The sequence below is a fragment of the Prosthecobacter gellanilyticus genome (assembly GCF_007992435.1).
GTDB classification, from domain to species: Bacteria; Verrucomicrobiota; Verrucomicrobiia; order Verrucomicrobiales; family Verrucomicrobiaceae; genus Prosthecobacter; species Prosthecobacter gellanilyticus.
The window spans coordinates 1-57,009 of the sequence record NZ_BKAG01000006.1; the positions used below are offsets into that span (position 1 = coordinate 1).

Annotated in this window: 50 protein-coding genes and 1 other RNA gene (1 of these 51 only partly in view); 34 read left to right on the forward strand and 17 right to left on the reverse strand. The window is 60.7% G+C overall.

Going from position 1 to position 57,009, the window contains the following annotated elements; translation table 11 throughout:
* Positions 1-53: 53 nt before the first annotated feature.
* Together BGE01nite_RS29695 and BGE01nite_RS05680 are read right to left on the reverse strand one after the other, a co-directional pair.
* Complete coding sequence (locus tag BGE01nite_RS29695) at positions 54-179, reverse strand: hypothetical protein (protein WP_281292034.1); 126 nt, start codon at positions 177-179, stop codon at positions 54-56.
* Between the two features lie 83 nt (positions 180-262).
* Positions 263-3,139 (reverse strand): ATP-binding protein, encoded by a 2,877-nt coding sequence (locus tag BGE01nite_RS05680; RefSeq protein WP_170266621.1) that lies wholly within the window; start codon positions 3,137-3,139, stop codon positions 263-265.
* A 183-nt stretch (positions 3,140-3,322) separates the two neighbouring features.
* Between BGE01nite_RS05680 and BGE01nite_RS05685 the strand changes: the two genes are divergently transcribed.
* On the forward strand, positions 3,323-4,054 hold the full coding sequence (locus tag BGE01nite_RS05685) for a CorA family divalent cation transporter (RefSeq protein WP_146849336.1): 732 nt from the start codon (positions 3,323-3,325) through the stop codon (positions 4,052-4,054).
* A 66-nt stretch (positions 4,055-4,120) separates the two neighbouring features.
* Positions 4,121-5,425 carry a nucleotide sugar dehydrogenase gene (locus BGE01nite_RS05690; protein WP_146849338.1) on the forward strand — a complete coding sequence of 435 codons (1,305 nt, stop codon included), beginning with the start codon at positions 4,121-4,123 and terminating at the stop codon, positions 5,423-5,425.
* Positions 5,426-5,542: 117 nt separating this feature from the next.
* Here BGE01nite_RS05690 and BGE01nite_RS05695 read toward each other — a convergent pair whose 3' ends face one another.
* The 9 genes from BGE01nite_RS05695 to BGE01nite_RS05735 form a co-directional block, all read right to left on the reverse strand.
* A complete protein-coding gene (locus tag BGE01nite_RS05695) occupies positions 5,543-7,384 on the reverse strand; it encodes a hypothetical protein (protein WP_146849340.1) in 1,842 nt (613 codons plus the stop codon).
* 142 nt (positions 7,385-7,526) lie between these two features.
* On the reverse strand, positions 7,527-8,054 hold the full coding sequence (locus BGE01nite_RS05700; RefSeq protein ID WP_146849341.1) for a phospholipase D-like domain-containing protein: 528 nt from the start codon (positions 8,052-8,054) through the stop codon (positions 7,527-7,529).
* A gap of 11 nt (positions 8,055-8,065) precedes the next feature.
* The gene (lpxK, locus tag BGE01nite_RS05705) at positions 8,066-9,289 is read right to left on the reverse strand and encodes a tetraacyldisaccharide 4'-kinase (RefSeq protein ID WP_146849343.1); all 1,224 of its coding nucleotides are present in this window, start codon (positions 9,287-9,289) and stop codon (positions 8,066-8,068) included.
* A 59-nt stretch (positions 9,290-9,348) separates the two neighbouring features.
* The gene (locus BGE01nite_RS05710; protein ID WP_146849345.1) at positions 9,349-9,933 is read right to left on the reverse strand and encodes a DUF6036 family nucleotidyltransferase; all 585 of its coding nucleotides are present in this window, start codon (positions 9,931-9,933) and stop codon (positions 9,349-9,351) included.
* Positions 9,915-10,259 (reverse strand): hypothetical protein, encoded by a 345-nt coding sequence (locus tag BGE01nite_RS05715; RefSeq protein WP_146849347.1) that lies wholly within the window; start codon positions 10,257-10,259, stop codon positions 9,915-9,917. Before BGE01nite_RS05715 ends, BGE01nite_RS05710 begins: the two co-directional genes overlap by 19 nt.
* A 51-nt stretch (positions 10,260-10,310) precedes the next feature.
* Positions 10,311-11,267 (reverse strand): SPFH domain-containing protein, encoded by a 957-nt coding sequence (locus BGE01nite_RS05720; protein WP_146849349.1) that lies wholly within the window; start codon positions 11,265-11,267, stop codon positions 10,311-10,313.
* Between the two features lie 53 nt (positions 11,268-11,320).
* Positions 11,321-11,764 (reverse strand): NfeD family protein, encoded by a 444-nt coding sequence (locus tag BGE01nite_RS05725; protein ID WP_146849351.1) that lies wholly within the window; start codon positions 11,762-11,764, stop codon positions 11,321-11,323.
* 128 nt (positions 11,765-11,892) lie between these two features.
* On the reverse strand, positions 11,893-12,426 hold the full coding sequence (locus BGE01nite_RS05730; RefSeq protein WP_146849352.1) for a LysM peptidoglycan-binding domain-containing protein: 534 nt from the start codon (positions 12,424-12,426) through the stop codon (positions 11,893-11,895).
* A 62-nt stretch (positions 12,427-12,488) separates the two neighbouring features.
* On the reverse strand, positions 12,489-13,340 hold the full coding sequence (locus tag BGE01nite_RS05735; protein WP_170266622.1) for a potassium channel family protein: 852 nt from the start codon (positions 13,338-13,340) through the stop codon (positions 12,489-12,491).
* Positions 13,341-13,520: 180 nt separating this feature from the next.
* On the opposite strand from BGE01nite_RS05735, the gene BGE01nite_RS05740 reads away from it, so the two are divergent.
* From BGE01nite_RS05740 to BGE01nite_RS05750, 3 genes are all read left to right on the forward strand, one after another.
* A complete protein-coding gene (locus BGE01nite_RS05740; protein WP_146849355.1) occupies positions 13,521-14,372 on the forward strand; it encodes a sugar phosphate isomerase/epimerase family protein in 852 nt (283 codons plus the stop codon).
* Between the two features lie 47 nt (positions 14,373-14,419).
* Positions 14,420-15,820, forward strand: a complete 1,401-nt coding sequence (locus BGE01nite_RS05745; protein WP_146849357.1) for a Gfo/Idh/MocA family protein — start codon at positions 14,420-14,422, stop codon at positions 15,818-15,820.
* Positions 15,821-16,061: 241 nt separating this feature from the next.
* Positions 16,062-16,442 carry an MGMT family protein gene (locus BGE01nite_RS05750; protein ID WP_146849358.1) on the forward strand — a complete coding sequence of 127 codons (381 nt, stop codon included), beginning with the start codon at positions 16,062-16,064 and terminating at the stop codon, positions 16,440-16,442.
* 756 nt (positions 16,443-17,198) lie between these two features.
* Here BGE01nite_RS05750 and BGE01nite_RS05755 read toward each other — a convergent pair.
* Both BGE01nite_RS05755 and BGE01nite_RS05760 read right to left on the reverse strand, forming a co-directional pair.
* Positions 17,199-18,440: an Nramp family divalent metal transporter gene (locus tag BGE01nite_RS05755; RefSeq protein WP_146849360.1), complete on the reverse strand. Its 1,242-nt coding sequence runs from the start codon at positions 18,438-18,440 to the stop codon at positions 17,199-17,201.
* 71 nt (positions 18,441-18,511) lie between these two features.
* The gene (locus tag BGE01nite_RS05760; protein ID WP_146849362.1) at positions 18,512-19,582 is read right to left on the reverse strand and encodes a right-handed parallel beta-helix repeat-containing protein; all 1,071 of its coding nucleotides are present in this window, start codon (positions 19,580-19,582) and stop codon (positions 18,512-18,514) included.
* 189 nt (positions 19,583-19,771) lie between these two features.
* Here BGE01nite_RS05760 and BGE01nite_RS05765 point away from each other — a divergent pair, with 189 nt between their 5' ends.
* Together BGE01nite_RS05765 and BGE01nite_RS05770 are read left to right on the forward strand one after the other, a co-directional pair.
* Positions 19,772-20,401: a helix-turn-helix domain-containing protein gene (locus BGE01nite_RS05765; RefSeq protein ID WP_146849364.1), complete on the forward strand. Its 630-nt coding sequence runs from the start codon at positions 19,772-19,774 to the stop codon at positions 20,399-20,401.
* An 11-nt stretch (positions 20,402-20,412) separates the two neighbouring features.
* Positions 20,413-20,847: a hypothetical protein gene (locus BGE01nite_RS05770; RefSeq protein ID WP_146849365.1), complete on the forward strand. Its 435-nt coding sequence runs from the start codon at positions 20,413-20,415 to the stop codon at positions 20,845-20,847.
* Here BGE01nite_RS05770 and ssrS read toward each other — a convergent pair.
* Positions 20,845-21,026: non-coding RNA, 6S RNA (gene ssrS, locus BGE01nite_RS05775), on the reverse strand. The genes BGE01nite_RS05770 and ssrS overlap by 3 nt on opposite strands.
* Positions 21,027-21,313: 287 nt before the next feature.
* Complete coding sequence (locus tag BGE01nite_RS05780) at positions 21,314-22,126, reverse strand: L,D-transpeptidase family protein (RefSeq protein WP_146849367.1); 813 nt, start codon at positions 22,124-22,126, stop codon at positions 21,314-21,316.
* A gap of 191 nt (positions 22,127-22,317) precedes the next feature.
* On the opposite strand from BGE01nite_RS05780, the gene BGE01nite_RS05785 reads away from it, so the two are divergent.
* From BGE01nite_RS05785 to BGE01nite_RS05825, 9 genes are all read left to right on the forward strand, one after another.
* Positions 22,318-22,959, forward strand: a complete 642-nt coding sequence (locus tag BGE01nite_RS05785; protein WP_146849369.1) for a response regulator — start codon at positions 22,318-22,320, stop codon at positions 22,957-22,959.
* A 31-nt stretch (positions 22,960-22,990) separates the two neighbouring features.
* Positions 22,991-24,322 carry a sensor histidine kinase gene (locus tag BGE01nite_RS05790; protein WP_146849370.1) on the forward strand — a complete coding sequence of 444 codons (1,332 nt, stop codon included), beginning with the start codon at positions 22,991-22,993 and terminating at the stop codon, positions 24,320-24,322.
* Positions 24,323-24,377: 55 nt separating this feature from the next.
* Positions 24,378-24,782: a hypothetical protein gene (locus BGE01nite_RS05795; RefSeq protein ID WP_146849372.1), complete on the forward strand. Its 405-nt coding sequence runs from the start codon at positions 24,378-24,380 to the stop codon at positions 24,780-24,782.
* Entirely contained in the window at positions 24,779-25,099 is a 321-nt protein-coding gene (locus BGE01nite_RS05800) for a hypothetical protein (RefSeq protein ID WP_218032912.1), read from the forward strand. Before BGE01nite_RS05795 ends, BGE01nite_RS05800 begins: the two co-directional genes overlap by 4 nt.
* A 60-nt stretch (positions 25,100-25,159) precedes the next feature.
* Positions 25,160-25,456, forward strand: coding sequence for a hypothetical protein (locus BGE01nite_RS05805; protein WP_146849374.1), 297 nt, complete (start codon positions 25,160-25,162; stop codon positions 25,454-25,456).
* A gap of 54 nt (positions 25,457-25,510) precedes the next feature.
* Entirely contained in the window at positions 25,511-26,164 is a 654-nt protein-coding gene (locus tag BGE01nite_RS05810; protein WP_170266623.1) for a 3-keto-disaccharide hydrolase, read from the forward strand.
* A gap of 192 nt (positions 26,165-26,356) precedes the next feature.
* A complete protein-coding gene (locus tag BGE01nite_RS05815; RefSeq protein ID WP_146849377.1) occupies positions 26,357-27,043 on the forward strand; it encodes a M14 family metallopeptidase in 687 nt (228 codons plus the stop codon).
* Between the two features lie 54 nt (positions 27,044-27,097).
* Positions 27,098-28,219: a GTP-binding protein gene (locus BGE01nite_RS05820; RefSeq protein WP_218032913.1), complete on the forward strand. Its 1,122-nt coding sequence runs from the start codon at positions 27,098-27,100 to the stop codon at positions 28,217-28,219.
* Positions 28,220-28,247: 28 nt separating this feature from the next.
* A complete protein-coding gene (locus BGE01nite_RS05825; protein ID WP_146849379.1) occupies positions 28,248-29,555 on the forward strand; it encodes an outer membrane protein assembly factor BamB family protein in 1,308 nt (435 codons plus the stop codon).
* Positions 29,556-29,687: 132 nt separating this feature from the next.
* On the opposite strand, the gene BGE01nite_RS05830 is transcribed toward BGE01nite_RS05825, so the two are convergent.
* Positions 29,688-33,449, reverse strand: a complete 3,762-nt coding sequence (locus BGE01nite_RS05830) for a serine/threonine-protein kinase (RefSeq protein WP_146849380.1) — start codon at positions 33,447-33,449, stop codon at positions 29,688-29,690.
* 250 nt (positions 33,450-33,699) lie between these two features.
* Between BGE01nite_RS05830 and BGE01nite_RS05835 the strand changes: the two genes are divergently transcribed.
* Genes BGE01nite_RS05835 through BGE01nite_RS05845 form a run of 3 tightly spaced genes read left to right on the forward strand, consistent with a single transcriptional unit; the run spans position 33,700 to position 36,970 of the window.
* Entirely contained in the window at positions 33,700-35,616 is a 1,917-nt protein-coding gene (locus BGE01nite_RS05835; protein WP_146849382.1) for a histidine kinase, read from the forward strand.
* A 51-nt stretch (positions 35,617-35,667) separates the two neighbouring features.
* Entirely contained in the window at positions 35,668-36,300 is a 633-nt protein-coding gene (locus tag BGE01nite_RS05840) for a response regulator transcription factor (protein WP_146849384.1), read from the forward strand.
* Between the two features lie 28 nt (positions 36,301-36,328).
* Positions 36,329-36,970 (forward strand): 3-keto-disaccharide hydrolase, encoded by a 642-nt coding sequence (locus BGE01nite_RS05845; protein ID WP_146849386.1) that lies wholly within the window; start codon positions 36,329-36,331, stop codon positions 36,968-36,970.
* 239 nt (positions 36,971-37,209) lie between these two features.
* On the opposite strand, the gene BGE01nite_RS05850 is transcribed toward BGE01nite_RS05845, so the two are convergent.
* Positions 37,210-37,665, reverse strand: a complete 456-nt coding sequence (locus BGE01nite_RS05850) for a transposase (protein ID WP_146849387.1) — start codon at positions 37,663-37,665, stop codon at positions 37,210-37,212.
* A gap of 275 nt (positions 37,666-37,940) precedes the next feature.
* Between BGE01nite_RS05850 and BGE01nite_RS05855 the strand changes: the two genes are divergently transcribed.
* The 15 genes from BGE01nite_RS05855 to BGE01nite_RS05925 all read left to right on the forward strand — a co-directional run.
* Complete coding sequence (locus tag BGE01nite_RS05855) at positions 37,941-39,077, forward strand: FN3 domain-containing metallophosphoesterase family protein (protein WP_146849389.1); 1,137 nt, start codon at positions 37,941-37,943, stop codon at positions 39,075-39,077.
* Between the two features lie 111 nt (positions 39,078-39,188).
* Positions 39,189-42,197, forward strand: coding sequence for a DUF1549 domain-containing protein (locus BGE01nite_RS05860; RefSeq protein ID WP_146849391.1), 3,009 nt, complete (start codon positions 39,189-39,191; stop codon positions 42,195-42,197).
* A 229-nt stretch (positions 42,198-42,426) separates the two neighbouring features.
* On the forward strand, positions 42,427-43,413 hold the full coding sequence (locus BGE01nite_RS05865; RefSeq protein ID WP_146849392.1) for a vWA domain-containing protein: 987 nt from the start codon (positions 42,427-42,429) through the stop codon (positions 43,411-43,413).
* The gene (locus BGE01nite_RS05870) at positions 43,410-43,964 is read left to right on the forward strand and encodes a hypothetical protein (RefSeq protein ID WP_146849394.1); all 555 of its coding nucleotides are present in this window, start codon (positions 43,410-43,412) and stop codon (positions 43,962-43,964) included. The genes BGE01nite_RS05865 and BGE01nite_RS05870 overlap by 4 nt, the downstream gene beginning before the upstream one ends.
* A gap of 5 nt (positions 43,965-43,969) precedes the next feature.
* Positions 43,970-44,620, forward strand: a complete 651-nt coding sequence (locus BGE01nite_RS05875) for a hypothetical protein (RefSeq protein WP_146849395.1) — start codon at positions 43,970-43,972, stop codon at positions 44,618-44,620.
* 36 nt (positions 44,621-44,656) lie between these two features.
* Positions 44,657-48,274: a hypothetical protein gene (locus BGE01nite_RS29250; RefSeq protein WP_174770038.1), complete on the forward strand. Its 3,618-nt coding sequence runs from the start codon at positions 44,657-44,659 to the stop codon at positions 48,272-48,274.
* 40 nt (positions 48,275-48,314) lie between these two features.
* Positions 48,315-49,313, forward strand: a complete 999-nt coding sequence (locus tag BGE01nite_RS05885; protein ID WP_146849396.1) for an AAA family ATPase — start codon at positions 48,315-48,317, stop codon at positions 49,311-49,313.
* 13 nt (positions 49,314-49,326) lie between these two features.
* Positions 49,327-50,190, forward strand: a complete 864-nt coding sequence (locus BGE01nite_RS05890; RefSeq protein ID WP_146849398.1) for a DUF58 domain-containing protein — start codon at positions 49,327-49,329, stop codon at positions 50,188-50,190.
* A gap of 2 nt (positions 50,191-50,192) precedes the next feature.
* On the forward strand, positions 50,193-51,008 hold the full coding sequence (locus BGE01nite_RS05895; RefSeq protein WP_146849399.1) for a hypothetical protein: 816 nt from the start codon (positions 50,193-50,195) through the stop codon (positions 51,006-51,008).
* A complete protein-coding gene (locus tag BGE01nite_RS05900; protein WP_146849402.1) occupies positions 51,005-51,973 on the forward strand; it encodes a vWA domain-containing protein in 969 nt (322 codons plus the stop codon). The genes BGE01nite_RS05895 and BGE01nite_RS05900 overlap by 4 nt, the downstream gene beginning before the upstream one ends.
* A gap of 94 nt (positions 51,974-52,067) precedes the next feature.
* Positions 52,068-53,177, forward strand: a complete 1,110-nt coding sequence (locus BGE01nite_RS05905; RefSeq protein ID WP_146849404.1) for a pyridoxal-phosphate-dependent aminotransferase family protein — start codon at positions 52,068-52,070, stop codon at positions 53,175-53,177.
* Between the two features lie 3 nt (positions 53,178-53,180).
* Positions 53,181-53,543, forward strand: coding sequence for a hypothetical protein (locus tag BGE01nite_RS05910; RefSeq protein WP_146849406.1), 363 nt, complete (start codon positions 53,181-53,183; stop codon positions 53,541-53,543).
* Positions 53,544-53,570: 27 nt separating this feature from the next.
* A complete protein-coding gene (locus tag BGE01nite_RS05915; protein ID WP_146849408.1) occupies positions 53,571-55,016 on the forward strand; it encodes an FAD-linked oxidase C-terminal domain-containing protein in 1,446 nt (481 codons plus the stop codon).
* Positions 55,013-55,957 carry an FAD-binding protein gene (locus BGE01nite_RS05920; protein ID WP_146849410.1) on the forward strand — a complete coding sequence of 315 codons (945 nt, stop codon included), beginning with the start codon at positions 55,013-55,015 and terminating at the stop codon, positions 55,955-55,957. Before BGE01nite_RS05915 ends, BGE01nite_RS05920 begins: the two co-directional genes overlap by 4 nt.
* Positions 55,957-57,009, forward strand: partial view of a (Fe-S)-binding protein gene (locus BGE01nite_RS05925; protein ID WP_146849413.1) — the 5' portion only. It continues 201 nt past the right edge of the window; 1,053 of the gene's 1,254 nt are visible here — the first part of the coding sequence; it begins with the start codon at positions 55,957-55,959; its stop codon lies off the right edge, out of view. The genes BGE01nite_RS05920 and BGE01nite_RS05925 overlap by 1 nt, the downstream gene beginning before the upstream one ends.

Below are 57,009 nucleotides of genomic sequence, written 5' to 3' on the forward strand. Positions count from 1 at the left end.
TTTTCGGGAACTGGTCTCGGCCTTCGAGCGCGCCGGAGGGCTGGTGCTGCAGTTCAGGCGCGGAGCTGGCCGCACATGGCGAGCAGCAAATACGCGATGGTGAGAATGATCGCCCATGTCGCCGGGGTAATGAGGGCGCGATTCGGGGGAGCAGCCTTGGTGAATGAGGAGTGGTTCATGGCGTGAGAGGTTTTGACACGCCAATCCTCACACGCTGCGCAGTGCTTCACCATCAGACCCCCGGCCTACGACCAAAGTCGGATCAATCCTTGTCAAAAAGCGGCAGCCTCACGGTGAAGGTCGTGCCCTGGCCCACGTCCGAGTCGATCTCCATGCTTCCATCATGCAGGTCCACGCAGCGCTTCACGATGACCAAGCCGAGACCTGTGCCTGGGATCTCACCGACATTGCTGCAGCGGTGGAAAGCCTCAAAGAGACGCGGGGTTTCATGCTTCGGAATGCCGATGCCGTGATCGATGACCTGGAACACCGCGTCTTTGCCCTCCCGGCGGCAGGTGAAGATCACCTCACTGCCTTCAGGGGAGTATTTGACCGCGTTTGCGATGATGTTGCTGAAGATGTGCCGCAGCAGTGATTCGTCCGCCCTTGCGCCGTCGATATCGCCCTCAGGCCGCCAGACGACGGTGCACCGGCGGTTCGTGGCGGAGAGGGCTTCATCCGTGAGTTTTTCAGCCAGGATGCTGAGATCTGAGCTCGCAGGCTTGCAGGGCAGTTTGCCAGCCTCCACACGGCCGAGCACCAGCACCTGCTCCATGAGGCCGGCCATGTGGCGGGTGGAACTGAAGATGTCCTGCTGCAGTTCCTGGCGTTGTTCTTTGGGCAGGCGCTCATCATAGTGGCGCATGAGCTCAATGGCGCTCATGATGATGCCCAGCGGGGTACGGAACTCATGACTCACCATGGTGACGAAGCGTGACTTCAGCTCACCGAGCTCGCGCTCCTGCGCCAATGCGCGTGTGAGATCTGCCTGCGTCTGGCTGAGCTCGGCGGTGCGCTCGTTCACGCTCTGCTCCAGCAGTGCGGCGACCTCGGTTTTGATGCGGTTGGACTTTCTCAGCGCCGCCACCCAGCCGCTGAAGACCAGCAGCACTGCCGCCGCGCCGCCACCCCACACCCAGATCTGACGTGTGCGCACCGCAGGCGAGACCCCGAGGGAACGTGCATCTCCGGGAGACATGAGCCAGAGCTGGCGTGGATCACGGTCTGTAGCCTTGTCCACCATGGCGCGGAGCAGCACTTCATCGTCAATCTTGAGTGTGTCAAAAGAAGCGCGGCCTTTCTCATGATGCGAGGCAGGGATCCTGACCCCATCTGATTCCAGCAGCATCGTGGTGCGCCAGCTTCCGCGGTCGATCGGGATCTGCTGCAGCATCAGCAGGCGGCCGCGCACCTCCACCAGGTCTGATGTGTGCGCACCCTCAGCCACTTCCGGAATGGTGGTCTCCACAGGCAGCACCTCCACGCGGCTGCCAAGCGTGCGGATCTGGCACTCCTTCATGTCCCAGCCATCTCCCAGAGTGCCCTCCACCGGACTCATGGGCGAGCCCATGACTTCCACCTCATCTCCAATGGCCAGATCAGGCCATGTGCCGCTGTCAGCGTACAGGGTCGCGCCGGTGCCAGATGTCCTGCTCCAGGGGCGCTGAAGCAGCACGCAGATAGCGCCCCCTGTGCCGCGGACGTAGATGAGCTCAGGTGAAGTGCGGCCGACGAGGGTGCCGCGGACACGCACCCGGTCCGCCAGCGGCACACCCTTCGCGGCCACGGCAGCCACGGTGCTTTCGGGGACAGCAAAAGGGTCCTCGCTGCCTGGTCGCACGACCTTCACATACGAAGGGGAGGGGACGAGCAGCAGATCACCCGGGCTTTGCAGCAGGCTGCGGCTGATGCCGGTGAAGCGCAGCTTCGCTCCATGCATGCCAGTGGGAAAGGTGGTGGAGGGCACGTCCCGCACATGGACGATGTACTGTGAATGCGGTCCCACGATCGAGTAGGACAGGACGTTGTTCTGCTGCATCCAGCCGGTGACCACGCCTTCCACGCTGACCCATTCATCATGGTTTCGCAGGGCTTTCACCTCCTCCAGCTCCATCTCCTGCGGTGGAGGTACAGGAGCCGTGCCGACCACACGGACATGACACCAGCTCAGACCGAACGTCTTCAGCTCTGAACCCGTTTCATCCACCACAGATCCTACCACCTCCACCAGGTCTCCTTCTTTCAGATCAGGCCACTGTCCGGCATCGCCATAGATGTAGTCTTTCTCCTCCGGGCCGCGTGGCACGAGCAGATAGCAGATCATGGCCCCGTCTGGTGCCTGCACGATGAGCTTCCGCTCCTGGGTGCGGGCGGTGAGCACCGCCTTTACGCGCAGTCGTTTGCCCGGCTCTACCTTGCGTTCCATCACATCTTTGATGGAGACCAGTGGCGCATCAAAGATACTCTGCGTGCCTGCCTCCAGGATTTCCACCTGCTTGACGTCCGGGACAAAGAGCACGCGACCGAAAGCGGGTGTGCTGACAACAGCGCCCGTCACTCGCAACTTGGCTCCATTCAGCCGGCGGGGGATCACGGACTCCTCAGGCGCGGTCACATACGCCTTCACGAAGCCGTCTGGAGAAACCACGGTGATCTCCAGGTCAGGAGCCTTGTACTTCCACTCCATCACATAACCTTCCAGGTTCACCCATTGATCATAGTTCTCCGGAAGGTTGAAGGTCTTCAGCGTCACGGATCTGCCCGGTGGCAGCGCGGCGGTGCCGACGATGTCCACGCTATCCGAGATGACGCGCGGATAGTACCTGCCACCAAAGGGGGTGGAAGTGGTATGGCCGGTGACCTCCACGAGGTCTCCCTGCTTCAAGGTCTCCTGCCGGCGCTTCAGCACGCCGACGGTGCCGGTGCCATCATTCAGGGTGAAGAAGCTGAACATGGTGCTCACGCCCATCACGGTGCCTTTCAGCTTCACGGGCTGGGGGGTGGATTCAGCCTCACGTCCGTCCAGCGCCAGCACCTCGCTGATCTTTGTCAGCGGCACCTCCTCCTGCGCCAGGACACTGCCTGACAGGCCGAGAAACAGCCAGAGGAGTGTGGAAAGCGAACGCGCCGTTAATATCATCAGGGAATACGCTACATCCAGCCAGCTCCCCCCGGCTAGATCAAGTATATCCGTCCGTATCCGACTTTCGTCGGATACGCCTGGTGCAAGACTCGAGATCTTCGATCCGTGCGCGGGCTGTTTGGAATCGCCGCCAGAAATTGTATTCCCCTGGAGAGAGGAGGCAGCTAGGGTGCGGCGCTTATGAAACCTGAAAGCAGTCTTCTCCCGAAGCTTTGGACGGTGCCGGAGGCCATCAGCAGCCGCCTCGGACGTGAACCTGGACCGCAACGATCCATGCTGGAGGAGGGGCATCTCATGATCATCCTGCACCAGCTGCCGCTCCCCGATGAGCACGACCGCAAAGCGGCGCTCTTCTGGCGAAACCCGCAGGGCGAGTGGAAAACCAACCTCAAGGGAATCGGCGTGGCGGCTCTGACCGAGCATCTGCGAGGCTTCGACAACAAGCTGGAGGAGCTGGAACAGGCGGAGAACAGGGCCAACACCGCCACGGAGTATCACATGGTGCTGGAGCAGATCGCCCCGGTGCTGCGAGCCTCGCGCGGCACCCACCGGGCTCTCCAGCAAGCCCGCGAGCTGCTGAAGAGCGAGCGTGAGCTGATCAACCTTCGAGATCAGGCGGCCGGCATCGAGCGGAACGCGGAGCTGCTGCTGCAGGATGCGCAGTTTGGCCTGAATTTCACCGTGGCCCGGCAGGCGGAGTCCCAGGCGGCGACCGCCCGGCAGATGGCGGCCACGGCGCACCGGCTGAACCTGCTGGCCGCGCTTTTCCTGCCGCTCACCGCCCTGGCCAGCATCTTTGGCATGGAGTTTCACAGCGGCATGCAGGACACGCCGCTGCACTTCTGGCTCATCTGCGTGGCGGGTGTGGTGCTGGGCATGCTGGTCATGTCCACCCTGATGAAGCGGGAGTGAGGTTGGTGAGATGATGTGATGGCCGCGCTTGTGTCTCAGCGCCGGGCTGTGCTATGAGGCGGGCGCATGAAGGTCAGCATCTTTGGTCTCGGGTATGTGGGCGCGGTCACCGCCGGGTGTCTCGCGGAGCAGGGGCATGTCATCATCGGCGCGGATGTGCAGCCGGAGAAGGTGGACGCCTTTAACACGGGCCGCTCTCCCATTGTGGAGCCTGAGCTGGATGACCTGCTGAACACGGCCCGCCGTGAAGGCCGTCTCTCCGCCACCACAAGCGCGCAGGAAGCCGTGCTCGGCTCGGACGTCAGCATCATCTGCGTGGGCACCCCCTCGTTGGAGTCCGGCGGGCTGAACCTCGACTTCGTCCGCAAGGTGAGCGAGCAGATCGCGGCCGTGCTGCGCAGCAGCGGCAAGAAGCACGTCATCCTTTTCCGCAGCACCATGCTGCCCGGCAGCACCCGCCACATGGTGGATGATTTCCTCACCGATCTGCGCGCCTCCGGCCAGATCCGCATCTACTACTGTCCCGAGTTCCTGCGCGAAGGTACGGCTGTGAAAGACTTTCGCACACCCTCGCTGGCCGTTGTTGGCACGCATGATGGTCAGGCACCTGAAAGCTCCGAGGCCCGCGAACTGCTCGGTGGTGAACCCGCTGTGCTGGGCTGGGAAGGGGCGGAGATGATCAAGTATTCCTGCAATTACTTCCACGCGCTGAAGGTGGGTTTTGCCAATGAGATCGGCCGCTTGTGCAAGCATCTCGGCGAGGATGGTGCCCGCGTGATGCAGGTGGTGTGCAGTGACACGAAGCTGAACATCTCCAGCTACTACATGAAGCCCGGCACGCCCTTTGGCGGCTCCTGCCTGCCGAAGGATGTGAGCGCGCTGCTCTCCTTTGGCCGTCAGGAAGGCATCTCCCTGCCCCTGCTGGCAAACACGCTGGACTCGAATCAATCCCACCTCGAGCTGCTGCTGAAGCTCATCACCAGCAAAGGTCTGCGCAAGGTAGGCCTGCTCGGCCTTTCCTTCAAAGCGGACACAGACGACCTGCGCGGCAGCCCCATGGTTGCCGTGGCGGAAAATTTGCTGGCCCGTGGCTATGAGGTGCGCATCTACGATCCGAGTCTGAATCTCTCACGTCTCATCGGCGCGAATGCCGCTGAGATGAAGCGCCGCATGCCGCATCTGGAGTCTCTTTTGAAACAGGAGGTCGGTGAGGTCATTGAACACGCGGATCTGGTGGTGGCTTCGAAGAAGTGTGCGCCGCTGGAGGTGCTGAAGCCGCTCGTTCGGCCTAACCAACTGGTGATCGATGTGAACGGCTGGCGTGATCTGAAGACGCTGCCGTGGAGTTACGAGGGGCTGTGCTGGTCTTGAGGAAACGTACTCATGCGCTTTAGCGCGTGAGAGCCAGGCAAGCCGTGAGATTGGTTTCGCCTGGAGAGATTCGAGGTCCCTGGAGATGGCAAGGCGGGTGCGCGCTAAAGCGCTGCACTAATTTGGCTCAATGTGCACATCATCGAGATCAAAGCTCTGCTGGGTGCCTTGTTGAGCGGCGACGAAGACGATCTTTCCCGCATGGCGCATTACATCACGCCAGGAGCATGCTTGGGTGCTGGGGATCCAGCCGGCGGCCTTGGCCTGCTCGTCGGTCCAGTCATAGCGGATCGTGGTGGAGATGGTTTGCCAGTCGGTGGTGAAGGGTGGCAGCTTTTCATAGCTCCACTGGTAGACATCGCGGGCAAAAATCTCCAGCCGGATGGCGCCGCCGGGCTGTGTGGCGCGGATCCTGGCACTCAGCGTGACTTTATCTCCACCGAGAAGCACAGGCCAGTCACCCGGCAGCGGCTGTGCATGGGCGATGGGGCGCAGGTTCTTGCCGCGTGAGATGGTGATGAAGCCATCGGGATGATGGGTTGCCTGATCGATGCCCTTCCAGCCTTGGTTGTCCTTGTCGAAGGTGAAGCGCAGGCCATCACGCTGCACGGGAAGCTTGGGGAGTGGTGTTACTTTTGGTTCGGGCAATCTTGTGTCGACGAGCGTGACGCCCGAGATGGAGTAGAGCTTGGCTCCCGGCGAGAGGTGAAGTCGCAGACGGAAGGTATCGCCCTCCGCCGGAAGTTTCTCATGCGTCACGTCACCGTCTGCGGAGAAGGTGATGGATTTGCCGGAGGCTCGCAGGACTCTTGTGGTGAGGATGGCGGTTTTGGAGGTGTCTTCAGCCTGATAGGAGGCGAAGCCGTCTTCACGCAAACGAGCGAGGCAGAGACTGGCGCCGCGCTTCCAGCCGAGATGAATGGTGGGGCTGCCGCCATAGTAGATCATGAGCTTGCCATCCTGCTGCACCGGCGGGCCTGCCTGGGCATAGATGCAGCCGCTGTCATAGCTGCCTTTGGCACCCAATGGCAGAAAGGCGGTTCCAGGCTGCACTCGCTGCCAGGTGATGGAGTCTGGGCTCCAGGCCAGCTCGACATCCACGACGCGGTTGTTGTCGAGATGATACATCATCACGTAGCCGAGATAGATGCCTGCATACGGAAACACCGTGAGCGCATAGGTCTGCGTGGCCTTGCCTTCGTCGAGGGTGCTGCGCAGCACCACGCCGCTGCTTTTCCAGTTCAGGAAGTCCGTGCTTTCAAGCCGGCTCACCAGTCTCTCACCGAGATACATCTTGGTGAACCAGAGGTATTTGCCGCTGCGCGTGTCGTAGAACGCATTGTTATGCGTATCGCCTTGCTTGGCGGAGAACCCCAGCATGTCCTGCGGTGCTGACCAGTGGATGCCATCCGCGCTGAAACAGGCATGCGGTTTGCCCAGGCCGGTGTCATAGACCATTTTGTAGCGACGTGAGGCGTCAGGATCATGCAGGTCTTTGAAGACGCCCACGTTTGGGCAATCGCGTGCCACGATGTTGTTGTCGCTGCTGCCGTCAAACTTGTGAAGACCGAGCGCCGGCTTCTTCCAAGTCAGGCCGTCCTTGGAGTTCGCATAGAGCAGATACCAGCCTACGTCATGCACGGTGGACGGGGCATCCATTTTGGCGATGACGTCCTTGTCTGCGAGCACGTCCTTGTACCAAAGCTTCCACTGCTGCTCATCACTGTCCCAGGTGACGTTGGGGTAATAGTTGTTCGTCGCATTTTCCCACGGCTGATCCGAAGGGAGCAGGGGATTCTCGGTGGCCTTTTCGGGTGTGCCAAGCGCAAGGCGTGCATTCTGCGCGTCTTCGATGACTCGCGTGTCCAGCATGAGCAGTTTGTCCTCCTGCGGTGGGACAATCGTTGGCTCAGCCGCATGTGTTGCGGCAGTGAGGAGAAGCAGGGCTGCGATGCGCATGAGGTGTCATACGCAGTTGAACAAAGTACTCATGCGCTTTAGAGCGTGAGAGCCAGGCAAGCCGTGAGATAGGTTTCGCTTGGTGAGATTCGATGCCCCCGGGAGATGTCATCGTCTGTGCGCGCTAAAGCGCAGCACTACTTTAGACGACTGGATCTGGACACACGTCCCGGCGCTGGCATTTGAGGCAGTGGTCGCCGAGGTAAAAGGTATCGAGAAAGCTCATCATTTGGCTGATAGTCTCACAGTCCTCGGTGACGATGCCTGCTTCGAAATTGCGGCGATGATCGCTCTTCGCGCCCAGGCCGGCGCCGGTAAGATTTGCGGAGCCGATGTAGGCGATGCGACCATCGGCGATGATGCACTTCATGTGCATGCGCGGACAGAGGATGCGGCTGAAGAGATCACTCTCGATCAGCTCGGGAAAGCGGTCGAAGTCGGCACGGAAGCGCGGTCCGGGCTCCTTGGCATGAATGAGGCGCACCTCCACGCCTTCACGCACCTTTTCTGCCAGCACCTGCAGGAAGGGGATGAACTTCTTCCCACGGCCCACATGCAGATCTTTTAAGTCGGCAGTGACCAGCCAGAGCAGTTTTTGCGCGGCGGGCACGATCTCCTGGAGCACCGCGGTGTAGGTCTCCTGGTTGATGACGAGACGCGGCGCGCTCATTCTTGGTTAGGCTATTCCGCTGTCTCCACCAGTTCCGCGCTCACCATACCTTGAGTGACGTGTCGCGGCTGGGCAATAAGGTCCACCAGGCGCTCAAAGGTCTCCCTGCCACGGGTGATCTCGATCTCCACACGAAGGAAGTAGATGGGGATCTCGCCCGGTGGCAGCTTGGGAAAGCGGACGTAGTCTTTTTCGGTGGTGAGGATGGCATCCGCGTCCGCTTTCACGCAGCGGTCGATGAACTGCGTGATCTCTTTCTCTTCAAAGCGATGGTGGTCGGTGAAGCGGGCATGCCACTGCACCTTGGCGCCGAGTTTGCGGCAGCCGTTTTCAAAGCTTTCCGGCACGGCGATGCCTGACAGGGCGCCGACGTATTTGCCTTTGAAGGCATCCAGTGGCAGGCGCTCGCCCGTGTGGATGTCTTGATAGTAGACGGGGCGGTGACGACACTCGATGATGTCGGCCACGGGATTGTATTTCTCGATCTGGCGGATGATGTCCGCGCTGTCGCCGTCAGATTTGGTTAGGAAAATGTAGCTGGCACGACGCAGGCTTTTTGGGGGCTCGCGCAAGGTGCCGCGTGGCAGCATGTAGCCAGTGCCAAAGGGGGCGGTTTTGTCCACGAGCACGATGTCATGGCGATGCTTGAGGCGGAGGTATTGCAGGCCATCATCCAGGATGAGCACGTCCGCACCGAATTTGCGGATGGCATGGTGGCCTGCCTTCACGCGATCGCGATCCACCACCACGGGCACGCCCTTGCAGTTGTGCGCCAGCATGAAGGGTTCATCGCCCGCGTTGTGGGAATCCAGCAGCACGCGCTCGCCATCGCTGACCACGCGCGGCAGCATGGCCTTGGGCTTGCGCGCCAGGCCCAGTTTGGCCGCGATGCGCCAGCTGAGCGGGTGTTTGCGCTGGCGCTTGCTTTTATAACCACGGCTGAGGATGGCCACGCGGCGGCCGCGATCTCGAAGAGACTTGGCGAGTAGTTCCACGACCGGAGTCTTGCCCGTGCCACCGACCGTGATGTTCCCCACGCTGATCACCGGCACGCCGAGGTGATGATCGTGGATGTAGCGCTCGCGGTAGAGGTAGAGGCGCAGCTTCACCGCGCCTTTGTAGATGCCGGAGAGGAACCAGAACACAGTGCGCAGCATGGACGCGCGAATCCCACGACGGTTGTGGATGATCACGTCGATGATGTATTGCTCGAGATCTTCGAGAGTGTCCTTCATGCGGGCCTCCGAGACTGCCGCAGGGCAGGGGAGGGCACAAGCAGGAAGGGTCTTGAAAATCAGGGCTTTCGCCAGGTGTCCTTCACGTCTCTCCGGGTGTAGCCAAGGTCCCAGGCGGCCTTCACGACCTCGTCGAGGAAGGCATGACTCTTGACGATCCATTTCTCCTCCATGTCCATGCTCCAAAGCAGTTTGCGGACAAGGGCCTCGTCCAGGCGCCCTGTGGCGAAGAGAATGGAAAGCAGCCGCAGGTCTTTGGGTCTGCCCACCAGTAGCTTGGAGACGGCCATGTCGTGCGGGTTCAGTGCCCACACATTCGGGTAACCCTCCAACGGCACTAAAGGGTCGCGAAAGTCGGCGGGGAAGTTGGCGAAGACGTCAGGCTTGATGATGTCTGCATAAACACCGTTTTCTTGATCATAGAGACTGAGTCTGCCGATGGCCTTCTGTAGAGTGATCGCAGTCTCCTCCTTCCAAGGATCAAGTATCAGGTCCGTGTCACGCGTCTGAAGGTAAGTATCAACGGTCTCCGGAAGATCAGGCCAGGTGGCAAAAGCAGAGGTGGAGCCGAAGATGATCAGCGGTGTCTCAGGGATGATCTTCCTAGCCTCCGAGAGGAGGCTGTTCAGTGACGCGAGATCCATGAAAAGGATTGTTTCTCCTGCTCATCCAGGACGGCGGGAAAGGGATCGTAGCCGCGAAACTCGCGTGCTTCCTCGTCATCACGCCGAAGAAGGCTGGTGAGCGTGAGGAAGCCTTGTCTCGTCGATTGTGCCGAGAGAATCACCTGACGCCATTCATCGAGCTTGGGTTTCGCCCAATGCCCGTGATTGACCCAGCGATCGATGGTCTCCAGCGCGACATCCAGCAACTCCGGCTGCTTCTCAAACTTGTCCGCCAAGTAGCAGAAATAGGCATGCTCCATCTCGTCCCCGGAGGGATCGTGGTAGGGCTGCCTGGAACTACTCATGGCGGGAGTTTACCCTTCAAATGAGGAGCTGGCAAGGGGGGCTCGGTTGGATCAGGCCTCTCCTGCGATGACAGGCGAGGCTGTGCCACGGCCCTTCTCCAGCAGGGTGCCGAGGCTGGCGACCATGCCGCCGATGTCGCTGAGATTGGAAGGGATGATCATGGTGGTGGAGGTTTTGGCCAGCTTGCCAAATTCTTCCACATACTGCTCGGCCACGCGCAGGTTCACGGCTTCACGACCACCAGGAGTGTTGATGGCGTGGGCGATGAGCGCCAGTCCCTGGGAGGTGGCCTGGGCCAGCAGCTCGATCTCGCGGGCCTTGCCCTCGGCTTCGTTGATCTGGCGGATCTTGATGGCTTCAGACTGCTTGATGGCTTCCTGCTTGTGACCTTCCGCGACGTTGATGCGGGCTTCGCGGTCACCTTCAGACATGGCCACCTGGGCGCGGCGCTCACGCTCGGCACGCATCTGTTTCTCCAGGGCATCCTTCACGGACTGCGGCGGATTGATGTTGCTGATCTCATAGCGCATCACCTTCACGCCCCAGGGCTCGCAGGCCTTGTCCAAGGCATCGACAATGTTCGCGTTGATGCTGTCACGCTCCTCAAAGGTGCGGTCGAGGTCCATCTTGCCGATCTCGGAGCGCAGCGTGGTCTGCGCGAGCTGCGAGGCGGCGGCGAAGTAGTTCGTGACGCCATAGGTGGCCTTCATCGGATCCAGCACCTGGAGGAAAAGCACGCCGTCGATCTCGATGGCGATGTTGTCCCGCGTGATACACATCTGGGAAGGCACGTCGATGACCTGCTCCTTCAGCGAGTGCTTGGCGACCACGCTGTCGAGGAAAGGAAAGAGCACATGGAAGCCTGCATCCAGGGTGCGGGAGTATTTACCGAGACGCTCAATGACAAAGGCGTTCCTCTGCGGCACCACGCGGGCGCCTTTGGTGATGGCGATGACGACAATGGCGGTGAAACCGAGCGCGGCGATGGTGCCAAATTCAAGGATCATAATGGGTGGGAGTGGGATTGTTCGTTAGGCGTGGTGTGAATCAGAAGATCGAATCAAAGAGCGCTCACGATGAGCATGAGGCCGTCACGAGCCGTGATGATCACCATGTCTCCGCGACTGTGGACGCTGGTGGAGCGGGCACTCCATTGCGCGCCTTTGAACTCCACCTTGCCGGTGACCTGCGGGCTTATGGCGCTGACGACGCGCGCTTCCTTGCCGATGAATTCTTCATCGACTTCAAGCGCACTGCCGGCCTGGGACCTGCCCATGAACCAGTCTTTGAAAGTGCGGCGCAGCCCCACCAGCAGCACGATGGAGGAGATGGCGAAAACGGCGGTCTGCGAGGCCAGCGTGGTGGTGAGGCCTAACCATGTGGTGAGCGAGGTCACCCAGGCTCCCATGCCGATGAAGATGAGGATGATGCCCGGCACGAAAAACTCCGCCAGGATCAGGACCAGTCCGACGATAAACCAAAGGATGCAGGGCTCGGGAAGCATTTGTGTGCTTCACCCCTGCGAAATCCAGCGCCTCCCACCATGAGAAAACAAAGGCCTGTTTGTAACCGAACCAATTGTCGGTCAAAAACAGGCCCGAAGACTCTCCTGGGTCTGCCCAGGGATCAAACTCAGCGCAGCTTCAGCTTCTGGCCGGGGCGGATGAGGTCGCCGCTCAGGCCGTTGGCAGCCTTGATCTTGGCCACGGTGGTCTTGTTTTTGATCGCGAGACCGTAAAGCGTGTCACCCTTGGCCACGGTGTGTGTGCTGCTGCCAGTGGACTTCTTCGCGGTGCTCTTGGACTTCGTGGAGGAGGACTTCGGCTTGGTGCTGCTGGCCACGGTCTTTCGCGGTGTGCTGGAGCTGCTGCTAGCCGTGCTACGCGTCGGGGTGCTGCGAGGGGGAGTGCTGCTGGAGCCGTGGAAGGCGTAGGGGTCGGCCTCGACTGGAGCCACAGGAGTCTCGTAGCTCGGCACGCTGCTGCCGCCACCCGAGACGTGGCCTGGCTGCCCTGGATATGGGTTATAGCCGCCGTCCGCCGGATAGTTGGACACATACGGGTCGCTCACGGAGCTCGACGATTTGGTGGAACCAGTCTCACAGGAAACAAGTCCAGCAGAGACGGCGACGAGGGCGAGGAGACGGGCGGAGGATGTCAGGAACATGATAAAGGCAGGGAGGCTTCGTCGGGGAAGGGCGGGTGAGTATGGTTTTCCGTTGGTTTTGTTCAACTTGAAATCCCGGGGTCTCCTGGGGGACGACTGGAGCCGCTCGATGGAGGCGCAGGCGGACCGAGGCGATCCTGGAGCAGCTCCTTGATCTCTCGCAGTTCGGAGCGCAGCTGGAGCACCTCGCCGTAGATATCATCCACCTCGTCCTGGTGGTTCCGGTTGTGGAACTCCATGATCTTCGCGCTGATGAAGGCCGTTAATGTGGCGTAGAGGGCGATGCCGCAGATCATGACCACACCGCCGACCATGCGGCCCTGGGGCGTGACGGGGTAGTGGTCGCCATAGCCCACGGTCGTGACCGTGGTGAGGGTCCACCAGAGAGCGTCGTAACCACTGCGGATGTTGGATTTCTCTGTCTGCTCGACCTCCAGGATGATCAGGGCGGCGCCGATGGTGAGCATGAGCGTCAGCAGCAGGGTGAGGGCGATCACCGCGCGCGCGGGGTCATTCTTTACAAGGCGCATGATGGCCCGGCCTGAGCGCACCGCGCGCAGCAGCAGGAGGAGGCGCATCAAACCCACCAGACGGCCCCAGCGCAGGGCATCCAGGCTCGGGATGCTGGCGGCGAGGTCAATCCAGCCCCACTTCAGGTAGCCGAGCTTGGAGGGGGCGGTGATGAGCTTGCGCAGGAAATCCGCCAAAAACAGGCAGCAGAGGGCGGTGTCCACCACGTGCAGCACCACCAGCACCTCGGGGTCGATTTTCAGGGTCATCTCCACCACCATGAAGGCCAGGACGAATATGGAGAGGCAGGCAATGACGAGGTCCCAGAGCCCCAACTGACCGCGGGGAGGCAGCGGCTGGGCTTTTTCAGCGGAGAGGGAAGGCTTCGGGAGAGCGGACTCCATGCCCGGCATAGTGATTCAGTCCCCGCTTTTTGGGAATCTGATTTTTGCGGCGCTGTGAGAGACGGATGCTGCGAGATTTGACGCTTTTGCATCGTTTAGTGCGCCCCTGACATCACGAAAATCGGCTGAAACCAGTCTTGCGGTTTTTCACCCCGCTCCCTAGTTTCGCCTCCCCCACACATGAAAATTGGCTTCAACCTCCTCCTCTGGACCGGTCACGTGACCGAAGAAAACTTCCCGATCATCGAAAAGCTCAAGGCCGCAGGCTATGATGGAGTCGAGGTCCCGATCTTTGATGTCAGCAATCCGGGCCACTTTGCCAAGATCGGCCAGGTGCTGAAGGATAACGGCCTGGAAGCCACCGCCGTGACCGTGCTGCCGGACGAGGCGCACAATGCCATCTCCCCGGTGGCTGCCAACCGCCAGGGCGCCATCGACCATCTGAAGCGTGTGATCGACTGCGCTCACAATGCCAATGTGCAGACTCTTGTGGGCCCCTACTATCAGGTGCTGGGTAATTTCACCGGCAAGTTCCCTTCCGAGGAAGAACTGGCCAACGCCGCTGAGGTGCATCGCGCCATCTCTCCGATCGCCGAAGCCGCTGGCGTGAAGTGCGCCATCGAGGCGCTGAACCGCTTTGAGTCCCACCTGCTGAACACGATGGAGCAGGCCTCCAGCTACGTGAAGCGCGTGGACCACCCGAACTTCGGCACGATGTATGACACCTTCCACGCGAACATCGAAGAGAAGAACCCCTTCACCGCCATCGACACCGTGTTTGCCACCGGCAAGCTGAACCACGTGCACATCTCGGAGAATGATCGTGGCACGCCTGGCCGTGGTCACATCAACATCACCGAGCAGATCCAGCACCTGAAGAAGATCGGCTACGATGGTTGGATGACCATCGAGGCCTTCGGCTCCGCGCTGCCTGACCTCGCTGCCGCCACCCGCTGCTGGCGTGACTTCTTCCCGACCACCGAGCAGGTGTATCAGGAAGGCATCGCGCTCATCAAGAAGGCTCTTGCCTGATCCTTTGTTAATCCTGGAAACGAAACGCTACGTTAAGCAACCATCCTATGAACAACGAAAAGACCCCAACCACACGCCGTGATTTCATCGGCAAAACCGCTGCCACGGCTGCCGTCACCTCCGTGGCCAGCTCCGGCCTGACGATCGCCCAGTCCGCGAATGTCGCCGGCAGTGACAAGATCAAAGTCGGCCTCATCGGCTCCGGCGGCCGCGGTTCAGGCGCTGCCAACCAGGCGCTGAGCACGAAGCAGGAAGGCATTGTCCTTCATGCCGTGTGTGATGCCTTCAAGGAAAAGGCCGAGGGCGCCCTCTCCAACCTGCGCACCAAGCACGCTGACAAGGTGCAGGTGGACGACAGCCGCATCTTCTCCGGCCTGGACGGCTACAAGAAGGTCATCGACTCTTGCGACCTCGTCATCCTCACCACCCCTCCCGGCTTCCGTCCGTATCACTTCGAAGCCGCTGTGAACGCGGGCAAGAACATCTTCATGGAGAAGCCTGTGGCTGTGGATGCTCCAGGCGTGCGCAAGGTGCAGGAGATGGCCAAGATCGCTGATGAGAAGAACCTCAAAGTGGTGGTCGGTCTTCAGCGCCGTTACCAGAACTGCTATATCGAAGCCCTGAAGCAGGTGAAGGAGCAGAACATCATCGGCGATATCGTCTCCGGCCAGGTCTACTGGAACGGCGGCGGCATCTGGTTCCGTGATAAGCAGCCCGGCCAGTCCGAGCTCATGTACCAGATCAACAACTGGTACTTCTTCACCTGGCTCTGCGGTGACCACATCAACGAGCAGCACATCCATAACATCGACGTGGCCAACTGGTTCATCGGCGGTCATCCGGAGAGCGCCCAGGGCATGGGTGGCCGTGAGCAGCGTGTGGACAAGAAGTTCGGCCAGATCTTTGACCACCACTACGTGGAGTACACCTACGCCAACGGCGTGCGCGTGAACAGCCAGTGCCGCCACCAGTCCGGCGTGTACAATGCCGTGCGCGAGGAGTTCACCGGCACGAAGGGCAAGATCTACCTCATCAACAGCGGCGCCTGCTATGCCGTGGATCACAAGGGCAACACCATCTGGAAGTATCGTCCATCCGGTGATGCTGGTGGTGCCGCCGAAGGCGAGCAGAAGGGCAAGAAAGCCCGTCGCGGCACGGACCCTGATCCGTACCAGACCGAGCACGACACCCTGCAGGCCGCCATCCGCGACAACAAGCCGCTGAACAACGCCTACTACGGCGCTGAGTCCACCATGACCGCCGTCCTCGGCCGCATGGCCACCTACTCCGGCAAGGAGATCAAGTGGGACGAAGCCCTCAACAGCAAGGTGCAGCACATGCCCGCCATCGTCACCGCCGAGACCGAGGCTCCGGTCAAGCCGAACGCCGAAGGCTGGTACCCAGTCGCCATCCCTGGCCAGAAGGTCGAGGGCGTGGAGATCGTCTAACCCCTTTGAGCCGCTGCGTGGAGAGTTCGCTCTCCCCAGTAAGCTCGCGCCCCGGTCTGCTTCGGCGGACCGGGGCTTTTTTTGTTTTTGGTTAGGCGGGAGCAGTTCCGGAAAGAATTGAACCGCTGATATGACGCTAATGAGACGCTCATATCCAAGGCATTTTATTAGCGTTCCATTAGTGTCATATCAGCGGTTAAAATGGTTTCAAAATGAGTGTCATGAAGCTTCATTAAACAGCATGGCCAAAGCACCTTCCAAAGCCTTCACCCGCATTCGTGCGGAAGTCATTCGTCTGGTGGGCCTGATCCCGGAAGGGAAGTTCACCACCTATGGCAGCATCGCCGTGCACATGAATGTGGTGGCGCGGCATGTGGCCACGGTGATGAGTCATCTCACACTTGAGGAATCGAAAGCGCTGCCCTGGCATCGCGTCGTGAGTGCGGATGCGCGCATCAGCCCGAACATGAATCCGGAGACCGCCAAGAAGCAACGCAGGCGTTTGAAGGCGGAAGGTATGAAGATCAATGCCGAGGGTTACATTCAAAACACCGATGAGCATTTTCATGTCGTGGGGCCACGAAGGGAGATTCGGTGGAGTGAGGTGAAGGACGAAGCTTGAGGGACGGGCGGATAGACATGGACTGCGGCAGCCTTGCTGCCGCTTTGGTGTTGGGCAGCCTTGCTGCCGGGAAAAGAGCCTCGATTAAACTCCTGACATTTGCGTGTTGGCGACGGCCAGCAGGGCTGGCCTGGAGAAAGCGGCAGCGGGCTGCCGCAGTCCAAAGCTGCGCGTCATGTCGCTCGGGGAGTTACTCAGGAGGCGTTGGCGAAAACCGCGACATCACCATCTCGACTCGGATCAGGTCGGATTCAGTCGGATCGCCCTCAGAACACACCGTTAGCGGCTGTAAACAGCGCCCGTCTCTCTTCCGCGTTTTCCGTGTGTTCCGTGTGTTCCGTAGGCCCTCCTTCATAGAATCCAGCTTGGATCTGGCTGGATTAACTTGGATCGACTTCGAGCCCCTCATCACCACTCGGATCAGGTCGGATTCAGTCGGATCGGCTCCCCGTCTCTGAAACCACCGTGAACAACCGTCAACCACGGTGAACAACTGTAAACGGCCCCCGTCTCCCTCTCGAAACGACAAAGCATTTCCACTCCATCGGTCAGGTCGAAAGAGGTCATCAAAAACAAAGAAGGATCTCATCAAAGAAGCCACAACGGGCAGCCTCATCCTCCCGCCAAACCCATGATTCCCCAAGTGACCCAAGCGGACCCTTTGGACACCGCGAACTCGCCCCCAAATCGTAAATCATAAATCGTAAATCATAAATGCCCGTTCGCACCCGCGCCCGCGGCACTCCTCCCAAGCTCCTACTTCGCCAACACTCCCAAAATCTCCGTCACGGCGATCCAGCCGAACATCACCAGGGCGATCGCCAGGACGATGTTGCTGAGCCATCTATTGCGCAGCTCGCCGATCCAGTCCCTGCGGTTGTTCAGATATAGCAGCAGCGTGGCGAGCAGCGGCACGGAGAAGGCTCCGATGATGGTGAAGAGCAGCACCACAGACACGGGCTTGTTGGCAAACAACAGCACCAGCGGTGTCCCCGCGAGAAAGAGCAGGTAGCCGCGATAAACTCGAGTGTTCTTGTATTGGGTGACTTCGGCCGGCGGCTGTTTGGCGTTCCGGCGATGCGCCATGAAGTCCGCAAAGAAATACGGCACGCCCTGCCACACCCCGAGCATGGACGCGAACACCGCGCACCAGAAGCCGATGAGGAAGGCCCAATGACCCACCGGCCCGAGCGCAGATTCCAGTCGCGAGGCCACCTCGAGCGCCATGCCATTGCCTTGGGTGACCACCGCATTGCAACCCGCCGCCACGATGGTGAGCGCGACGGCAAAGACGACCGTGACGCCATAAGCGAGCAGCAGGTCCATCCGCACGGCACGCCTATGACTGGGGCCGGTCCAGGCATTCTCACGGATCCAGTAGTCGTAGCAAAGCATGGTCATGCTGCCGCCGATGCCGCCGAAGATGGTGAGTACGGACTTGCCAGAGTTTGGCGGAAAGCTGGGCCAGAAGAGATCACGCAGCAGCTCCAGGCCATCCGGCTTCAGCAGGATGGCGCAGACCAGCACCGTCAGCACCATCACACCCACGAGGATCTTCATCACACGCTCAAACAGATCAAACTTCCCGCCCCAGACGAGCGCCGCCGCCATGACGGAATGAATGATGCCCCAGGCCCAGGTCGGCAGTTGTGGAAACAGGCTATGCCCGGCCAGACCACAGGCACTGGCCAGCGACGCGCCGACGGAGAAGGTCCAGATCAGTAGGTAGAGGAAGAAGAACTGACTGACCCAGCGCGGCAGCCGCTTCATGCAGGCCTCGATCATGGTGCTGCCGGTGGCGAGCTGCCAGCGCGCCATGCTTTCATTGAGCGCCCACTTCAGGATCACGCAGGCCAGCATGGCCCAGGCGAGTTGCGTGCCAAACTTCGCACCCATCACCGTGGCCGTGACCACATCTCCCGCGCCGATGCCCGCTGCCGCGAGGACCAAACCGGGCCCGAGGGCTTTGAAGGGAGTCAGGAGAGAGAGCTTGGGCATGCGGCTGAATCACCAATCAAACAGACATCAGGCCAAAAGCCATTCGAACCATGATTTCGACACGTCGAAGCTCACTTCTTGTTCCGAAAGTCCTCACCATACACGCCCCCCGTTTCCTCCGAACTGAGTTTCGGCTTGGAGCGATCCGGGCGATCTTCCGCGAACCAATGATTGTTCGAAAACACGAAGGTCTCCGGTGCCGTGCCTCCGCCGATGTTGATTTCGATCTGCACCTGGGCGCGACGGAAGGCGATGCGGTTGTCCGTGATCCTCACATTCCGGCAGGGGGCGAAGCGCTCGCCCTGGGTCTCTTGCAGGATGCGGAAGACCCACTTCTCCGGGAAGAGAATGGTGTTGCGGGTGAACAGCGCTCCATCCACGCCCACAAAAGCAGCGGCGCAAAGACTGCCCTCGATGACGCAGTCCTGCACCGTGAGGTTCTTGCCTTCATAGGCAGCATCTGGCGGGCGGAAGTAGTCCATGCCGGTGGATCCGCCCACGTTCAGCGGGCGCTGCCCGGCATCCTTGAAGTGGCATTTCTCCACCGTGATGTCGCTGGTGCCGCCTTTCATTTGGATGGCCGCGCTGGCGCTGAACCCCGGTTTGCCGATGAATCGGCAGCCGGTGACGAGAGACTTGTGACAGCCCACGAAGTCGATGCCCTGGCCGCCCCAGCCCGTGACCGTGCAGTCGCGGATGGTCATTTCGTCCAGGCCGCTGCACTTGATGCCATCGTGGTTGCCCGTGGGGCCGATGTCGCTGACCTCCACATGATCCAGGGTGATGCCCTTGACCGGGGAGGTGCGCTGGCCGCCGTCATCCAGGTTCAGACCATTCACCGCGTGGCCTTGGAAGCGCAGGTTTCGCAGAGTGAGTCGGTGGCACCGGCTGAACTGCCAGCCGCCATTGCCCCCCTGAAAGAGAGGCGGATTTTTTGGGTCGAGAGCCTCGATGGTCAGGTCATCCATCCCGCCGGTCTGATTTCCACCCGGGTAGGTGCCGGGGGCGATTTTCAGGGTGGTGCCCGATTTGAGGGTCGGGAGCGCGCTCCTCAGGGAGGCCGGGTCCCGCACCACGATTTCCTCCGCAGCGGCAGAAACGACCAGGAGAAGGGTGGCAGACAGGGTGGGGAGAAGGCGCATGCAGCCTCAGATACGCCATTTAGAGAGGTGGCTTTGCCAGGCAGAATGAATTTCGGCGGGTCTCTCCCGTCCGAAAGAGGGCCGGACAGCGTATCCGACCATAGACGGAGATCGCTTTCGAAAAAAAGCATCGCCTCACTGTAACCGACATGGCAGAATCAGTTATCTACTCCTGACATTTAGTTCATCATGCTCACTCCCATTGGCCAGACTCTGAAAGCCTCCCGCGAAGCGCGTGGGTTGAGCCTGCCTGATGTGGCCTATAAGACCCGCATCCCGGTGTCGCGGCTGGTCTTGCTGGAACAGGATAATTATGCGGCTCTGGGCGGGATGACGTATGCACGCTCCTTCCTGCGCCACTACAGCCAGTTTCTGGGCGTGGATGCCTCCGAGATGCTCCACGATCTGCCCAGCGGCGTGCTCGGCGGCCCGCGTGACTACCGCTATCTGCTTGAAAATCATGGAGATTGGGTGCCGCCGAAGAATGTCCGTCGGTATGCGAGCCGCCCAAACCTGAAGGTCCGCGCCCGCCGTTCCCCAGTGCCGGCGGGTCTTTTCATCTTCGTCCTGGTGCTCATTGGCACCGGCATATGGGGAAAATACGTGGCCGATGACCGTCTCGCGGCCGAGGAAGCGGCCAAGTCTGCCCCGGCTCTGCCCGCCCCGTCCACTCCCTTGAAGCCTCTGGCGGCCACCAGTGTTCAGGTGCCTCAGGTGAAGACTGATCTCCAGCCGCCCATCAAGATTTTGAAGGCCATTCCCGTGCCTGAAGATGAGCCTGTGCAAGGCTCTGCTGGAAATTCCTCCCGCGTGGAGTAAAGGGGCCGGGTATGAGAGATCAACCCACGCTACCAGCACGAGGCTGGTGGATCGCGCCGCTCGTTTTCGTCCTCTTCTTCATCGCTGCTGTCGTCACCGTCTGGCAGGTCAGTGAAGAGGGGCGTGAGCTCCTGGCGAAGTCCTTCATGACCATCGCCGGTTATCTTGCCACGCCGTTCGTGCTGGAGACCAGTGTGGCCCTCTTTGGCCTGGTGGCCGTGCTCGTCTTCAATGAATGGCGCCGGGCCAAGGACGGCCCGGACTACGTGGAGATGATGGTGGAGGATGATCCAGTCCCCGACATCGCAGCATTTGGAAAAGCAGGCCGAGCAGAAGTGACGCTCGGGGTGGCGAAAGATGCGAGTCTTCCGCATGGTGCCGGACTTTCTCCGCTCCCACCCCCCCAAAAAAAAGAAAGCGCCCCGACAAAAGCCGGAGCGCTTTGAGATCCCACATGTGCCGTTCGATTGGGGGCCTCGAATCCCAAAGGAGACGAGGTGGGTGCCCGTGAACAAGGGCGCTGTCTTCCAGTGAAGGCATGACATGACAACCCAGGTCACAAGCTCCCGGTGTCATAAAAACGGGTCGGGCCACAACAGTCTGAGGACGAGCACCGCAGGAAAGGGAGCATATGGCAGAAACACAAGCCTTCTGCCGCTGCGAAAATGATGTCAAAGAACTCACCGTCACGGGAGCCGCGACGGCCTTCTGAATTAGAGCAGAGTGTATCAGAAGCTAGTGCAAACTAGCAAGCCTGAATGCCCTCTTTTCAACTCATCCAGAGTCAAAGCAAACTACGTGCCACTCGGGTGGAATGGCGAAGGCAAAAAGCCCGAATGACGAAGCTCTGATAAAGAAGTCAGGGCCAGCCCCAAATTCGTCATTCGGTTTTCGTCACTCGTCATTTTTAAGTCACTGCGGTCCGTAGCCCGGCAGATACAGTGTCTGGGTTCCTTGGGGCTTCTTCGGCGTCGGTGCCAGGCGGGCAGGGGCCAGCGTCATCGGTGCCGGAGGCGCACCTGGCACATCGGGAGTCACCGGACGCAGGCCGGAGGCGATCTGTCTGCCCAGGCTGCTGGTGCCGCTGGCTACCCCATGAGCTCCCGCAGGTGCTGGAACGGAAGGCGCATTGTGCGGACGCTGGGCCAGGAGCTCGCCGTTCTTTTTCACCTGCACCGGGGAACCGAACGGAGTGGCCTTGTAGAAGAGTTCAGCCATGTGACCCGGCAGGCGGATGCAGCCATGGGACGCGGGGTAACCTGGCAGGTAGCCCTGATGCATGCCGATGGCGCCGTTGAAGCGCATGAACCAGTTCATGCTGGCACCCATGAACTTGCTTCCCGCAGGCGCGCTGTCCTTGCGCACGTCCACATCCTCCTGGACCACACTGCCCTCGCTGTCCACAAAGGCGCCGTACCAGGAGGAGCGGTGCTCCTGGTCCTTCTCAGTGACGCTGAAGCTGCCCGGGTGCGTGCCATGGCCTTCGCGACCGGAGGAGATGGGGGACAGGCCTACCAGCGTGCCATTTTTAAAGAGACCCACGTGCTGTTCCTCAATGCTGATCACGATCTTCGCGGGCACCTCGGCCTCCGCCTCGGCGGACCAGTAAGTGCCGTCGTTGCTCTTGGCGGGTGGTGCCACTTCCGAGGCACACTGGCTCAGGCAGGCGGCGGCGAGGAGGATCAGGGGAATACGCTGGACGGGGGACAGGAAGGGTGATGTCATGGGAGTCGAGGCAGGAGAATGAAAGCGTGGGGTGCGGTCGGAGTCGAGTACGAATGCCCAAAACCCGGACCTCGGCTCCAGCAGTATTCGCGCCTGACTCCCCTGCTGAGGGTCTGCTTTATCCCCTCGCGCCGGATTTGCCCACCGGCCCATTTCGCGCTTCATTTTATCCGAGTCCCAGCCCTCAGCCCATGTCCGCCAAGCCTACCACCCTCCTGCTCGCCGATGACCATGCCGTGGTCCGGCGTGGCTTCAGCATGATCCTGGCCGCGCAGTGGGACATGCAGGTGCTCGCGGAGGTCTCCAATGGCCGCGAGGCCGTGGAAAAGGCGGAGGAACTCCAGCCCGACGTGGTGGTCATGGACGTGACCATGCCCGAGCTTAATGGCATCGAGGCCACCCGCCGCCTGCTTAAGGTCTCTCCCCGCACCCGCGTCCTGGCCCTCTCCATGCACAAGGACTCCGTCTATGTGCGTGAGATCCTCCGCGCCGGTGCCAAGGGCTACCTGCTAAAGGACAGCAGCGAGGCCGACTTCCTGAAAGCCGTGCGCGCCGTGGCCATGGGCAAAGGCTACCTCAGCCCCGAGGTCGCAGATGCCGTGCTGGATGACTACCGCAAGCATGTCACCAACCCCATCGACCTGCTCTCCACCCGCGAACGAGAAGTGTTGCAAATGATCGCCGAGAGCAAGACGAACAAGGACATCGCCAATGCTCTCAATCTGAGTGTCTACACCGTGGAGGCGCATCGTGGCCGCATCATGGAAAAGCTGAACATGCACAGCGTGGGCGAGCTGGTGCGCTTTGCCCTGCGGAATGGCTTGATCGACTGATTCTCTTTCGCGAGCTGCACACTCACACGCCATGAGCTTCCGTTTCACACTCTTCCCACGTCGCATCACGGAGCGGACCGTGCTGTGGGGGCTGGTGCCAGGCTTTGCGCTCGTGGTCATCATGCTCGGCATGGCCGGTCTTGTGGCCGTGCGTGACAACCGCGAGATCCGCCTCAGCGCTACGAAGCTCGTGAAGGACCAGCTCCTCATCGCCCGCCTTTTGCATGAGGTGCAGGCGGAGGAGGATGCGCTGGCCCTGGCCTTGCACCGCCTAACCACAGATGCGAGTGCGCAGGACCGCGCCGCACGTGTGGCAGAGCTGAAGGATGCCGACAAAGGCGTGGCCCGCCTGGCGCAGCAGGCGACCAAGATGCCCCACGCGGCCGAATGGCGGCAGCTCGCCGTGGCCTCCCAGGAATTTTCAGCGGAGGCAGAGAAAGCCTTCTCTCAGGAGGGGGCCGTCTCGCCGGAGGTGATCGAAAAGCTCTTCACCAGTCACGAAAAGGTCGTGAAGCTGATCCACGGTCTCATCCTGGTCAGCAGCCAGCGCCTGATGGTGGTGGATGAGCAGATGAACCTCCAGCTGAAGGAACTGGCGGATGAATCCGCCTTCCTGCTCGGCGCCTGCTTCCTGCTCGCTGCCGCCTGTGCCGTGGCCACCATCATTTACGTGCGGCGCAGCGTGCACCGCATTGAGTGGCAGACAGACGAGATCAACCGCGTCTCCTGGCACATGCTGCAGACGCAGGAGGAGACCGCGCGCCGCTTCTCGCACGAATTGCATGATGAGTTAGGCCAGTCTCTCGCCGCCCTTCGCGCCAACCTCACCTCCATGACCCCGGAGCATCTGGAAGAGCGCCGGACGGACTGCGTGCAGCTTGTGGACGAGGCCATCTCCAACGTGCGCGAGCTCTCCCAGCTCCTGCGCCCCGTGATTCTCGATGACTTCGGGCTCGATGCCGGCCTGCGCTGGCTCGCGGAGAAGTTCGGCCAGCGTACCCGCATCCAGGTGAACTACGAGTCCACCCTCGAGACACGCCTGCAGAGCGATACCGAGACCCACCTCTTCCGCATCGCCCAGGAAGCCCTAACGAATATTGCTCGCCACTCCCAGGCCACCGAGGTCGGCATCCGCCTGGAGATCAAGGGTGCGAACGTGCGCCTCACCGTCCAGGACAACGGCAACGGCATCGGCGCCGACCGCCAGGAGTCTCGTCAAAGCCTCGGCCTCATCGGCATGCGCGCCCGCGCCCGCCAGTGCGGCGGCACCCTCAACCTCGAATCCGTCGATCCTCATGGTTTGCGGATCAAAGTCGAGGTTCCGTTGAAAACCGCGGAGGAGAATGAAGAGTCTGAAGGCTGAGAATCAGAGCAGGAAGGCTTGAAAAGAAGCGCCCGCCTCGCCAATCATTCCCGCCATGATCCAAGGCTGGCTAGGCGATGACTATTTGATGCTCTTCGACAATCAAGCGGAGGCGATGAGCTTTGCGGCGCGTTACGAGGTCACCGAACGATTGCCAGGTTATGCTCTTCTTGGACTCCGTGGCTGGGACGACTTCATTCTTTCCGATCCAGAAGGTGGGCTGCATATCGTGCCGACGATTCCGCTTGTGTCCGATAACATTACCGCCTATGACTTGAAGACCGATCTTGCGTCCATGCAGCCTGATCCACGATTCACCGATCGCATCAAATGGTATGTCCAGCCGATCGTTTTTGGCGGAGATCCGTCCGCTGAGCAGAACATAATCTGGATCTCGATCGACCAGCACGTCGATCTCGTGAAATGGTGGAATCGAAAGTATGATGAGATCAAAGGATGATTGAGTCTGATATCCAGAACAGCCCCGCCCCAACAGCCATGCATGAAGTTCATGTCGAGATTCATCGGTTCATAGACGATGCTCAGCCAAGTTGGGTAGAATGCACACTGCGTGATGCCTCTGGACGTGAGTGGCAGATCACAGACAAGGTGCCCACTTTTACCGAGGCTGCTCTGGATGCGGACAGCACCTATCCTCAGCCAGGCATGGTCAGATGTGAGATCGTGCGTGAATGGACGGACGAAGGCGGACGCCAGAGGTGTGTCATCAGCACCGCAGTCCCTGATGCTGTTGAAGCCGTAAGTGGCGAGACCTAGTTTGAAGTTTTCCGTGACCAGGTCATGACACAGTTAGCCTGACCGCTCAGGCCTCCAGTAATGAAACTCACAGTTCCCATCGCGAAAGCCTACAGCCGGAGTGTGATCGGTTCGATGCTGTTTCAAATACTGGTGTTGCTGCTGACCTCACTGGGTGACCCTGTTGGACAGGTGGTCATGTGGGTTCTCTACAGCATCCCCATCTTCTGGCTCATGGTGGCCATCATGGTCGCAAGCCGTCCCCGAAACCCCACGCGAGTTGATCTGATGGTGATTCGCTACGGCTTTTTTGTCATCCTGATCGCGGTGATGGGCTCCACCATGCTTCGGTGGACCCTGGCGGGCATTCCCTTTTGAAGCTCGATGCAAGCTCGCACGGCGGTCAGAGTTTTATCACTGTCACTCATTCCCATGCCACGCCTTCTCCATCTCCTGGCTACCACAGCCCTCTCCTTTTCCTCTGCCTTCGCAGCGGAGGAGTGGCAGAGTCTTTTCAATGGCAAGGACCTCACCGGCTGGCGGGCGAATGTGATGTCAGAGGCGTTCACCGTGGTGGACGGCACCATCAAGGCCCACGCGCCGAAGGAGAGCGCGCACCTCTTCTTTGCCGGTGATCTGAAGGAAGGTTTTGAGCGCTTCAAGGACTTCGAACTGGAGGTCACTTGCCGCAGCGAGCCCAACTCAAACGCGGGCATCTTCATCCACACAGACATGTCCACGCGGGACAAGGCGCTGCATCTGGCCAAAGGTTACGAGGTCCAGCTCAACAGCACCGAGAAGGAAAAGCGCAAGACCGGCAGTCTCTACGCGGTCGTGGATCTGGCGAAGTCACCCGTGGATGAGAGCCAGTGGTTCCGCGTGCGCATCGTCGTGCGTGGAAAGCGCATCATCATTCATCTCAATGACCAGCAGGTGGTGGACTACACCGAGCCGCCAGATGTGAAGCGCCCGCCGGAGCGTGCCGGTCGCCTGCTGAATCCCGAGGGCGGAGGCATCGCGCTCCAGGCCCATGACCCGAAGAGCGTTTTCTACTTCAAAGATATCCGCATCAAGAAGCTCGACTGAGAAGGGGGCAGCGCGCGTTTTTAAATCACATGGACCTATGAGCCCCATAAGTCCCATGTGACCCACGGATTGGAGCATGAGCCTTCTTCGAAGACATCCCAAAACCCGCCAGGCATCCCCGCGGCAAGTCCAGGCTTGAAACTCACCCGCTTTCCGCTGAAGACACGGTTTCCCTGCCTGACTCGACGACCCATGGACCCGACTGACCACGCCTTCTCCCTCCAGAAGATCGTGAGCAGGCCCATCAAGCCCGGCCAGGTCATGAAGTTCGGCGTCTTCGCCGGTATCCATGGCGATGAAGCTGCTGGCTGTCTCGCTGCGCATGAACTGGCGAAGTGGGCCGCCGAAAGGCCTCTCGAGGTGCATGATTTTGAACTGCACTTCTTCCCCATCTGCAATCCCACCGGCATCTCTCTCCGCACACGTCACAGCCACAGCGGCCTGGATCTGAACCGTCAGTTCTGGTGTGACTGCATCGAGCCTGAGATCATCTTTTTGGAAACCGAGCTCCGCAGCGAGCGCTATGACGGCATCATCTCCCTGCATTCGGATGACACCTCGGATGGCTGTTACGGCTTCGTCAGCGGTGACCTGCTTAGCGAGCACCTGCTGGAGCCCGCGCTGCAAGCCGCCAGCGAGTTCCTCCCGCGCAACGAACTCACCGTCATCGATGGCTTCCATGCCGAGCGCGGCATCATCAAAGAAGGTTACCTCGGCATCCTCCGCGCCCCACCTGATCAGCGCCCTCATGCCCTCGAGATCGTTTTCGAAACCCCCGCTCTCGCAGACATGCATCTTCAGGTGAAAGCCACCGTCGCCGCCGTGAAGCGCATCCTCGCCGAATACCGCGAACTCCAGGCCTACGCGGCGAACCTGTAACAACCTCTCTTCTCAAAGCGTCTTGAGAGAGCTCGAGCCGCATCACTACCAGCCATGTCCACTCCCTCCTCTAAAGCACGTTACATCATGATCGGCGGCTTCCTCGGCGCCGGCAAGACCACCACGGTGGGCAAGCTGGCCCACCATCTGAGCGATCAAGGGCTGAAGGTCGGCCTCATTACCAATGACCAGGCCGGCAGCCTGGTGGACACGAAGCTGCTGCGAGGTCAGGGCTTCGCCACGGAGGAGATCTCCGGCGGCTGCTTCTGCTGCCGCTTCGGCTCACTGGTGGATGCTGCAGGCCGTCTGAATGATGCCTCGAAGCCGGATGTCTTCATCGCCGAGCCCGTCGGAAGCTGCACGGACCTCGTCGCCACCGTGACCTATCCTTTGCGCCGCATGTATGGAGATGCCTTCACCATCGCCCCGCTCGCGGTGCTGGTGGACCCCGTGCGCGCACGCCGCGTGCTCGGTCTCGATCAGGGCGGCAGCTTCTCCAGCAAGGTCATCTACATCTTCAAAAAGCAGCTTGAGGAGGCAGACATCATCGTCATCAGCAAAAGCGACCTCGTCACCGATGACCAGCGCACCGAGCTCAAAGCCGCCCTCGAGCACGAATTCCCCGGTGCGAAGATCATCAGCGTCGCCCCACGTTCTGGCGAAGGCTTGAAGGACCTCTTCACCCAGCTCATGACGGATGAGCAGAAGAAGAAAAACTCCATGTCTGTCGACTACGAGGTCTACGCCGAGGGTGAGGCTTTGCTCGGCTGGCTAAATGCCACCGTGAGCCTGAAAGCGGAGAAGGAGTTCGAACCTAACGACTTCCTCCGCGCTCTCGCGGCTGATGTGCAGCTCCGTCTGCGTGAGATGGGTGCGGAGATCGCCCACTTCAAAATGACCTTCAGTCCGGATGACGGCATCGCGGGCGAGCTTGCCTCCATCAATGTCGTGCGCACGGACCAGGTGCCCGAGCTCGGCATGGAGCTCGATGAGCTTACGGAAGGCGGCCAGCTCATCATCAACCTGCGCGCCGAGGCGGATCCCGCCAGCCTCATGCAGGCCGTGCAGGACGCCATGAACTCCACCACACCTCTCTTCACCACGCTCACCGCCACGCTGGAGCATGAGGAGCACTTCCGTCCCGGCAAGCCCACGCCGACCCACCGCGACGCTTGATTGATCTCTGCCTAACGATCTATTTGTCATGCCATCCCGTCTCCCGCTTCTCCTCAGTTCATTCGTCTTCAGCACTCTCACCCTCTCCGCCACCGACTGGCTGGAGTGGCGCGGCAGTGACGGCCAGGGCACCAGCTCTGCCACCGGCCTGCCTGAGACCTGGAGCGAGACCAGCTCCGTCGTCTGGAAGACGCCCACTCCTGGCCGTGGTCACTCCACGCCCGTCATCGTCGGAGATCACATCTGGTTCACCACCGCCGTGGAAAAAGCCGCCAGCGAGGCCGAGGCCAAGGAGCGGCTCAAGAACAACACCGGTGACCAGCCCGTGACCGTGATGGACAACGTCAGCATCCGCGCTCTGGCGGTGGACAAGCTCAGCGGCAAGGTCCTGCATGATGTGGAGCTCCTGAACGTCAAAGCCCCGCAGTGGGTGCATCAGCTGAATAGCTACGCCTCGCCGTCACCCGTGGTGCATGAGGGCCGCCTCTATGCCTGCCACGGCAGCTTCGGCACCGCCTGCCTTGACCTCGCTACGCAAAAGGTTTTGTGGACGAATCAGGAGCTTCAGGTCATGCACGAAAACGGCCCCGGCTCCACGCCCGTGCTCTGCCAGGGCAAGCTCATTGTGCACTTTGATGGCAGCGATCAGCAGTTCATCGCCGCTTATGACACCGCCACCGGCAAGGTCGCCTGGAAAACCGCGCGCAGTGGCGAGATGGACCCGCGTCCGCAGCAAAAGAAGGCTTATGGCACACCGCTCGTCGTCACCATGAACGGCCAGCCTGTCATTGTCAGTCCGGCCGCCAATTGGATTTATGGTTATGCTCCCGCCACCGGCAAGGAACTGTGGAAGGTGCCCTATGGCGAGCTCGGCTTCTCCATGAGCGTGCGCCCCGTGGCCGATGCGCAGCGCATCTACTTCAGCACCAGCTTTGGCAAGTCCCAGGTCATCGCCCTGGACTATGCAGGCAAGAAGGAGCCCGCGATCGCCTGGAGGAATAACAAGAACGCGCCCAAGATGTGCTCGCCCGTGCTCGCAGGCGGACTGCTTTTCTATGTGGATGACGGCGGCATCGTCAGTTGCGTGGACCCGGCCACGGGCGAGGCTCATTACCGCGAGCGCATCGGTGGCAAATTCAGCGCCTCACCCATCGTTGCGGATAACAAACTATACTTCGCCAGCCGTGAGGGCGTGATCACCACGCTCCCTGCCACCAAAGAGTTCAAGGTCCTCGCCCAGAACACCCTCGACGGCTCCCTCATGGCCAGCCCCATCGCGGTCGATGGCGCGCTCTACCTGCGCACAGACAAAGCTCTGTATAGGATTGGCAAATGAGGCCTTGATGCCCTCACTTCTTGAGCTTGGGCAGAAAGATCGCGATCAAGACCGCCACCACGCAGACGGCTGCGATGATGAGCATGAGAGGATTGAATGAGGTGGCTGATTCCATGCTGATAAAGGTAAAGGCTACGGCCTGAGCGCCACCACAAAATCATCGCCAAACACCGCATCGATGGCTCCGCGCAGGCGGCCCTCGAGCAGGCCCACGTTATCCTCGGCTTCATACTCAGGCACGCTCGGATTCGTGGCCAGCTCCCAGCTATGATCGCTGCGATGCACCGGAAACACCCGGCCCGCGTAGTCGTGATACACCTTCGTGGCGGCGGTGAATTTGCGGATGCGGTAGCGCTGGTCGTTGGCCAGTTGTCCCCAGCCTGTCATCGTCCCGTCACGCTGCAGCGCCACGCCATATTCCCCTCCAATGCTGAGGCTGATGAGATCACGCAGATCTCCAGGCATCGGGATCACAGGCGCTTTGTTTTCGCCCCAGTAGGCAGGCGTGCCGTCACGGCCGCGCAGCGCGCACCAGCCCAGGCTGGGGAGGGTGATGAGCTGCCGGATCTGGCCCATGTCACCCGGAGGGGTGCTTCCAGGATCACCCATCGGCACCAGGCTGCCATCACTGAGCGAGACAAAGCCCGAGCTGCCCGGGCCTGCATGCACACGGACCGGTACCTGGCTGCCCGTGGGGCTCCAGATCTTCGGAGCCTCGCTTGAGGTTATGTCCCATGCCGCTGCCTTGCCATTGCTCATCAGCGCCACCGTGCAGTCACCGTTGCAGTCCATCTGCACCACGTCTTTGATGGCAGACACATCCAGCTCCGTGCCCGGCCCCCAGCCGCGGATCTCACCATCAGGCAGCAGCGCATAGGCATGGCGGCTGCCGCCGGCGATCGCCACCACCTGGCCCAGATCCTTCGGAATCAGACCCATGTGGGGTGGAAACATATTGGAGATGGAGTTCACCTGTTTACGCTGGATGGCGATGACGCTGCCAGCCTGCACAGGGCGCTTGGTCGGAGTACTGGTTAGGTCGGTCTTTGCGGGCGCGGGGCTGGCGGATGGCGCGGACGCCGAGGTGGCCTGGCCGCCATTGTTCACGGCCTCGTCTGACCATTCCTGCAGCACGGTCTTCACACGCAGGGCACCTGCGCGGTCACCTGCGCTGCTGCGCTTTTCCTCCAGGGGCTTCAGCAGCTTCTCCGCGGATTCGCGGGCCACCTTGACCGCCGCCTCATGGGTGCTCTGCAGCGTGTCCAGCTGCTTCCGGTAAATGCCACGCATCTTCTGCAAAGGCGGCACGAGGGTGAAGTCATTCCCGGCGTCAGGCAGCGGACTCTTCTGCGTGATCATCTCGATCTCGGCGCGGTAGGCCTGCTGCTCCGTCGGCGAAAGGCGCGGGTAGTCACGCTTCAGTGCGGTGATGTACATCGTGTCCAGCTTCTGGTGCTCAGCCACCAGGTCGGCCTTCACAGGTGGAGGGGAATGCTCACGCAGCTTCCGCCGCAGATCCGCCAGTTCGGCATCATGCTTCTCCAGCTCGGCCATCTGCGCGTTCACCGTGACCTGCAGCGCCTTGTCACCCTGAAACCCGGACCATTTCGGCAGCCGCCACACCAGCAGGTCAAACTCTCCCTCGCCCTGATTCTTCCCGTCTTTATAGCGCGTGCTCAGCACAGCCCAGTCATGGCCCTTGCTCACGGCGAGGTCCGTCACGGGCGCTGGGGTGGCCTGGCGCCAGACTTCCTCACCACTGGCCACCTCAAAGGCGCGCAAGGTGTTGTCTGACCAGCTCGTCAGCGCGAGACGTTCACCGTCCACCAGCGCGCCGCTGAGCAGGAAAGGGCCCTCCTTTGGCACAGCAGGCAGCGTCGCCAGCACCTGGAAATCTGGGAGAGTGATGACCTTGGGCGTGGACCCGGCCGTCAGGATCTTTGCATCACCAGGCTTGCCAAAGAAGCGTGTGATGTAGTTCACCGCCCTGCCTTCGATCCGCGTCATCACGCCTGTGTCCGTGGCATAGCGTGTAGTGGCGGAGTTGTACCTCTTCTTCTCCACGTCCGTCAGTTCAGAGGCATTGATGCCCACCTCGCGTCCATCAGGCATCAGCCCCAGGCCATAGGGGCGGCCTTTGAAACCTTCGACCCGGGTGAACTTCTCATCCTGGCCTGGCTTCCAGACCCACAGATTGTCCGTCTCGTCTGCATTGGTGCCGCAGGCCACCACGGTCTTCGTCTCCGGCACATAAACCATGCTGAGCAACTGTTCGTTAGGAAACTGCGCGCTATGGGTCACTGCACCGGTGCCCAGGTCAATGAATGCCGCCTTGTCCAGACGGAAGCCGTAGACCATCACCTGCTTCTCATCCGGAGTCACTTGCATACGCGTGAGCTGGTCCACACCGGCATTGACATTCATCATCTCCTTCTGCGTGACCAGATCCCACATGCGCAGCGTGCCGTCACTGCTGGCGGAGAGCACGCGGCGCTGGTCGCTGAGCAGGCTGACCGCATACACGGGCAGCTTGTGTCCCGCCAGCTTCGCTACCTCGCCGGGCTCGCCTTCCGGCACCGAATACGGTGTGCTGTCCGGCAGCGGCTGCGGCGGGGCAGGCGCTGTCACCCGCTTGCTCAGTTCCGGCAAAGTTGGTTTGGCGGTGGCCATCGCGGGCGCCGGGGCATCCGGTGTCACGGCCGGTGCTGGCGGTGGTTCAGAGGCAGGCTTCTTTTCAGCTTCGGCACTCCCAGGCTCAGGCGCCGGCGGGGCTTCCACTACCTTGGCAGGCTCTGGTGTGCTCTTGGGCTCTTCCACACTCACCTTGTCCTTCAGTAGCACTCCGGCAAACACCACCACCAGCACCACACAAGCCGCCGCCCAGCCGAGAGGTCCCAGGAAACGCTTCACGCTTGCAAAAGGCGATGGCCTGTAAGTGCTGTAGTCCTCCAGCGAATCCGGCGCTGGATGTGCCGTGGGTGCCGCACCACGCTTCGTCGCGTGCTTGGTTGATGTCGATGATGCATCCGCCGTTTTCGTGTCACTGCGATTGCCCTCCGCCGTGGCCGTCAGCAGCGCCACCTTCACCTCGGAAGCTTTTTGATAGCGCTCCTCGGGATCGCTCATCAGGCATTTCGAGATCACGCTCGCAAAACCTTCCGGCAGTCCCTTGCCCGCATCCTTGCCTGCTGCTGTCGGCGTCTTGCCCGTGAGCATCTCATGGATCACCACACCCAGCGAGTAGATGTCCGCGCGATGGTCCACCTTCGCGCCGATGATGAGCCGCTCCGGTGCCGTGTAGTCCGGCGTGCCGTATTCCACCTCATCCGGATGCGCTTGCGCGGAAAGATCACGCGCCAGCCCGAAGTCCGCCACCTTCACCTTCCAGTCATCCGTGATCAGGATGTTCGCGGGCTTGATGTCACGATGCGCCACCCCGCGGTCATGAGCGAACTGCAGCGCATCACAAAGCTGCGCGATCACCTCGCGCGCCCGTTCCTTCGTGATCTCACCCTTCCTTGTTCGGTGATGCAGATCACACCCTTCCACAAACTCCATCACCAGGAAGAGGTGGTGCATGTACGTCTGCCCGAAATCAAACACCGCCACGATGTGCGGATGCACCAGCTTCGCCATCGCGCGCGCCTCTTTGATGAAGCGCTGCACGTCTTCCGGATTCTGCGCGGCGGCGGAGGGCAGCACCTTGATGGCAGCCCACCGGTCCAGCGCGATCTGCCGGGCCTTGTACACCGCTCCCATGCCGCCGATCCCCACGATCTCATGCATCTCATACTGCGGCATCAGCTGCGCCAGCTCCATCAGCGATGGGTATGCCGCTGCCTCGTCCGCAGGTGACGGCTGCTCTTGCGCTGGGTCGACGGGGTCTTCGGGCATCTAACGGAGGTCTGAATATAATACGGAAATGGGCGCGGACCTTACAAGGAAGCCCCCGGTTCAGGCCAGAGAAAAGCATGTGACTTTACACGCTCTTGACACCGGCCGGGCAAGTTCCGTCGCCCCCCGGTAGAGGAAGACGTGAGTCTTCCCTCTGGCTTGGGTAGAGGAAAACGTCAGTTTTCCCTCCGGCAGCTGTCCCGCCCTCACGTGGGTTGCACTTCCTCCCGGGCCGGGAAAGGTGCCTCGTTTGAAGCTCTGGCTGTTCTCCCTCACCCTCCTGGCCACTGCCGCGCAGGCCGGCACCTCCTGGTCGTGGCTGAATGGCAAGATTGCGGACATCCATGTCCATCAGTTCATTCTCCAGACCAGCCTTGGCACGTTCCCACCAGCTCCGGCCCCGCAGACCCATGAGCAGGCGGGCTTCCATAGCGGCTTTGCCCCCGAGGCAGGCGCCGCCCGCTGGGTGCAGGTGGATCTCGGTCGCGAATATGCGCTGGAGGCCGTGGTCGTGGTCCCCGCTTCCCTCGGAGGTGCCTTTCCCTACGGCTTTCCGCATCACTTCCGGGTGGACGCCTCAAATGACGCCTTGTTGGCGGATTCCACCACCCTCCTGGATCACTCACCAGATCAAAAAAGCGCTGAAGCCTGCCTCGCTCCCTGGCACATGCCGGCCAAGGGGGTGAAAGCCCGCTACGTCCGCTTCACGGCCACCCAGCTTGCCGCGCAGCCCCGTCTGGAAAAGCGCTTCATCTTCTGCCTGGGTGAACTGCTGGTCTTCAGCGGTGGGCGGAATGTCGCGCTCCATGCCCAGGTGCTCGCGCCGAACTCCGTGGAAACCCTTCCCACCTGGTCGCCAAAGCATCTGGTGGACGGCTACCACGCGCTCGGTCTGCCTGTGTGGCCGGACAATGTGCAGGGTAATGGCTGGCATAGCGCCATCTTTACCCGTGCCGATGCCACGTGCTGGGTGCAGGCAGCTTTCAGCACTCCACGTGAACTGCAGGAGATCCGTCTTATTCCATCCCACCCTCGCGACTACCCCGACCGCCCCGGTTTTGGCTTTCCACATCGCTTCAAGGTGGAGGCCGATGACCGCATCATCTTTGACAGCACAAGCACGGACTTCCCACCCCCTGGCGACATGCCCGTGGTCATTCCCACACCCGGACTGCAGGCCCAGACCATTCGCATCACCGCCACCCGGCTCTTTGAGCGCAGCAGTGACTTTGTTTTTGCCTTGGCTGAGCTTCAGGCCTTCGTCGGTGGTAAAAATCGCGCGCTGGGTGCCAGGGTTACCAGTTCGGATGAAACTCTCACCCCTTCATGGAGTCACGCCGGGCTGGTAGATGGTCGCAGCAGCTCGGGCCGGCTGGAAGATGAGTCCTCATGGCTGGAGGGACTCTCTCATCGGCGCGAGACCGAGGCAGAGCTCAAGGTGCTGGATGCCCGCTTGTTGACGGAGATCTACCGTGCCGAACGGCGCACGATCTATCTGTTGCTGACCAGTGTTCTTGTCTTCCTGGTGGCCGGACTCGTTCTCTTGCTTCGTCTCCGCCGCTCCCGCCGTCTCGAGATGGAAGCCCTCCGTCACCGTATCTCGCGGGATCTGCATGACGAGATCGGCAGCCACCTCGGCAGCATCCGCCTCATGTCAGAGCTCGCGCTCCGCGAGAGCAGCGCCCCCTCTGAATCTCTCGAGGAAATCCACCGCCTCGCCGGTGAGGCCGCCGAGTCCATGCGCGGCATCGTCTGGCTCGTCAGGGAAGGGGATTCCCCGCGCCTCTCCAGCCTCGCCGAGGCCATGCGCCAGAGCGCCACCGCTCTTCTCAAAGGCACCACGTGGACCTTGCAGGCTCCCAAGGACGACACCACCACCGCCTCGCTCGAGTTCCATCGCCAGGTCTTCCTCTTCTTTCGCGAGGCCGGGCACAACATCGCCCGCCACGCCCAGGCCACCCAGACGAACATCGAACTCCACTGGACACCGAAGCGTTTCACCCTGCACATCCACGACAACGGCCTCGGCTTCGACCCGCAAATCATCACCACCGGCAACGGCCTCGCCAACCTCCGCCACCGCGCCGAAGTCCTCAAAGCTGTCCTCAAGATCGAAAGCACTCCAGGTCAGGGAACTCACATCCATCTCGAAGCTCCCATGGCCTAACATGAAATAATATTTCTACCCTTAATCTTTCTACCATACTTCCCCGTTCGCATGCACACCCTCTGGATCATCGAAGACCACACCGCCTTCCGCCGCACCCTCGTGCGCGTCTTGAATGCTGAAGAAGGCCTCCAGTGCACCCGTGACTTCGACTCCTGCGAAAAAGCTCTCGCCGTCCTCGCCAAACCCGAATCACCCGACCTCATTCTCCTTGATGTCGGCCTCCCCGGCATGAGCGGCATCGAAGGCATCCGCCTCATCAAAGACCGCAGCCCCCAAACCCTCGTCGTCATCCTCACCGTTTTTGAAGACGATGACAAAGTCTTCCAGGCCATCTGCGCCGGCGCTTCCGGCTACTTGTTGAAGACCAGCAGCGCCGCCGATATCACCCAGGCCGTGCGCGATGCCCTTGCCGGTGGTTCTCCCATGAACCCTCGCATCGCCCGCCGCGTGCTTGAGATGTTCTCCAAGCTCGCTCCAAAGCAGGGCGACTACGGCCTCAGCGACCGCGAAAAAGAGATCCTCCAGCTCATGGTCACCGGCCTCATCAAGAAGGAGATCGCCGACCGCCTCACCCTCAGCGTGCATACCGTGGATACCTACCTGCGCCGCATCTACGAAAAGCTGGAGGTCAATACCCGCACCGGCGCCGTCGCCAAAGCTCTGAAGGAAGGCCTGGTTTGATGCGTTGGTTCTCACCCAACTCGTCCCCATGAAAATCCCCAGCCTCCTCGCGCTTCTCGCCACCGCCACTTTCGCCTTCGCCGCTGACCACCCGGACACCACCGGCTTCAAAGACCTCTTCACCGCCGATCTCTCGAACACCGTCGCTCCCGGCGGCTGGGGTTTTGCAGATGGCGTGCTCGTCGCCAAAGATCACGACACCCTTTGGACCAAGGACTCCTACGGTGACTTCGTCCTTGATCTCGAGTTCAAGGTCGCCAAGGAATCCAACAGCGGCATCTTCCTCCGCTCTGGCGATATCAAGAACGTCCTCGCCGCCCTTGAGATCCAGGTGCACGAAAGCACGGACGGCAGCAAATACGGCATGGTCAGCGCCATCTATGACGCCATGCCACCGTCGAAGAATGCCTCGAAACCTGTGGGTGAATGGAACCACATCACCATCACTTGCAAAGGCCCCCAGGTCACCGTGTTGCTGAATGGCGAGGAAGTCATCAACGCCAACCTCGACAACTGGCCCGAAGCTGGCAAGAACCCCGACGGCACGCCTAACAAATTCAAGAAAGCCCTCAAAGACTACGCCCGCACCGGCCCCATCGGCCTCCAGGGCCTGCACGGCAAAGCCCAGGCCCCCGTCTGGTATCGCAACCTGAAGATCAAGGCGCTCTAACTCATAGGTCTCTGTGCAGGCCCTCAACGGTTCAAGGCCGCTCTCGCAGCCTAGCCTGCACAGGATCTCAAACGTCGGTCATTGAACCCTGGTTCCATGTCCAACACGTCTCCTCACCAAGCCCAACGGGCTTGTGTATGTGAGCCCAGGGTTCGCAGAACCCTGGGTATCCAAAGAATCACACCTCTTTCTCGTCGAACCCCGAAGGGGTTCCGTCCATCTCCGAGATCCCCCCGACCTCAATCCCACACATACGCTTCGTCCCACGACTGGCCGTGACGGCGCAGCAATTCACGATACTCATCCTGAAACGTCACCTTCCGATGATGCTCGGGTTGATTCTCAATGTATCGAATCACATCCGCCACCTTTGACTCAGACACCGAGAAACATCCATACCCGGACTGCCAGTGAAACTGGCGCAACAACCCGCCGCGTTCCTGAATCCAGTTGGTCGATACCCGTTTGACCTCCTTCACAAACTCCGCAATGGCGATCGTGCGTGACAGCGTTGTGATAAGATGGACATGATCCGCCACACCTCCGACCTGCAACGGTAGGCAGTCCAGTGACTTCGCGCAGCCCCCCAGGTAGGCATGCACCTCAGATCGAAAAGCCGTTTCGTGAAAAACTGGCTCGCGTCCCTTGGTTGAGAAAACCGTATGGATCAAAGCACGTGCGATGGATTGTGGCATGACAGCATCCTGAGCAATTCGCAGGATGGACGCAACACCCTTGGAGTTGCTCCTTGGCAGACGACTCCATCCTGACAGTCCAGGGTTGTTCCAACCCTTGGCTCAAAGACACAAGGCCGTTGGCCTTTCCCTGAAGTTCCAGCACCGCCATCACGTAATTTGAGGCCCTTCATGCTCTGCCGATTATTTCTCCTCACCGTCAGCCGTCGAGGCATTAAGCTCCCGCAGGCCGATGGCCGTGTTCTGGAAGAAATCCTCTCCCCTTGATCTGCTCCATGCGCCCGCTGCTCTTCCTCCTCACCGCTTCACTCGGCTCCGCCGCTCCCATCGAGCGCATCTGGCTCACCCACGCCACGAATGATCCCTCCAAGATCGTCGTGAACTGGGAGACGGACACTCCCTCCAACTCAGTGGTGGAGTATGACACCAGCGCCGCACTCTCCAAGCGCGTGGCGAACGAGGAAAAGGTCACGCTGCATCATGTCGAGATCCCCTTGGAGCAGCAGGATGTCGTCTATCACTACCGCGTGCGCAGTGGTGATGACGCCTCCGAGCCCGCCACCTTCAAAGGCTATCCAACGAAGGAACTGCGCATCGCCATCGTCGCCGATTGGGGCTTCCGCCGAAATGCAGATCTCACCGCGATCATCAAAGACGACGTTCACCTCCTTATGACGGGCGGCGATAACATCCCAAGCCTGCATGAGAAAGGCATCGAAGGCCCCAAAGCTTACAGCGCCTTGATCCAAAGCCAGCCTGCGCTCTTTCGCAGCACGCCCTTCATGCCCATCCTCGGCAATCACGACCGTGAGGTCACCGGGCGCGGCCCAGGCCCCAAGCCACCCGCTCACGCCGTGTATGATGTCGAGGCCACCGTGTATCGCGATTTTTTCGCGCTCCCCGGCGATGAATGGAAATGGCACTTCGACATCCCCGCCTTCGACGTGCGCTTCATCGCCACTGATTTGAATCATATTCAGGACTTCGGCACCAACTGGCAGACCTGCCACGCCTGGCAGCCCGACTCCCCGCAGTTCAAATGGTTCGCCGAGACCATGGCCGCTACGAAGAGCGGCTTCGTCTTCACCCTCATGAACGAGAAGCAGGGGCAAGTGGCCGGCCTAACCAAAGGTGCCTGGCATGAGCACTTCCGCAAAGGCAGCGCCCTTATCACCGGCTTCGGCTACTTTGCCGATCGTGCCGAGCTCACCGGCGGCCTCCCCTATTTCAACACCTGCCTCAAAGGCGATGGCGCGAACTACAAGGACCCACAGTCCCAGTTCTTCTCCCAGGAAGACAACTATCTCCTCCTCACCTTCACCGCCGGCTCCCCCACCATGAAGGTCCAGCTCAAAAGCCTGAAAGGCCAGGTCCTCGACACCCGCGAGATAGTGAAGCGAAGCGTACAGTAACCATCACACTCCGTGTGATGAGCAAACGAGATGGCCAAGGTCCACGAGCCGCGCCTGTCCCGCGCTCACGTGTCATGAAACCCACCCGCAGGTCGCGTATGACTCTCCTGCATGCGCCTCCTCTGTCTCATCGCCCTCCTGAGTTCGCCCGTCCTCGCGGTCGACTTCGTGCGCGATGTGCGCCCCATCTTTGAAAAGCACTGCTACGAATGCCACGGCGCGGAAAAGCAAAAGAACGACTACCGTCTCGACATCAAGTCCGCCGCCCTCACCGGCGGCGAGGACCACGCGCCTAACATTGTCCCCGGCAAAAGCGCAGACAGCCCCCTCATCCATTTCATCAGCGGCAAGGATCCACAGATCTCCATGCCACCGAAAACCAAGCTCAGCCCTGCTGAAATCGAAACCATCCAGCATTGGATCGACGAAGGCGCACTCTGGCCCGAGGGCATTGATACCGCCAAGCTCGAAGACAAAACCGACTGGTGGAGTTTCAAGCCATTGAAGCCCGCCCAAGACGCCGTCACCATCGACAGCTTCATCCTCGAGAAGCTCACCGAGAAAGGCCTGAAGCCCGCCCCCGAGGCTGACGCTCGCACCCTCATTCGCCGCCTCTATTTCGATCTCACCGGTCTTCCCCCGTCGCCCGAAGAAGTCACCCGCTTCGTCCAGGAGATGCAGCAGTCTCATGAGCCCCATCAGACCTATGAAAAGCTCGTCGAATCCCTGCTCGCCTCCCCCCGTTATGGCGAACGATGGGCGCGTCATTGGTTAGACCTTGTCCACTACGGCGAGTCCCACGGCTATGACAAAGACAAGCCGCGCCTCAATGCCTGGCCTTACCGCGACTACGTCATCCGCGCTCTAAACTCCGACAAGCCTTACGCGCGCTTCATCGAAGAGCAGATCGCCGGAGATGCCATGTATCCCGGCACCACGGATGGCGTCACCGCGCTCGGTTTCATCTCCGCAGGCCCCTGGGACCTCATCGGTCACATGGAGGTCCCTGAATCCAAGCTGGATGGCAAGATCGCCCGCCATCTCGACCGTGATGACATGGTGCAAAATGCCCTCGGTACCTTTTGCAGCCTCACCGTTCAGTGCGCGCAATGCCATAACCACAAGTTTGATCCCATCTCGCAGGAAGACTACTACTCGCTCCAGGCCGTCTTCGCCGCGCTCGACCGAAACGACACCAGCTACTACGCCGATGATGTCACCATGCAGCGCTTCACCGCCTTGGAGAAGCAGCGCATCAGCCTCACCGCCGCCATCACAGCTCTCGAGGAACCCCTGAAAGCCAAAGCCGGTGAGTCCTATGCAGCACTCACCAAACGCATCGAAGGTGCCGCCGAGGCCAAGAGCACAAACCCCAACGCCAAGCCCGATTTCGGCTACCACAGCGCCATCTCACCCACTCAAGATGTGACAAAGTGGGTGCAGGTGGATCTCGGGCAAAGCAGCGAGATCGAGAAGATCGTCCTCAAACCTTGTTATGATGACTTCGGTGGGATCGGTGGAGGCTTCGGCTTCCCTGTGCGCTTCAAAATCGAGGTCAGCAATGATCCCGAATTCAAGAATGATGTCTCGCTCGTCTGGCGGAAGCATGACCTCACCTTCATGAATGACTTCGCCAGTCCTGGCCTGCGTCCCTTCGAGACCAGCACCGGCGGTGATGACGGCGTCAAAGGTCGCTACGTCCGCGTCACCGCCGTGAAGCTCGCCCCGCGCAAAGGCGACTACATTTTCGCCCTCGCTGAGATGGAAGTCTGCGCCACCAAGGACGGCCCCAACATCGCCGCAGGCTGCGGAGTAACTTCCCTGGACTCGATCGAAGCCCCTCCACGTTGGAGAAAGACCAACCTCACCGATGGCATCGCTCCGGAAGCTCGCTCGCAAGAAGAGAAGAGCCAGCTCATCGCCGAACGTGATGCGCTGCTGAAATCCGTCGCCGATGAAAAGACTCAGCAACGTTTGTTCGGCTTAAAATCACAGCTTCAAAGCGTGCAAGATGGTCTCGCCAAACTGCCTCTGCCGCAAAAAGTCTATGCGGGCATCGTCCACACTGGCACCGGGAACTTCAAAGGCACCAGCGGCACCCCCCGCACGATCCATCTTCTCAAGCGTGGCGACATCAAGCAGCCCGCTCAAGAGGTCCAGCCTCACAGCGTCACGGCCCTCGATTCCCTCTTTCATCTCAACTTCACCATCACTGGCACTGACGAGTCAGCCCGCCGCGTCGCTCTTGCTAAATGGATCACGGACAAGAACAACGCCCTCACCTGGCGCAGCATCGTCAACCGCGTGTGGCAGCACCACTTTGGCCGCGGCCTCGTGGAAACCGCTAACGATTTCGGCCGCATGGGCGGCCAGCCCATTCACCCCGAGCTGCTCGACTTCCTCGCCCTCACCTTCCGCGACGACTTCCACGGCAGCCTGAAAAAGCTCCACAAGCTCATCCTCATGAGCGCGACCTACCGTAGAACGAGTTTTCCAACTCGTTCACCCAACGACTTGAAAAACTCGTCCTACCCCCACCTCTCGCGCGCCGCCTCCATCATCGACTCCAACAACCTCCTCCTCTCCCATCAAAACCGCCGCAAACTCGACGCCGAATCCGTCCGCGATTCCATCCTCGCCGTCAGCGGCACCTTGGATCTCACCATGGGCGGCCCGAGCTTCCAGGACTTCGTCATCGACAAGCCCCAGCACAGTCCGCACTACGAGTATCATCTGCATGATCCGGAGGACCCGAAGAGTCATCGCCGCAGCATCTACCGCTTCATCATCCGCAGCCAGCAGCAGCCCTTCATGACCGTCATGGACTGCGCGGATCCCAGCATGCGAGTGGACAAACGTAATGAATCCCTCAGCCCCTTGCAGGCCCTCGCCATGATGAACAACGGCCTCACCGTGGCGATGGCCAGGCACTTCGCCGCTCGTGTGGCCAAAGAAGCCCCCGACCTTGAGTCCCAGACTCGCCTCGCCTTCACTCTCGCCCTCTCCCGCGAGCCTGCCGCCGATGAACTGGCCCCGCTGATCGACTACGCCCGCCGCGAAGGTCTGGAAAACGCCTGCCGGGTGCTTCTGAACCTGAATGAGTTTAGCTTCGTGGATTGAGTGCCCCTAAGTGGGCATCGACTAAGGTCCTTGCTCCTTGTGCAATGCCTCCATTTTTGCCTGCGGGAGCACTGTTTTGCATTCGCCTGATTGTTCTGCGGAGGTGCGGCGTTCTATGGGGTCGTTTTTGAGTCTCCCATGATCTGTACCTTCTCCCTGCATCGGCCCCTTTCACACCCGGTTTGTTCCGTGGTCTCGGCATCTTGGCAGCGCCTTTCCTGAAGGGTTCATGATTCCGCTTGTCTCAGCGCTCATCGCCTTCCTGCTTGTTTCGCTCGCGGAATGGCTGCACGTCAGGCGCATCCGCGTGGCGCAGCGCCTCGCGTTTGGTCCGGTAGGCGCACGGCCCTGGACTCGTCTGGTGCCCCTGCTGCGCGCTGTCAGCCTGGCCGCTGTGGTGTGGGGGCTGGCCACCTTGCTGCTGATGAAGACCGCAGCCGGTGATCATCAGAAGAGCGATAAAGATCGCGAAGCCACCCGCCTGGTGTTTGTCGCGGATCTCTCGCCCAGCATGTATCTCACAGATGCCGGACCCGAGGGCAAGCTGACCCGTCATGACCGGATGCAGGAGGTGGTGGAGGGCATCCTCCAGCGCGTGAGTGGGAATCTCCGCTTTGGCGTCATCGGCTTCTACACGGACTCGCTGCCTGTGGTGATGGAAGCGCGCGATCCTGAACTGGTGCGCAATGTGTTCAATGGCCTGCCGCTCACCTATGCCATGCCACTCGGAAAAACCGATCTCGGCACTGCGGTCAATCTGACCTTGGACCAAGTCGCCGCCTTTCCAGAGGGCAGCACACGGCTGGTCATTTTCTCTGATGGAGATTCCGTGGACTTGGTGCCCATTCATGCGCGGCCAAAATCGGTTAAAGAAGTGATCGTCCTCGGTGTCGGCAATCCCACCAAAGGCACTTACATCGACGGGCACCAGTCCCGTCAGGAGGCAGATACATTGGCGCTCGTCGCTTCATCATTGAAGGGCAGCTATCAGGATGTGAATACCAAGCATCTCGCCACCGAGGCGCTCGGTGACCTCGTCGTGCCGTTGGCCCCTTTGCGTAAAGGCCTCACTCTCGCCCAGCTCGCTGTGCTGGCGATGGTGCTCGGCGCTTTGATCCATGCCTGCGTCCCGGTCGCGCAGGAGTTTTTCGGCAGTGAGTGGAAGGTGCGTGTGAAGGTGGATGAACGCCGCGCAGGGAGGGCGCAGACCGCATGAGGAAATTCTTCACCCTGCTCTGGCTGCTCTGTCCCGTGGCAGCACTCTACTACCACTTCAATGAAGGCCAGGACCAGCTCATCCGCGTGAAAGCGCGCAAGCATGTCGAAGCCATCCGTCAGATGGAGGCGGCGAAGGAGCCGGACTACGCGCTGATCATTGAAGAGTATGACAAGCTCAGCGGTGAGCTGCCGGCGGACGAGCAGCCACTCGTGCGTCATCAGATCCGTCTCGCCAAGGCCAAGGCCCGTCTGGAGATGCTGGATGTCGTCGGCGCCACTGATGAGCTCACGCTCCTGCTGCGCGAGTCGGCGCAAACTCACGGTGAAGATGCTGCCATCACCCGTGCCATCCGCGAGACACTCGGCAAGGCTCACTACTATGCGACCTATCTCTTGAAGACGAATGGCGCCGCCGAGTCCGAGTGGCGGCCCTTTGCGGAGCGCACACGCCAGATCTTCCGCTTCCTCGCCGAGCATCAGGAGCCCGGTGCGCTGGAGAAGTATGAGGAGCGCGTGGCCGCTGAATTTGAGAAGACCCTCAGCAAATGAATCCGATGAAGACACTGCCCACCACCTGCCTTGGATTGGCCGCCTCGCTTCTGCTGCCCTGCATCGCGGCAGCCCAGCAGCCAGCCACCATCAATGGCATCCAGGGCGTGAAGCAGGAGGCCGTGCCAAGCATCAAGAACATCGAGCCTCCAGCCACCCAACCCGTGACCCCGGGTGCTGTGGAAGGCGTGAAAAAAGTGGAGGGCGTCAATACCATCAACGGAGTCAAGGCCGCCGCGCCCCAGACCGTGCAGCCCATTCCTCCACCACCGGCCGCGGCCCCTGTGCAGCCCAATGAAGTGAAGGGCCTGCCGCCACCACCTGCTGCCGCCAGTGCTGTCCAGACTGATGACGTCAAAGGCGTGAAGCCACCACCTCCGCCCAATGCCGTGCAGGCTGTGCCACCTCCACCCGCGGCGAACGCGGTGAGCACCATCCGCGCTGTGCAGGGAGTGCAGGGCATCGTCGTGCCCAAGCAGAGAAACCTCGAGGCCGCTCTCCTGATCAAGGAAGGCACGGGCATTCCCGATCCCAAAGGCAAGGCCGCTGCCGCCGCGCTCTTCGGACCTCCGGGCAAAGAACCGGGTCTGAAACCGGGCGAGGACGGCCGCAACGAACTGCAGGAATTTGAAAAGCTGAACACACCCGGCTCCTAGTTTTACATCCACGTCATCGTCTTGATTCGCGTCCTCATGAAACCTCTGTTCCAGCGATCTGCCTCGGCATGGTTAGGCCTCGCACTTGTCACGTCTGCGCAGGCTCAGCAGCAGCCCGCCCCCGTTGCGCCGAATGCACCCGTGGCGGCCCCAGCTTCGGCTGTGGTGCCACCACCAGCGCCCGCCCCGCCGCCTGCACCTCCACCGCCTGACCCAAAGGTCATCAAGGAGCGTGAAGCCATCCTTTCGCAGAAGTTCTCCCGTGATCCAAATGACCTGCTGCGTCACCTGGAGCGCCTGGGCACTGCGGATCCCGCCACCCTTTCCATCACAGATCGTTTCAGCCTCCGCTTCATCACCGGTGACTGGGCCAAGGTGCGTGATGAACTCACCCAGATGCCGCCGGAGCTGGCGCGCAAGATCTTTGACAAGATGCTCTCCGACCTCACGGAGAACCGGAAGCCTAACACCAAGCTCGAAGACGTGCTCGGCATCGCTGATGCCGTGCCTGGCGAGCTCACGGGAGATAACCTGCGTCGTCTCGGCCAGCTCATGAGCGTCGCCGTGCCGCTCAGTGAAAGCTACTGGCTCGTCGATCGCTTGAAGAAAGGCACCCGCACGCTTGGCGGCACTGATCCCGCGAAGCGTCTCGCTGCCGCACGCATGCTCATCGCGGGGAATTTCAAGGACCTCGCGCGCACCTATCTGCCACCCGTCACTGAGATTGATCAGCTCACGGATGAAGGTTTGAAGAACGACCTTCGAAACTTCCTCACCACCCAGGAGGAGCGCGAAAACGCGCAGCGTGACCAAGTGATGAGCATCTGGGATGAGAACATCGCCGCCGTGATCAGCACGGACGATTCGAAGGCCAAGGGTTGGGAGAAAAGCAAGGCCAGCAATGCCATCGCGAAGGTCATCACCCAGGTGCCGGTCAATACCATCGGCGCCGTGCTGGCAGACGTGACGAAGACGAATCCCGAGGGTGCCATGCGCCTCGTCAGCGCTTTCACACGCAAGGTGCAGAGCGAGCGTAACAATGATGTCCCCACCCGCACGGAAAATCTCGCCGCGCAGGCCACCCTGGCAAACCTTCTCGCCGGCCTCGTGAAGCCTGGTGAGCAGCCCTGGAGCCAGATCTCTGAGATGATGGCAGATCACTGGGCCAGCGAGGCTGACTACACCTATCAGCAAAAGCTGCCTAACAATCAAAACAACCAGGGGCGCTTCATCGCCCCGGAGGAGCTGCTGGCTGCTGCCCCCGCAGGCTCGTGGTTTGAGGCATTGCCGCAGGGTGTGCGGGATCGCATCGATGTCAGCGTGTCCCGCCTCATCCTCACCGGCGCGCAGTTTGACCAGGCGGCGGAGCGCATTGTCGAGATCGGCAAGCGCAGCCCCGCGGCGGGCGCGGCGCTCGCGGAGGACTTCCTCACCATCTGGGGCAAGACACACAACCCGCAGCTCCCTGAGCAACTGCGCAAACGCTACAATCTGCCGGATGACGCGCGCATTCCCGTCACGCCGATCATGATGGAGAAGAACATCGAAAGCCTCGCGCGCATGATGACCCTCTTCCGCAATGCAGGCCTGGCACCCAAGGACTACGCCAGTGTCGTCACCGCCTTCGATCTCGCCTACAGCACCGCGGAGACCTACAAGACCAGCCATATCGAGAAGGTCTTCGGTCCCATGGCCAGGATGGATGAGCCCGTCTTCTCACTCATCCTCTCCCGCATGAACTCAAATCTCGGCGAGCGCTGGCGCAAGATGGATGTGCAGCGCTCAGGCATGACGCAGCGTGATGAAACCGAGACCCTGGAAATGGTGCGCAGCGGATACAGCACAGCTCTGCAGCTCATTGATGGCTGGCTCGCCGGTCATCCGGAAAGCTGGCGCGCTCTCACACTGGCAGGCACGCTGCTCGTTGACTGGGGAGACTTTGAGTACTTCCAGGAGCTCGTCGCCAATGATCCTCAGCAGCGCATGTTTGGTTTCAAGGAGAAGAACCTGCAGGCGCAGGATTACTTCAGCCGTGGAGCCGTCGCTTATGCCAGGCTGGTGCCAAAACTCACCGTGGGTGAATACACCGTGGAGCCGCATCTCGCCTGGTTCAATGCGCTGCTCGGCATCGGCTCAAACAACCAGCTGAATTTGAGCAAGCCCATGAACCGCGCGGCTCTGACCAAGATCCGCGAGCAGCTCGCCGCTCTGCCGGGAAAGGCCGCGAAGGCGCACATCAGCCTGTTTGCCAAGATCGTGAATGCCCGGCTCACGGATGAAAAAGACCCGCTGCATGAGGACCTGAAATACCGCTACCTCGCCAGCGCCATGGTGATCACCAAGGATGATCCTTTCACCCTCGGTGTGGCGAAGAAGCTAACCTACTTTGATGAATTGCTCAGCGAGGTGCGGCTGCAGACACGTGTGGACGGGCCGAACACCGTGGGCCGTGACCAGGACTTCGGCATCATCGTCAGCATCATTCATAGCGAGGCCATGGGCCGTGCCGCGAAGTTCGGCCAGTATCTCAGCAATGACTCGAATGCCGGTGGCAGCAAAGGCCGGCAGGGCTCGGCCGTCGCCCATAAGATGGGCGGCATCCAGGGCGCGCGGGATGAGCTGGAGATGAACCTTACCCAGGCGCTCACACCCTTCTTTGACATCAAGTCGATCACCTTCGCCACGCCTGACATCAAGCCGCGTCCGACCGCACAGACGGGCTGGGAGGAGACGGTGCTGGCCTACCTGCATGTCCGCGCCAAGGACGCGAGCGTGGACAAAATTCCCCCGGTCGAGATGCAGTTCAAATTCATCGACATGACCGGCCCGGTCAGCATTCCCGCGGAGTCGGCGGAGACCGTCATCAAAGTCGCCACTGAAGGCGCCGCGCCGCGCCCCGCGAGCCATGTGGACATCACGCAGACACTGGACAATCGCCAGCTTCCCATCAACGGCACGCTCTCTCTTGAGATCAAAGCCACCGCCACCGGCCTGGTGCCTGACTTGGAGCAACTGCTCTCCCTCGATCCGAAGGCGGTGATCAGTGTGAAGAACACCAACCCGCACGAAGGCCTGCAGATCAAAGAACTCAACACTTGGTCAGATGAGGTGGTTCCAACTTCGGAACGTCTGTGGACCCTGACTCTGGATGGTGATGCCGTGCGCGCTGCGGAAGGCCCTGTCGAGTTCCGTTTCCCTTCGCCGAAGGTGAAGGACGCCACCGTGACCTATCAGACCTACAAGGACATGAACCTCACCACTCTGACCGAACCGCTGGTGACCATGGGCCAGCCTGCAAAAGCCGCTGAGATCATCGCTCACCCTGCCAGCCATCCCTATCCCTGGATCATCGGCGCGGCCGTCGCTGTCATCGGCATCGGGGTGATCTTGGTTCTCTCCCGCAAACGCGGTGGCGAGCAGCCGCTGCGCGCCAAGGATGTGTTTCACATGCCAGCGGACCTCGATGGTTTTGCCGTCATCGCCCTGCTGCGCAAACTGCGCGGCAGCCCGCTGGTGAAGCTGAAAGACAACCAGCGCCAGGAACTTCAGGGTGACCTGCAGCGCATCGAGCAGGGATGCTTCGGCGCGCAGAGCCCGATGCCTGAGGCCGACCTGCGCAGCATCGCCGCGAAGTGGCTTCGCTGCGCCTCCTGACACTGAACCCACCTCACTCACTCCCGTCCCTCTCTCGAACATGTCAGAAATCACCAAACCAAGCGCCAACGCACAGTCCGCCCAGCAATTCGTCGCCGGAGTGCGTGAGCGTGTCGCCAAGATCGTTGTGGGTCAGGATGTCGTCGTTGAGCGCGTGATGATCGCCATGCTCACCGGCGGTCATCTGCTCCTGCAGGGCCTGCCAGGCCTGGCCAAGACGCTGCTGGTCAATTCCATCGCCAAGGCCATCAACCTGGATTTCAAGCGCATCCAGTTCACCGTGGACATGCTGCCCTCCGACATCATTGGTTCGGAGATCATTGATCAAAAGAGCGGTGATTTCCGCATTCATCGCGGCCCTGTGTTCACCAATCTGCTGCTCGCGGATGAGATCAACCGCGCGGCTCCGAAGGTGCAGGGCGCCATGCTGGAGGCCATGCAGGAGCGCAAGGTGACCATCGGCGGCCAGGCGTTGAAGCTCCCCACGCCCTTCCTCGTCATCGCCACGCAAAACCCGGTGGAGCAGTCCGGCACCTTTGAGCTTCCGGAAGCGCAGCTGGACCGCTTCATGCTGCTGCATCGCCTCGGTTACCCGAGCCGTGAGGACGAACAAATGATTCTCATGCGCCAGCTCGGCATGGGATTGAAGCACGAGGACGGTGGCGCGGTGCCACGCTCAGCCTTTGACATGATCGAGGACAACCCCGGTGCCTCGATTGCCGATCTCGTGGGCGCCATGCAGGCGGTGCAGGGCGTGCATGTGAGCGAGGTGTTCGTGAAGCATTGCGTGGAGCTGGTCCGGCGCACACGTGAGTCAAAGCTGCTCGATTTCGGCTGCAGTCCGCGTGCCGGCCTGGCCTTGATCAACTCGGCCCGTGCACGCGCGGTGATGCATGAGCGCGACTTCGTGACCCCGGAGGATTTGTTTGATCTCGCGGAAGACGTGATCCTCCACCGCATCCGGGTGAGTTATGAGGCCTCTGCCGCCGGACACACGGCCAAGGAAGTGCTGGAAAGCATTCTCGCAGGCCTCGGCTGACCTCTCGTGCCCTATGAAAAGAAAGGTCCAGCTCAGCCACGATCCTGTCGATGCACGGCAGTTTGAGGTCACGGTCAAGCACCTGGCCAACAGCCTGAACTTCGGTCAGGAGGAGTCCGTCTTTCATGGCGCCGGGCTGGAGTATGCGCAGTCGCGTGTCTATGTGGCCGGAGACCCGGTGAAGTTCATTGACTGGAAGGTGTCCGCGCGCGTGGGCAAGCTCTTCATCAAGGAGTTTCAGGAGCCAAAGCAGATCCCGCTTTATCTCCTGGTGGATACTTCCGCCTCCATGTGCGTGAGCTCGCAGACGCTGAGCAAATATGCCTGGGCGGTGCGCATCGCCACCGGCATCGCGCTGGCGGCACAGCAGAGCATGACTCCCGTCGGGCTGCTCGGCTGCGGTGCGCGTGAGCTGCATGTGCGGCCCTCGCTTTCGCGAAACCTCGTCATGGAGTGGTCGCATAAGCTGCGCCATCACGACTTCCTCGAGGAGACCTCGCTGGCCCAGCGTGCGCGTGAGGTGGCTCCCTCGTTGAAGCGCCGCACCATGGTCATCGTGCTGAGTGATCTGCATGATCCAGATGCCTTCGCGGCTCTCCAGGTGCTGGGGCAGGAGCATGACTGCATCGTGCTGCACCTGCAGGATCCAGCGGAGCTGAGTGTCAAAGGCGCAGGCTTGTTTCGCGGGGCTGAGGCCGAGTCAGGCAAGACCTTTGTCGGGCATGGCCGCAGGGCGTTTGTGGACAGCTCCCAATGGCAGAGCGAGCTGACACGCTTTGGCATCGACTACCTTTATCTTCGCACGGATCAGCCCATCCTGGGCGGGCTGCGGCACTTCTTAAACCGCCGTGGATTGGGCGGCAGCGCAGGACGATGAACATGAGGCGTAAACTCACCATCATCAGCCTGCTCATCGCTGCTGTCGCCACAGCCGCCTTTTTCCTCTGGCCTGCCAAGGACGCAGACACGCTCAATGTGCCGCTGGGCGTGGAGCAGGCTGCCATCATCACCTTCAGCGGGCCGGAGATCAGCGTGGCTCCCTATAAATGGGGAGTCGCTGTGAATGTGCGCATCGCACAGGCCACGGAGCAGCCCGGCAGGCGCGTTTATGATGTGCGCTACATCGTCAATCGCGACGGCACTTTTGATCTCAAGGACTACTTCGTCGCGGTGGATGGCAGCTCCCTGGCCAGCCTCCCCTCCTTCAAGTTCAAGGGGGACGCGAAGCTCTCCAAGAATCTCGACACCCGCATTCAGGAGACGGAGGCCATGCGCATCGATGTCGGCGGCCGCTACTACGAGACAGCGGCGCTGCTCATCGTGCTGTGGCTTGTCTGGCTGCTCCTCCTTGTCTTCTATAAACGTCCACGCGCTGCGAGCGAGCCTGATTCGGGGCCGCGAGAGCCGACACTCGCCGAACTGCTGCGCGGCTTCTTGACCCAGCTCGAGGCAGGCACGTTGACCGTCGCTGACAAAGCCCGGATGGAAATGCTGCTGCTTCGCCGCTGGCGTGATGAGCTGGCGCTTGGCGAGGTGCCGATGAGCACGGCCCTGAGTGTGATTCAGGACAGCAGCAAAACTGGCGATGCCTTGCGCAAGATCCAGCACTGGCTCCATCACCCCGCATCGCCCGTGCAGAGAGGCGAGGTGGCGAGCGCGGTCGCACCCTTCATCGCGGAGGCCAAGGTGTCATGATTTTCCAGCATCCGCAGTTCCTCATCCTGCTGGCCCTGCCGGTGATCCTGGCTTTTTGGGAGTGGGTCCGCCGCGGGCATCCCATGGTCCTGCCCTTTGATCACGGCCGGCAGCGGCGTGGCTGGTTCCTGCGTCTGCTCGTTCTCGGCGCCAACTGCCTGCCGGCCTTGCTGCTGGCCCTCGCCATTCTCTTCCTCGCACATCCGATGACCTACACGCCTCCGGAGGTGGAGCGCCAGTTGAACAACGTGCAGTTCGTGCTCGATACCTCCGGCAGCATGGCCGAGGACCACGGCCCGCAGACCCAGGGCCGTCACCGGCGCTTTGATTCCGCGATGGAGGCCATCGAGCAGTTCACGAACTACCGTCAGGGGGATGCCTTTGGCCTAACGATCTTTTCACGAAACTACATCCACTGGCTGCCGCTGACTTTGGACACCCAGTCCATCGCCCTTTCGAAACGGTTCATCGAGCCAAACAACCCCAAGCTCGATCCGCCCAGCATGGGCAGGCATGGCCTGCCTGACGAGCTCTGGGGGCACACCTACATCGGCAAGGCTCTGCTGGGTGCCACGGAACTCCTTGCCCAGCGTCCCACCGGTGACCGCATGATCATCCTCATGACGGATGGCGAGAGCAGTGACATCCTGCCGCCGAAGGACATCGAGATCATCACACGTCTGCAGGCTGAGAAGATCACCGTCTTCGCCATCCTGCTTTCGAATGAGAAGATCCAGCCGCAGCTCGCCAACATCGCCCGCTCCACCGGTGGCGAGGCCTTCAACGCCATCACGGGTGATGCGCTGTCGATGGTTTTCAAGCGCATCGATGAGATGAAGAAAGTCGTCGTGCTGGAGAAGCGCCCGCAGGTCGTCGACTTCTACGAGCCCTTCTTCATTCCCACCTTGGGGGTTCTGGCCGCGAGTGTGCTCGTGCTGTTCGGTCTGCGCTTCACCCCCTGGTAGGCGCAGGTCCGCGTGTTCGGGTCATCCAGAGCTTTTGATGTGAAATCTTGACGCTTCCGACGGTTCCCTCTCATACTTCGCCAACTGCCCGACCATGAACACCCAATTCCCCGCTGAACGCATTCTCCTGGGCCCTGGACCCAGTCCTGTCTCCTCCCGTGTCCTGCGTGCGCTCGGCGCGCCGACCCTGGGTCACCTCGATCCGCAGTATGTCGCCATCATGGACGAGGTCTGTGAGATGCTGCGTCAGGTCTTCCAAACCAAAAATGCTCTCACGTTCCCGGTCAGCGGCACTGGCATGGCTGGCATGGAGTGCATCGCCACGAATCTCATCGAGCCCGGTGATGAGGTCATCGTCTGCATCAACGGCGTCTTCGGCGGCCGTATGAAGGATGTCATGGAGCGCTGCGGTGCCACCGTGCATACGGTCGATGCAGCGTGGGGGGATGTCTTCACCAAGGAGCAGATCGCCGCGGCTCTCGATCAGCATCCGAAAGCCAAACTCGTCGGCATCGTGCATGCCGAGACCAGTACCGGTGCACATCAGCCGCTGGAAGGCCTTGCCGATATCGTGCATGCCAAAGGCGCGTTGCTCGTGGTGGATGCCGTCACCAGCCTAGGTGGCCACGAATTGAAGGTGGATGAGTGGGGCATTGATGCCATCTACAGCGGCACGCAAAAATGCCTGAGCTGCCCGCCCGGCCTCGCTCCCGTGAGCTTTGGTGATCGCGCTCTCGCGATCATGGATGGGCGCAAAACCAAAGTGCAGTCCTGGTATCTGGATGTCTCGATGCTGCGCAAATACTACACCGCCGGTGGTGGTGGCCGCGTGTATCATCACACCGCGCCGATCAACATGACCTACGCTCTGCGCGAGGCACTCGCCATCGTTTTGGAGGAAGGTCTGGAGGCCCGCATTGCCCGCCACGCCCAGATGCATCAGCGCCTGCGCGCCGGACTGGAAGCCATGGGCATCACGTATGTGCCCAAGCATTCCCTCCACACGCTCAACTGCATCAATATCCCCGCCGGAGCGGATGACGCCGGCACTCGCAAGCGCCTGCTGGAAGAATACGGCATCGAGATCGGTGCAGGTCTCGGCGTCATGGCCGGCAAAGCCTGGCGCATCGGCCTCATGGGCCACGGCGCCAGCGTGCGAAACGTCGACCTTGTGCTCACGGCTCTGAAGAATGTGCTGAAGTAAACGATGGAACTTCTTTACCCATCCCAAGGAAAGGTTTCGATTTGGATCGGTTCGTTCGAGTCAGAGGAAGCCTTTGATGAATGTGTGGAGCGCGAGATCTCGTCTCGGCTCGGTCATGCAGTGGAGATATCTGAGATTTGTAAAGTCAGTTTTGAGTTTGAGCCGAAGCCGGTTGAGGTCCTGTTAGACGGATTCTCAGGGTGCGAATCATTCATTTCATCTGCTGCCGCTGTTGCGGCCTCTCACGGTGTTGTCTCGGCGAATGCTGCGATTGTCTGTTACCATCTTGAGTTTCGGAACGCTCCGCAGACCTGGAGTGACCTCCTGTTCCTCGGAAGCATGGATGGTGCCGACTTAGTTGAGTGATCAAACTGCCTGAGCGCTGAACCTGTCATGTCTTCATCTGCGCTCTCCAAATTCTCCACCATCCTCCCTCCCGACCGCATTCTCTCGCGTCCGGTAGAGCTCGCCGCCTATGAGAGCGATGGCCTAACAGCCTTTCATACACGACCCATCGCCATCGTCGTGCCCGAGACGACGGACGAGGTCATCGCCATTGTACGGCTTTGTCATGAGCTGAAGCTGCCTTTCGTCGCACGCGGCAGCGGTACCAGCTTGTCCGGCGGTTCACTTCCCATTGCCGAGGGAATCGTCATCGCGCTGAATCGTTTGAACCGCATCGTGAGACTGGATCCCGCGCAGCGCATCGTGGTCGTTCAACCAGGTGTGATCAATACACAGGTTACCGTCGCTGCCGCACCACACGGTCTTCACTACGCCCCAGATCCCTCATCCCAGAGCATCTGCACCATCGGCGGCAATGTGGCCTTCAATTCGGGTGGCGCGCACTGCCTGAAGTATGGCATGACCTCGAACCATGTGCTCGGCATCAAGGCCGTGCTCGCCACGGGCGAGGTCGTGGAGTGGGGAAGGGGAAGCCGTGAACGCATCGGACCCGACTGGTGCGGCCTCTTCGTGGGTAATGAAGGACTCTTCGGCATCGCGCTTGAGATCACTCTGCAGCTTCTGCCGCGAGCCGAATGCTTCCACACCGTGCTTGCCGGTTATCGCACACTGGAGCAGGCGGGTGATGCCGTCTCCGCCGTGATTGCCAGCGGCCTCCTGCCCGGTGCCATCGAGATCATGGACGCTCTCGCTCTCGAAGCCGCAAAGGCTGCCGTGCATGCGGAGTATCCGCCCGGATGTGAAGCCGTGCTCATTGTCGAGCTCGAAGGCCCGCGCGAGGTCGTCGCCATCGAGCGTGAACGTTTGGATGAGATCCTGCAAGCCAGCCAGCCTGTGGGTATGCGTCCCGCACGTGATGCCGATGAGCGCATGGCCATCTGGAAAGGTCGCAAGAGCGCCTTCAGTGCCGTGGGCCGTCTGTCACCCGACTTCATCGTGCAGGACGGTGTCGTGCCACGTTGTCGGTTAGGTGAAGCATTGCGCCGCATCGCCGAGATGTCCCGCGAGACCGGCATCCGTGTGGCGAATGTTTTCCACGCGGGCGATGGCAATCTGCATCCGCTCATCCTCTTCGATGGCCGCGAACAAGGTGCCTTGCAGCGTGCTGAAGCCCTCGCGGGTCGCATCCTGAGGATGTGTGTCGAGATGGGCGGCTCCATCACCGGCGAGCATGGCGTCGGTGTCGAAAAGCGTGACTTCCTCGGCGATATGTTCTCTGCGGATGAGATCGATTGCATGCAGCGTCTTCGCGCCGCCTTTGATCCGCTCGGCATTGCCAATCCAGGCAAAATGTTCCCCGGCAAGGAAGCTCCCGCTTTGTCTCATGTCGGCCTGCATCCGCTGGAGAAGGCCGGCGTCATCTCACGCGAATGATCACACCTTCGTCACTCACCGAACTTCGTGATGCGGTGCTCTCCGCACCACGAGTCATCGCCGTCGGTGCCGTGACCAAGCCCCGCCTGTCAGCCGTGGAGGCTGTAAAAATCTCCACACGTTGTTTGAGCGGCATCACCGAGTATGAACCAGGCGAGTTCACCTTCACCGCTCTCGCCGGAACACCCGTGAAGGAGATCATCGCAGCCTTGGCAGAGAAAGGTCAGTATCTCCCCTTTGATCCCATGCTGGTTGAGGCAGGCAGCACCATCGGCGGAGTCGTGGCCAGCGGCTTGAGCGGCCCAGGTCGCTTTCGCTATGGTGGAGTCCGTGACTTCATCCTCGGCGTCCGCTTTGTCGATGGCATGGGGCGTTTGCTGAGGCTCGGTGGCAAGGTCGTGAAGAACGCCGCAGGCTTTGATGTGCCGAAGTTCTTGGTAGGCAGCCTCGGACGCTTCGGCGTCATCGGCGAGGTGACCTTCAAAGTTTTCCCCAAGCCCGAAACAGAAATCACTCTCGAGCTGCCTTTCGAACTCAAGAGACTCACCGGCCTCGCCAGCTCTCGTTTCGAAGCAGCCGCGCTGGATGTCCTCCCCGGCGGCGAAAAGATGCTCGTGAAGCTCGCCGGACCGGGAAAAGCTTTGGAAGTCCTCGCCCAGGAAATCGGCGGCAACTTGGTCGATAACAGCATCTGGAGCCAGATCCGTGAGACACCCTGGTCCTTCAAGACCGATATCACCTCTGACCAAGTTCACGAACACAAAGCCTCCCACATCAGCTGCGGCGGTAATGTCGCCCTCTCTCATGATCGGCCCGCGCGCGGTCTCACCCTTCGCGGCGAAGCACCTCTATGGATCGGTGATCGTCCACGCTTCGCCATCGAGTCAGCCGTGAAGCAAGCTCTCGATCCCCAGCATCGTTTCCCAACTCTCGACGACTGATGCTTCACGCCATACCAACCGACCAGCTTGGACCCTTGGGAGAACCCATGGCCAGGGCCGTGTCGGCCTGTGTGCATTGTGGCTTCTGTCTCGCCACCTGTCCGACGTATCGTGAGTTAGGCCAGGAGATGGACACTCCTCGCGGGCGCATCGTGCTCATGAAAGAGGTGCTGGAAGGCAAGATGAGCTTTGAAGCCGCGCAGCCGCATGTCGACCGCTGTCTCGGTTGCCTGGCCTGCGAGCCTGCTTGTCCTAGCGGTGTGCCGTACCGAGATCTCATCAGCCCGTTTCGCGCTCTAGCTGCTTCGAAGATGCAACGCAGTCCTATGGAGCGTGCGCGCCGCTTCATGACCGCGCAGACAGTGCCCTATGCTGGGCGCTTTCGTCTCGCCGCATGGATGGGCAAGGTCGGAAAGTTGGTGCCCGTGCCAGAAGCACTGCGCCCCATGCTCGACCTCATCCCAGATGTCATTCCTCCCGCTCAATCCTGGAAGAAAGTGTATCCTGCCTTTGGCGAGAAAAGAGCACGCGTGGCACTGCTCCTGGGTTGCGCGCAGCAAGTGCTGGACCCTGACATCAACACTGCCACCATCGAGGTTCTGACTCGCAACGGCGTCGAGGTCATCATTCCTCCTTCTCAAGGCTGCTGCGGAGGTCTGGCCTGGCACACAGGAGCCTTGGAAGCCGCGCAAAAGTTCGCACGAAAAAACCTCGATGCTTTTCCGGCGGATGTGGATGCCATCCTCACCAATGCCGCAGGCTGCGGCTCGGCCATGCATGAGTATCATCTCGTGCTTCGCGGCACTCCTGATGAAGCCCGCGCCGAGACCTTCCGACATCGTGTGATGGACGTGAGCGCCTTCCTGGCCAAGCTCGGCCTCCGTGAGCCTTTGTGTCAGATGAAAATCAAAGCCGCCTACCACGATGCCTGCCATCTCGCGAATGCTCAAAACGTGCGGAGGCAGCCCCGCGAACTTCTGAACTCCATACCCGGTCTGCAATTGATGGAATTCGCCGATGCCCACCTCTGCTGCGGCAGTGCCGGCACCTAC

Coding starts and splice junctions, on each gene's coding strand:
- BGE01nite_RS29695 (WP_281292034.1), bottom strand. CDS start 179: ATGAACCACTCCTCATTCACCAAGGCTGCTCCCCCGAATCGCGCCCTC.
- BGE01nite_RS05680 (WP_170266621.1), bottom strand. CDS start 3,139: ATGATATTAACGGCGCGTTCGCTTTCCACACTCCTCTGGCTGTTTCTC.
- BGE01nite_RS05685 (WP_146849336.1), top strand. CDS start 3,323: ATGAAACCTGAAAGCAGTCTTCTCCCGAAGCTTTGGACGGTGCCGGAG.
- BGE01nite_RS05690 (WP_146849338.1), top strand. CDS start 4,121: ATGAAGGTCAGCATCTTTGGTCTCGGGTATGTGGGCGCGGTCACCGCC.
- BGE01nite_RS05695 (WP_146849340.1), bottom strand. CDS start 7,384: ATGCGCATCGCAGCCCTGCTTCTCCTCACTGCCGCAACACATGCGGCT.
- BGE01nite_RS05700 (WP_146849341.1), bottom strand. CDS start 8,054: ATGAGCGCGCCGCGTCTCGTCATCAACCAGGAGACCTACACCGCGGTG.
- lpxK (WP_146849343.1), bottom strand. CDS start 9,289: ATGAAGGACACTCTCGAAGATCTCGAGCAATACATCATCGACGTGATC.
- BGE01nite_RS05710 (WP_146849345.1), bottom strand. CDS start 9,933: ATGGATCTCGCGTCACTGAACAGCCTCCTCTCGGAGGCTAGGAAGATC.
- BGE01nite_RS05715 (WP_146849347.1), bottom strand. CDS start 10,259: ATGAGTAGTTCCAGGCAGCCCTACCACGATCCCTCCGGGGACGAGATG.
- BGE01nite_RS05720 (WP_146849349.1), bottom strand. CDS start 11,267: ATGATCCTTGAATTTGGCACCATCGCCGCGCTCGGTTTCACCGCCATT.
- BGE01nite_RS05725 (WP_146849351.1), bottom strand. CDS start 11,764: ATGCTTCCCGAGCCCTGCATCCTTTGGTTTATCGTCGGACTGGTCCTG.
- BGE01nite_RS05730 (WP_146849352.1), bottom strand. CDS start 12,426: ATGTTCCTGACATCCTCCGCCCGTCTCCTCGCCCTCGTCGCCGTCTCT.
- BGE01nite_RS05735 (WP_170266622.1), bottom strand. CDS start 13,340: ATGGAGTCCGCTCTCCCGAAGCCTTCCCTCTCCGCTGAAAAAGCCCAG.
- BGE01nite_RS05740 (WP_146849355.1), top strand. CDS start 13,521: ATGAAAATTGGCTTCAACCTCCTCCTCTGGACCGGTCACGTGACCGAA.
- BGE01nite_RS05745 (WP_146849357.1), top strand. CDS start 14,420: ATGAACAACGAAAAGACCCCAACCACACGCCGTGATTTCATCGGCAAA.
- BGE01nite_RS05750 (WP_146849358.1), top strand. CDS start 16,062: ATGGCCAAAGCACCTTCCAAAGCCTTCACCCGCATTCGTGCGGAAGTC.
- BGE01nite_RS05755 (WP_146849360.1), bottom strand. CDS start 18,440: ATGCCCAAGCTCTCTCTCCTGACTCCCTTCAAAGCCCTCGGGCCCGGT.
- BGE01nite_RS05760 (WP_146849362.1), bottom strand. CDS start 19,582: ATGCGCCTTCTCCCCACCCTGTCTGCCACCCTTCTCCTGGTCGTTTCT.
- BGE01nite_RS05765 (WP_146849364.1), top strand. CDS start 19,772: ATGCTCACTCCCATTGGCCAGACTCTGAAAGCCTCCCGCGAAGCGCGT.
- BGE01nite_RS05770 (WP_146849365.1), top strand. CDS start 20,413: ATGAGAGATCAACCCACGCTACCAGCACGAGGCTGGTGGATCGCGCCG.
- BGE01nite_RS05780 (WP_146849367.1), bottom strand. CDS start 22,126: ATGACATCACCCTTCCTGTCCCCCGTCCAGCGTATTCCCCTGATCCTC.
- BGE01nite_RS05785 (WP_146849369.1), top strand. CDS start 22,318: ATGTCCGCCAAGCCTACCACCCTCCTGCTCGCCGATGACCATGCCGTG.
- BGE01nite_RS05790 (WP_146849370.1), top strand. CDS start 22,991: ATGAGCTTCCGTTTCACACTCTTCCCACGTCGCATCACGGAGCGGACC.
- BGE01nite_RS05795 (WP_146849372.1), top strand. CDS start 24,378: ATGATCCAAGGCTGGCTAGGCGATGACTATTTGATGCTCTTCGACAAT.
- BGE01nite_RS05800 (WP_218032912.1), top strand. CDS start 24,779: ATGATTGAGTCTGATATCCAGAACAGCCCCGCCCCAACAGCCATGCAT.
- BGE01nite_RS05805 (WP_146849374.1), top strand. CDS start 25,160: ATGAAACTCACAGTTCCCATCGCGAAAGCCTACAGCCGGAGTGTGATC.
- BGE01nite_RS05810 (WP_170266623.1), top strand. CDS start 25,511: ATGCCACGCCTTCTCCATCTCCTGGCTACCACAGCCCTCTCCTTTTCC.
- BGE01nite_RS05815 (WP_146849377.1), top strand. CDS start 26,357: ATGGACCCGACTGACCACGCCTTCTCCCTCCAGAAGATCGTGAGCAGG.
- BGE01nite_RS05820 (WP_218032913.1), top strand. CDS start 27,098: ATGTCCACTCCCTCCTCTAAAGCACGTTACATCATGATCGGCGGCTTC.
- BGE01nite_RS05825 (WP_146849379.1), top strand. CDS start 28,248: ATGCCATCCCGTCTCCCGCTTCTCCTCAGTTCATTCGTCTTCAGCACT.
- BGE01nite_RS05830 (WP_146849380.1), bottom strand. CDS start 33,449: ATGCCCGAAGACCCCGTCGACCCAGCGCAAGAGCAGCCGTCACCTGCG.
- BGE01nite_RS05840 (WP_146849384.1), top strand. CDS start 35,668: ATGCACACCCTCTGGATCATCGAAGACCACACCGCCTTCCGCCGCACC.
- BGE01nite_RS05845 (WP_146849386.1), top strand. CDS start 36,329: ATGAAAATCCCCAGCCTCCTCGCGCTTCTCGCCACCGCCACTTTCGCC.
- BGE01nite_RS05850 (WP_146849387.1), bottom strand. CDS start 37,665: ATGCCACAATCCATCGCACGTGCTTTGATCCATACGGTTTTCTCAACC.
- BGE01nite_RS05855 (WP_146849389.1), top strand. CDS start 37,941: ATGCGCCCGCTGCTCTTCCTCCTCACCGCTTCACTCGGCTCCGCCGCT.
- BGE01nite_RS05860 (WP_146849391.1), top strand. CDS start 39,189: ATGCGCCTCCTCTGTCTCATCGCCCTCCTGAGTTCGCCCGTCCTCGCG.
- BGE01nite_RS05865 (WP_146849392.1), top strand. CDS start 42,427: ATGATTCCGCTTGTCTCAGCGCTCATCGCCTTCCTGCTTGTTTCGCTC.
- BGE01nite_RS05870 (WP_146849394.1), top strand. CDS start 43,410: ATGAGGAAATTCTTCACCCTGCTCTGGCTGCTCTGTCCCGTGGCAGCA.
- BGE01nite_RS05875 (WP_146849395.1), top strand. CDS start 43,970: ATGAAGACACTGCCCACCACCTGCCTTGGATTGGCCGCCTCGCTTCTG.
- BGE01nite_RS29250 (WP_174770038.1), top strand. CDS start 44,657: ATGAAACCTCTGTTCCAGCGATCTGCCTCGGCATGGTTAGGCCTCGCA.
- BGE01nite_RS05885 (WP_146849396.1), top strand. CDS start 48,315: ATGTCAGAAATCACCAAACCAAGCGCCAACGCACAGTCCGCCCAGCAA.
- BGE01nite_RS05890 (WP_146849398.1), top strand. CDS start 49,327: ATGAAAAGAAAGGTCCAGCTCAGCCACGATCCTGTCGATGCACGGCAG.
- BGE01nite_RS05895 (WP_146849399.1), top strand. CDS start 50,193: ATGAGGCGTAAACTCACCATCATCAGCCTGCTCATCGCTGCTGTCGCC.
- BGE01nite_RS05900 (WP_146849402.1), top strand. CDS start 51,005: ATGATTTTCCAGCATCCGCAGTTCCTCATCCTGCTGGCCCTGCCGGTG.
- BGE01nite_RS05905 (WP_146849404.1), top strand. CDS start 52,068: ATGAACACCCAATTCCCCGCTGAACGCATTCTCCTGGGCCCTGGACCC.
- BGE01nite_RS05910 (WP_146849406.1), top strand. CDS start 53,181: ATGGAACTTCTTTACCCATCCCAAGGAAAGGTTTCGATTTGGATCGGT.
- BGE01nite_RS05915 (WP_146849408.1), top strand. CDS start 53,571: ATGTCTTCATCTGCGCTCTCCAAATTCTCCACCATCCTCCCTCCCGAC.
- BGE01nite_RS05920 (WP_146849410.1), top strand. CDS start 55,013: ATGATCACACCTTCGTCACTCACCGAACTTCGTGATGCGGTGCTCTCC.